We start from the raw sequence: 45,527 nt of genomic DNA on the forward strand, positions 1-45,527 counted from the left end.
CGGGGCGCCCGCCGGGGGGGGGGCGCGGGCGCCCCCCCGGGGCCGCCCAGGGCCCGGTTCTCAGGCCGCTGCCTGGTACTTCGACAGCCAGGAGCGGTAGTTGCGCAGGGCCACTCGCTGCTTGCGGCGTTCGGAGATCAGGGCGATAGCCGGGTGGGTGCCGGGCTTGGGGCTGCTGCCGCGGGCGAGGCGGCGCATCTGGTGGCGGACCTGCGCCATGCTGGCGGCCGAGGCGAGGGCCTTGTCGGACCACGTGACCGGACGCATGTGACGGTCGGCCTCGCGGCCCTGGCGCCAACGTGAGGGAAGGTCCGGGGTGACGGCGAGGGCGGTGCCCATGCCGACGACGGCCACGCCGCTGTCGAGGACCTTGTCGGCGGTCGCGCGCTTGGTGATGCCGCCGGTGAGCATCAGCGGGATGGGGCTGGTCCCGACCAGGTCCTTGGCGAGGTCGAGGAAGTAGGCCTCGCGGGCCTGGGTGCGGTCGTCGGCGGGGCGGCCGGTCATCGCGGGGCTCTCGTAGCTGCCGCCGGAGAGTTCGACCAGGTCCACGCCGAGCGGTTCGAGCATCCCGATGACCTGGCGGGCGTCGTCGGCGTCGAAGCCTCCGCGCTGGAAGTCGGCGGAGTTGAGCTTCACCGCGACCGCGAAGGAGGGAGAAACCGCGGCGCGGACGGCGCGGACGATGTCCAGGAGCATCCGGGCCCGGTTCTCCAGCGATCCGCCCCACTGGTCGGTGCGCTTGTTGACCAGGGGAGACAGGAACTGCGAGAGGAGGTAGCCGTGTGCGGCGTGGATCTCGACGCCGTCGAAGCCGGCTTCCTCGGCGCGTCGCGCGGTCATCGCATACCGTGCCACGGTGTCGTTGATCTGCTGGGGGGTCATGGAGCTGGGGCGGCCGAAGCGGCTGCTGTGCTTGCCCAGTGAGACGCCGATGTCGGTCGGGCCCCAGACGACGCCGGGCATGTCGGAGGCGACCTGACGGCCGGGGTGGTTGATCTGCATCCAGATCGCGGCACCGCCCGCCTTGGCGGCCTTCGCCCAGTCGATGAACGGCTCCAGGGGCGCATTCTCGTCGAGTACGACGCCGGCGGGGCCGGTCAGTGCCTCGGCGTGGACCATCACGTTGCCGGTGATCAGCAGTCCCGTGCCGCCGGTGGCCCAGTGCTTGTACAGCGACAGCAGCTGCCAGTCGGGCAGCTGGCCGTCACCGGCCATGTTCTCCTCCATGGCCGCCTTCGCGATCCGGTTCTTCAGGACCTGCCCGGAGCGCAGGGTCAATGGCGAGAACAGCTCGCTGGTCATCCCGGTCTCTCTTCCATCTCGATCACTTACGATGTGTGCACTACTCACATTAGGGCAAGAATGTAATCAGCGTAAACATCCGAGGGTGTGGGGTATCTCGCAGAGGGGCAATTCGCGTGACCGTGGTGTCTGCGCGCGATGGCTCGGCTGGACAGCAGTCCGGGCCCGCCGACGCCGTGATGGCGCCGGCGGGCCCGGGTTCGTGCGCTGTGGAGCCCGGTGTGGATCAGTCGTCTTGGAGCGCGGTGCGGAGGAAGTCGACGGCGAGCTTGCGTGCGACGTTGGCGGCGCGGGTGTCGCGGAGGCTGTCCAGGAGAAGGAAGTCGTGGACCATGCCGGCGACGCGGACGGAGGTGACGTCGACGCCGGCTTCGCGGAGCTTGTTGGCGTACTGCTCGCCTTCGTCCCGCAGGACATCGGCCTCGTCCGTGATGACCAGGGTCGTGGGGAGCCCCTTGAGCTGGTCGAGGGTGGCCTGCAGCGGGGAGGCGTGGTGCTCGGCGCGCTGGGCGGGGTCGGTGGTGTAGGCGTCCCAGAACCACTTCATGCCGTCGCGAGTGAGGTAGTAGCCCTCGGCGAACTGCAGGTAGGACGGGGTGTCGAAGTCGGCGTTGGCCACCGGGTAGAGGAGGCACTGGGCCTTGAGGTCGATGCCGCCGCGCTCCTTGTTCATCAGCGCGAACACCGCGGACATGCATCCACCGACCGATTCCCCGGTGACGGCGATGCGTGACGTGTCGAGGCCGTGCTCGGCGCCGTGCTCCAGTACCCACTGGCCGACGGCATAGTTCTGCTCGACCTGGGTGGGGTACTTCGCTTCCGGTGCCCGGTCGTATACCGGGAAGACGCCCGCGGCGCCGGCTCCGACGGCCAGTTCGCGGAAGAGGCGGTCGTGGGTCTTGTCGTCGCCGAAGACCCAGCCGGCGCCGTGGATGTAGAAGACGACCGGCAGCGGTCCGGTTGCTCCCTTGGAACGGATGATGCGGGTGCGGACGGTGCCCCATTCTCCGGCGTCCACGTCGACCCACTCCTCGTCGACCTCGGGCCGGGGCACGCTCGGGTCGGACTGCAGGCTGAGCAGGATGTCACGGCCCTTCTCGGGCGGAACCTCGTAGATCCGGGGGTGCGGGTCGGTCGCTTCGCACAGCTCCTTCGCAGCCGGCTCGAGGTAAGGCGTGATCGGAGGAGGAAGGTCGGTCATGTTCACTCCATGTCACGAGCACACAAGTGCCCTGTTTCCTGCGGCCCGGCCGGCCGCAATGGGTGTTCCCCCCGTCCCAGGCGTTACTGCCCGATTCCATCGTTCGTGTCCCACTCACCGTCCGCAACCCGGCCTCGGGTGTCCTGGTGTCGGCAGCCCCGGTGACGTGGTCTTGCTCCTCCCTTCCCTGCCGGACGGCCGGGGCCCCGAACGATGTGTGCCGGCATCCGTTCGGGTGTCCAGCCTGCGTGAGCGCTCAGCTCCCCGGACTGTTGGGGTCATGAAACAGAGCACCCTGTCCGAGGTGAAGGACGCGGTCACCCGACGTGCCACGATGCTGGTCATCGGTGTGATCGCCCTGCAGCTGCTCTTCGTCGCTTCCTTCGTGGGTGCGCTCCACGAACCCCGCCTCAGGGATGCGGCCTTCGGCGTCGTGGCGCCGCCGGCCCTGGCAGAGCAGACGGTGAACCGGCTGGACGGGCTGCCCGGCTCGCCTCTGGACCCCCGCGCGCTACCCGATGAGGCCACGGCACGGGCGCAGATCATCAACCGGGACATCGACGGTGCGCTCGTGGTGCACCCTGCCGGGACCACCGACACGCTCCTGGTCGCAACCGGTGGTGGCAGAACCCTGCCGGCCGCACTGGAGACGCTGACCGCCGCTTTGGAGGAGGCGCAGGGGCGAAGCATCCGCACGGTCGACGTGGCCCCGTCCTCCCGCCACGACTTCAACAGTCTGTCGTCGTTCTACGTCGTCGTCGGTTGGTGCGTCGGCGCCTACCTGTGTGCCTCGATCCTGGCCATCAGCGCCGGTGCCCGGCCGGCCAACCCGACCCGCGCGGCGACGCGCCTGGGCACCATGACATTGGTTTCGCTCGTCGGCGGACTGGGCGGCGCGCTCATCGCCGGGCCGATCCTGGGCGCACTGCCAGGCAGCGTGTGGGCGCTGTGGGGACTCGGCGCGCTGATCATCTTCGCGGTCGGCGCCACCACGCTCGCCCTCCAGGAACTCTTCGGCATCATGGGCGTCGGCCTGGCGATCCTGCTGATCGTGATCGCGGGAAATCCGAGTGCCGGAGGCGCTCTGCCTCCGCCCATGCTGCCCCCGTTCTGGCATGCGATCGGGCCGGCCCTCCCGCCAGGGGCGGGCACATGGGCGGCCCGCTCGATTTCCTACTTCGACGGCAACGACATGACGTCCTCGCTGCTGGTGCTGTCGGCCTGGGCGGTCGGCGGCGCCCTCATCGCCATGGTGGCGGCAGTGCTGCGGCAGCGCCGCGACGCGGAACCAGGCTCCGGAGCGGCAGGTGGTTCCGCGGACCGCGCGGGCTCAGGGGCGTAGCGCCCCGCCGAAGGGGCCGATCAGGAGCGGGAGAACTGCACGAACCCGAACACGTCGTCGACCAGAGCGGCGAGGGAGAGGTCCGCGCTGCCCTCGGACCAGCGCATGAGGGCGACGTCGAAGCAGCCCAGTGCGGTGTTGATCATCGTCTGAGCCTTGAGCTCGACGTCGGGACCGCCGGAATCCATCCGGGAAGCGATCTCGGGTACGAGGGCGTCGGTCCAGGCCAAGTGCTTCTCCAGGTAACGCGCGCGCAAGCCCGGGGTGTGGCAGATGACGCGGGTGGCCCGCTTCCAGTGCCCCGTGTCGTCGTCCATCTGGACGGCGGCCGCCCGGAAGGTGGCCCGCAGCGCGTCCCACACGGGGCCTTCGTCGAGGTGTCGGAGCAATTCGCCCCGGACCTCCTCGGCGGAGGGGATGCGGTCGCCGAAGACGACGTCCTCCTTGTTGCTGAAGTAGCGGAAGAAGCTGCGCTGGGAGATGCCCGCCGCCGCGACGATGTCGGCGACGGTGACCTGGTCGAAGCCGCTGGTGTCGAAGAGTTCGAGGGCCGTGTCGGCCAGCGCTTCGGTGACGGCTTGGCGGGTCTTGATGCGCAGGCCGGGTGTGGTGGTCTCCCTCATGCATCTAGGTTATCAGTGCCAAACTTGGCAGTCTGTGCCAGACATGGCGTACTGTGTCATGAGTAGGAGGCGTGAGCTCCGCCGGGTGACCAGTCGCCCGGGCCCCAGTCCGGGCAGATGATGATTTCGGGCCACTCACGCCAGATCTCGGTTGATACGCCCACTGCGTCGGCAGTGGAGCCGTTCCGGCAGGAGGAAGGGTCGTCATGACCAAGGTGTTGTTCGTTGTCTCTGCGGCGGATCGTTGGACGTTGCGGGGTGGGGAGGTGCATCCGTCGGGGTTCTGGGGTGAGGAGCTGGCGATGCCGCACAAGATCTTCACCGAGGCCGGGTGGGAGATCACGATCGCGACGCCGGGTGGGAAGGTTCCGACGCTGGACCAGCTGAGCATGGGGCGGACGGCGGGGTGGCCGTCGAAGTTGCGTGAGGTGGCGGCCTATCTGGAGTCGATCCAGGCCGAGCTGGACAGTCCGCGGGTGCTGGCGGAGATGGATCCGGACGATTTCGACGTGGTGTTCTATCCGGGTGGGCACGGTCCGATGGAGGACCTGTCCGTCGATGCCGACTCGGGGGCGTTGATCACGCGGGTGTTGCGTTCGGGCAAGCCTCTGGCGTTGTTGTGCCATGCGCCGGCTGCGGCGTTCGCGGCGCAGAACGAGGACGGGTCGTGGCCGTTCACCGGGTATCGGATGACGGGTCTTTCGAACCTGGAGGAGAAGTTCAACAGCTTCGGTCGTAAGGCGGTGTGGCTGCTGGAGGACCGCCTGCGGGAGAGCGGGGCCGAGTACTCCAAGGCCCGTCTGCCGTTGCGTCCGTATGTGGTCGTCGACCGCAACCTGTACACCGGCCAGAACCCCCCGTCCTCCGAGCGCCTCGCCGAGCGACTCGTCGCCGACGTGAACGCGGCGGCGGGACGCTAGCCGCAACCCGACACGAACACATCCCTGCCCCACGCCTGGAAGGTTCGCGATCCCATGACCGGCACCGCCGCACCCGTCGTACAGCAGGACCGGGACATCCCGGAGATCGTCGTACGACTCCGGGCCACCTTCGACTCGGGTGTCACCCGGCCGGCCGACTGGCGTCGGCGCCAGCTCCGCGCCCTACGGCGCCTTCTGCTGGATCACACCTCGGACATCGAGGAAGCGCTCTACGACGACCTACGCAAGGGGCGGACCGAGTCCCACCTCACCGAGATCGGTGGAGTCCTGGCAGAGGTCGAACACGCCCTGCGTCACCTGGATCGCTGGATGAGACCGCGGCGGGTCGCCGTGCCCATGAACCTAAAGCCGGCAACAGCCCGGATCCACCCCGAACCCCTGGGCGTATGCCTGATCATCGCGCCCTGGAACTATCCGCTGACGCTCACGCTGAACCCGCTGGTCGGCGCACTGGCCGCCGGCAACGCGGCCGTCGTCAAGCCCAGTGAACTGGCCCCCGCCACGAGTGCTCTGCTCGCCGACCTCCTGCCCCGGTACCTGGAGGCCGTCGCCGTCGTCGAGGGAGCGGTCGAGGAGACCACCCAGCTGCTCGCGCAGCGCTTCGACCACATCTTCTACACCGGCAACGGCACCGTCGGCCGCATCGTGGCGGCTGCCGCGGCCAAGAACCTGACCCCCGTCACCCTCGAACTCGGCGGCAAATCACCCGTCTTCATCGACGAGACGGCCGACATGGCCGTCGCCGCGCGCCGCCTGGCCTGGGGCAAGTTCACCAACGCCGGCCAGACCTGCGTCGCACCCGACTACGTCCTGGTCACCCAGACCGCCCGGGACTCCCTGGTCGCCGCACTGCCAAGAGCCATCCAGCACATGTTCGGCAACAACCCCCGGACCAGCGCCGACTACGGGCGCATCGTCAACGACCGCCACTTCCGGCGCCTGACCGGACTCATGGGAGAGGGTGACCTCCTCACCGGAGGCGTGTCCGACGCGGGGGAGCGCTACATCGCACCGACCGTGCTGGCCGATGTGCCCACCGGCGCAGCAGTCATGGCCGAAGAGATCTTCGGCCCGATCCTCCCGATCCTGACCGTCCGCGACGTCGACGACGCCATCGACTTCATCAACTCCAGGGACAAGCCCCTCTCCTTGTACGCGTTCACCCGCGACAGGACAGCCCGCCAGGCCCTGCTGGAGAGGACGTCCTCCGGGGGACTCGTCTTCAACGCACCGATGATCCACCTCAGCGTCCCGAACCTGCCGTTCCGCGGCGTCGGAGAATCCGGCATGGGCGCCTACCACGGCAAGACGTCCTTCGACACCTTCAGCCACCGCAAGCCGGTCCTGTCCAAGCCCACGCGGCCCGACACCCTGCGCCTCATCTACGCGCCGCACACCTCACGCTCCTTCGCCTTCATCGCCAAGGCAGTGGCCAGGACCCACCCGCTCCTGGGAAGGAAGCGATGAACAACCGCATCATCCTGCTCGGCGCCACCGGCTACACCGGCGACCTCGTCCTCAACGCCCTGATACGCAGGGGTGTCAGGCCGACGGTCGCCGGACGCAACCCCACCGCACTGGCGGCCCTGGCCGAACGCTCCGGCGGACTCGACCACCTGGTTGTCGACGCCACCACCCCCGACGGCCTGAGGCAACAACTGCAGCGCGGCGACGTACTGATCACCACCGTCGGCCCCTTCGAACGCTTCGGCTTTCCCGTCGCACAGGCCGCCGCGGACGTGGGAGCCCACTACATCGACTCCAGCGGCGAAGTCGGCTTCGTCTGCACCCTTCACAACCGGCACCACCACCGCGCCCGTGAGACCGGGTCGGTGATGCTGCCGGCCTTCGGCTACGACTACGTCCCCGGCGTCCTCGCCGCGACCCTCGCCCTCCAGAAGGCAGGACAAGCCGCGCGCAGCATCGACGTCGGCTACTTCGCCACCGGCCCCATCTGGCGGGGCATCAGCCAGGGAACGCGCACCACCATGCGCGACGGCATGACGCTGCCCTCGGCACGCCGGCACCGGCGCCTGCTCGTCGACGAACGCACCGCCTCCCGCGTCCGCCGCTTCACCGTACGAGGCCGCCGCAAGTCGGCCTTCCTCGTCTCCGGCACGGAAGTACTCTTCCTGCCCCAGGAGTTCCCGCAACTCGACGACGTCACGGTCTACAACGGCTGGTTCCCCGAACTCAGCCGCTTCCTCTCCCTCTACTCGGCCCTCGCCAACGCCACCACACGCCTTCCCGGCAGCCGCAGGCTGACCGACGCGCTGACCCGCCCCCTGCTCATCGGCCCGCCGGGCGGACCCGACGCAGCCCTGCGCGCGCGGATTCCCTCGCACGTCGTCGCCGTCGCCTCCACAGGCACTCAGGGCAGTGCCCCGCTCGCCGAGGTCCACCTCGAAGGCCCCAACCCCTACAGCCTCACCGGCGAACTCATCGCATGGGCGGCCCACCACCTCGCCACCCACTCCGACGTCACACCCGGCGTCGTCGGACCCACGACGGCCTTCGGGCTCGACACACTCCAGCAGGGCTGCGCCGAGCTCGGGCTCGTCACGGTCTGACCGGCGCAGGCAGCCTCAGACCGTGCGGGAGAGATTCCGAGCGACCTCGGTCGCCCAGTACGTCAGGATCATCTGCGCGCCGGCGCGGCGGATGCCGGTCAGTGTCTCCAGGATCGCCTTGTCACGGTCGATCCAGCCCTTCTCGGCCGCCGCCTCGACCATCGCGTACTCACCACTGATCTGGTACGCGGCGACGGGCACGTCAACGGCCTCGGCGACCTTGGCGAGCACATCCAGGTAAGGCCCCGTCGGCTTCACCATCACCATGTCCGCGCCCTCCTCCAGGTCCAGCGCCAGCTCCCGCATCGACTCGCGGAGGTTGGCCGGGTCCTGCTGATAGGTCTTGCGGTCGCCCTGGAGAGACGAACCCACGGCCTCGCGGAAGGGCCCGTAGAAGGCGGAGGAGTACTTCGCGGTGTACGCGAGGATCGACACGTCCTCCTTGCCGATCGTGTCCAGCGCGTCCCGGATCACCCGAACTTGGCCGTCCATCATCCCGGACGGAGCGACGACGTGGACGCCGGCGTCGGCCTGGACCTGGGCCATCTCGGCGTAACGTTCCAGCGTGGCGTCGTTGTCGACCCGCCCGTCCTCGGTGAGAACGCCGCAGTGGCCGTGGTCGGTGAACTCGTCGAGGCACAGGTCCGACATGATGACGAGCTCGTCGCCGACCTCGGCCTTCACGTCCCGGATGGCGACCTGCAGGATCCCGTCCGGGTCGGTCCCGGCGCTGCCGGCGGCGTCCTTCTTCGCGTCCTCGGGCACGCCGAAGAGCATGATCCCGGAGACCCCGGCCTCCAGCGCCTCCACGGCGGCCTTCCGCAGGGTGTCCCGCGTGTGCTGGACGACGCCGGGCATGGCCTGGATGGGCACCGGCTCGGTGATGCCCTCGCGCACGAACGCGGGCAGGATCAGGTCGGCGGGATGCAGCCGGGTCTCGGCCACCATCCGTCGCATGGCAGGCGTCGTCCGCAGCCGCCGCGGGCGCGCCCCGGGAAAGGGTCCGTACGAGTTCATACGGCGAGGCTACGCCCGTAGAACCGCGGGCCTTACCGACGAGTTGTGGGCATATGCCTCCACTTGCGTGCCAGGAACGTACACGACCGGCCCCTCACTCAAGGCACCGTTGGCCGGAGACGGACCCCGGCACTCCGTGACGGCCCGCACCGGAGGGCAGGTGTGCTGTTGCCCACAACAGGGACTCGGGTACGCCGGGTTGCGCGTATACAGCGGGAGCGGACCATGGGAGAAGAGGAGGGACGCGGTGCACCGTGTCCCCATGGCTCGATCCCGCAGCCGCAGTGCATGCGGCCATTGCGCCCTGCCGCCCATTCCTGCACGACATGTACGCCCAGGCCCACCCCGATCGTGACGAGGCACAGGCGGAGGGCGACTGTGAGCGAGAGGAACGGCCCGATGGACAGCTTGTCGCCAGGGTTCCACGGCAAGACGCATGCCTTCGAGGGCCGGCTGCCGCCGGGGCAGTACCCGACGGAGTCGTTTCCCGTCCTGTCCGCCGGGCCCACCCCGCACATTCCCACCGACCGGTGGTCGTTCACCGTGACCACCGAAGCGGGGGAGACCCGCACCTGGACGTGGGGCGAGATGATGGCCCTCCCGCAGGAGGAGCCCACGGTCGACATCCACTGCGTGACCCGGTGGTCGAAGTTCGACACCACCTGGCGCGGCGTCTCGCTCGACGTCCTGCTCGACGAGGTCGAGACCGCCGCCGACTTCGTCGTCGCCGAGTCCTTCGACGGCTACACCACCAACCTTCCGCTGGAGGACGTGACCGACGGCAAGGCCTGGCTGGTGCACTCCTTCGACGGCTACGCGCTCTCCCCGGACCACGGCGGACCGGCCCGTCTCGTCATTCCCCACCTGTACTTCTGGAAGTCGGCCAAGTGGGTCAAGGGCCTCATCCTCACGCCGGACAACGAGCCCGGCTTCTGGGAGTCGGCCGGCTACCACGACTACGGCGACCCGTGGCGCGAGCAGCGCTATTGGAGCGACTGATGCACGGATGGCGACGGGCCCGGCTCACGGAGCGGACGGACCAGACCGCGACCGGCCGCACGCTGCGGTTCGAGGTCCCGCAGTGGCCGGGACACCTGGCCGGCCAGCACGTCGACGTACGGCTGACCGCCGACGACGGGTACCAGGCCGTACGGAGCTACTCGCTCGCGGCGCCCGCCGACACCGACGGCATCGAGCTGGGCGTCCAGGCAGCGGCGGGCGGCGAGGTCTCTCCGTACCTCGCGAACATTCTGCCCGTCGGTGCCGAGGTCGAGGTCAAGGGACCGCTCGGCGGCTGGTTCGTGTGGACACCGCAGAACCACGGCCCGCTCCTGCTCATCGCCGGAGGATCCGGCGTCGTGCCCCTGATGGCGATGCTGCGTGCACGGCTGCTCTCGATGTCGGACGAGCCCTGCGCTCTTCTCTATTCCGTGCGCGGACGGGACGAGGTCTGGTACGCCGCGGAACTCGACGCAGCCGAAGACCCCGTCCGCGTCCGGTACCTCTACACACGCACGGCACCCGCCGGCTCCGAACGCCCCGCGGGACGCATGACGGAACCCGACCTGCGCGGCCTGCCGCCCGCAGCGGGTGCCCGCTGCTACGTCTGCGGTCCCACCGGATTCGTCGAGCACGTCAGCGCCCTGCTCCTGAGCACCGGGTACGCGCCCGACCAGATTCGTACCGAACGCTTCGGCTGACCCACCCGCGCCGCACGGTGAGGAATCCCCGCCATGAACGAGCATCCCCTGTATCTCGACGGCAACGCCCTGGCCGGTCCGCTCGGGGAGGTCTTCGCCATCGACCCGACCACGGCCTGGCGGTTGTGCCCCTCCTGCCGACTGCCGGCGACCATGGCCCAGTTGCACGTCTATGGCCCCGAGCCCGGTCTGACCGCCCGCTGCCCGGGCTGTGCGGCCATCGCCCTGCGCGTCGTCACGCAGCCCGAGTACCTCTGGCTCCAGATGGGCAGCGGAGCGGGCGTCTTCCGTTTCGCCCTTCCCCACACCGCGCCATGAATCGCGGCGGCGCCAGGGGAGTCCCGGGCAACGCCCGCTCGGTCAGGCGTCCTTCAGGTGGATGCCCTTGGTCTCCCGCATGAGGTAGCACGCGATACCCGTGAAGGCACACAGCAGCATGATGTAGAAGCTGGACAGTCGGGCCACGCCGAGCTCGACGAAGAGCTGGTTCAGGTACGGCGCGCTGCCACCGAACACGGCGACGGAAACGGAGTAGGCGAAGCCGATGGCCTGCGTACGTACCCGTGTCGGGAAGTTCTCCGACATCGTGGCGGACAGGAGTGCTCCCGGGATGGCCACGACGGTCAGAGCGACCGAGGATGCCACCAGGAGCGTCCACCCCGGCGAGCCGATCAGTCGCGTGAGCGGGATCTGCAGGGCGATCATCAGCACCGCGAACGTGATCATCATCGGGCGTCGACCGACCCGGTCGGAGAGACGGCCCCACAACGGCAGGGTGACCAGAGCGATGCACTGCGCCCCGACCGAGCACCAGTAGGCGACGCCGGCGTCCATGCCCTTCTGGGTGATGGCGTAGGTCGAGACGTACGAGGTCCAGGTGTAGTGAGACGCGGTGATCCCCGAGGTCATCAGGATGACGAGCAGGATGGAACGGGCCACCCGTCCCTTGGACGACGGCCGGACCTCGGCGCCGGACTTCTCGGCGGAGAACACCTCGCTCTCGTCCATGCTGCGGCGCAGATACAGAGCTGCGAGGGCCAGGAACGCGCCGAGAATGAAGGGGATGCGCCAGCCCCACTGGGCGACCTCGTCGTCGGAGAGGACCGAGGTCACGACTCCGCCCACCGAGAAGGCGATGGCCGAGCCGCCGAAGATCGCGACGAACACGATGCTTCCCCACAGCCCGCGGCGTTCGCTGGGAGCGATCTCCGCGATGTAGGTGTTGGCCGTCGCGGACTCACCGCCGTGGGCGAACCCTTGCGTCATGCGGGCGAGGAGAAGCAGGAGCGAGGCCCAGGCCCCCAGGGAGGCGTAGGTGGGCATCAGCCCGATGACGAGGCTGCCACCGGCCATCATCAGCATGGTGGTGACCAGCACGAACTTGCGGCCGCGCCGGTCGGCGACCCGCCCGAAGACAATGCCGCCCAGCGGGCGCATGAGGAAGCCCACCGCGAAGACCGCCAGGGTGGACAGCAGCGCCGACACCTGGTCGGACGCGTGGAACATGGCGGTGGCGATGAAGGGCGCGAAGACGGCGTAGGCGCTCCACTCGTACCACTCGAGGACGTTCCCGATCGTGCTGGCGACGAGCGACTTGCGCTTCGAGCGCAGGGTGGGACTCGACTGGGTTCTCTCCCCGGTCGCGGTTCCGATCTTTGCTGGCGCGTTGCTCACGGGAGGCTCCTTCGCTGTTTTCGGGCAGGGGGGAGTGAGGTCTGGCACGCGGTGGTGAGGTGATGGCGGGGCGCTGCCGTGCGTCAGATGCGGGGGGTTGAGGCCAGGCCGGCGTGCTGCGCGGCCATCTCCAGGAGGCGGGGGACACCCGTCTCGAGTGACGGCCCGAAGACCGTGTCGTTGGGGCGTTCGCCACGCCGCCAGCGGGTGTAGATGGCCTCGCAGAAGATCGCTGCCTTCCACAGCGCGAGCGCCTGGTACCAGGGGAGCGGGGTGAGATCGAGGCCCATGCGGGAGCGGTAGCGCTCGGCCAGCTGCTGCCTGGTGAGGTAGCCGGGTGCCCGCGTCACCGGGGTGAGTTCGAGCGGAGTGGTCAGGATGCCGGCCTCGGAGTAGGTGGCGGTGAAGTAGCCGAGGTCCGCCAGCGGGTCGCCGAGCGTCGCCATCTCCCAGTCAAGGATCGCGAGGATCCTGGCGGGTGTCTGCGGAGCGAACATGAGATTGCCCATGCGGTAGTCACCGTGGACCACCGAGGCCGCCTGGCTCGCCGGCAGATTGCGGTCGAGCCAGTCCGCGATCCACTCCACCGCGGGCAGGTTGCGCGTGGTGTTGACCTCCCACAGGCCCCGGAACCGTTCGACCTGGCGCCGGAGATACGCGTCGGGGGAGCCCAGGGACGCGAGCTCCCCTCGGGTCACGTCGATGCTGTGCAGCGCGACGAGAGCGTCCACGACCGCCTCGCTGGTGGCCCTGCGTTGTTCGACGGAGGAGAGGAGGGACGGGATCGCGTCGGTGATGACCGTTCCGTCGAGCCGGGACATGAGGTAGAACGGCACACCCAGGACCGCCTCGTCCTCGCAGACGGCGATGATCTCCGGCACCGGTACGCCATGGGCGTGGAGGAGCTTCTGGATGCGGGCCTCGCGCACCATGTCATGCGTCGACTTCGGCAGCGGCGGGCGCGGACCACGGCGCAGGACGACGCAATCACCGCCGCGCTCGATCAGGTAAGTCACGTTGGAGTGGCCGTCGCCGATGCGCTGCCACGCCAGCGGACCACGCCCGACGCCCTGCGCGTCGAGGAAGGCGGTGACCGCGTCGACGACCAGAAGCGGAGGACTTTCCAGGTGGCGCGCCTCGTCCCAGGTCGCGACGACCTCCACCCCGTCGGGAACGGTGTGCATCACGCGCCCCCGCCCCGACGGACGACGGCGTCGCCCAGGTAGCTCTCGCCGGCCTGGACCGCCGCGTTCCGGCCAGCCGAGGCCCGGCGGGCGATGGCCCACTTGTGGGTCTCGTTGGGGCCGTCGTAGATCCGGAACGGGCGGACCTCGTTGAGGTACTGCGCCAGCGGCAGACCGTCGGAGACCCCGTCACCGCCGCAGATCTGGATGGCACGGTCGACGACCCGGAAGATCGCCTCCGAGCAGTGCACCTTCGCGACCGAGGACATCGCCGAGCCCGCCTTGGGGTCGCTGTGGAGCAGCGCCGCCGTCTTGGTGATGATCGCGTCGGACGTCTCGATGTCGATCACCGACTCGGCGATCAGGTGCTGCGCCAGGCCGAGGGAGCTGATCGGCCCGCCGAACAGCTCCCGCCTCCCGGCCCGGTCCAACGCGATGTCGTGCGCCCGCCGCGCCAGTCCCAGCCACCGCATGCAGTGGGTGAGACGTGCCGGCCCGAGCCGCACCTGCGCGTACCGGAAGCCGAGCCCCACCTCACCCAGCACCGCATCGTCGGAGACGAAACAGTCCTCGAGGTACAGGTGCGGATGGCCGCCGTCGATGGACCGGTCGACGGTGTGGATCGACTCGCCGACCCTGATGCCGGGGTTCGTCATGTCGACCAGGAACATGGTGGCCCCCTCAGGGGAACCGTCCACGCCCGGGGTGCGCGCCATGACGATGCAGAACCCGGCGCCGACGGCGCCGCTGGTGAACCGCTTGTGGCCGTCGATGATCCAGCCGCCCGCGGTGCGGACGGCCTTGGTCCGCAGGGCCGCCGGGTCGGAGCCGGCTCCCGGGTGGGGCTCGGTCATGCCGAAGCAGGACCGGATCTCGCCCGCGGCCAGAGGAACGAGGTACCGCTGCTTCTGTTCCTCCGTCGCGATCAGGTTGAGCATGTGCATGTTCCCCTCGTCGGGGGCCATGCAGTTGAGCGCGCTAGGGCCTATCGGCGAGTAGCCGGCCTCCTGCAGGATCGGCGACCAGTGCTCTATGGGCACCCCCTGCCCGCCGTACTCCTTCGGCACGTGCGGCGCGAAGACACCGGCGTCCTTCGCCGCCGCCTGCAGCCGGTCGCGCGTGACCTGGTCGAGGCGCCCGCCCGGCGCGGGTTCCTCGTCGACGACGATCTCCCGTATGAACCGGCGCGTGCGCTCACGCAGCTCCGCCACCTCGGGAGGGAGATGAGTGAAGGTCATGACAGTCCTTTCAGGGTCTGGTGACGCGGTAAGGATCGAGACGGGTTTCGACGCGGTCGTCATGCGGTGCCGCCGGCGACCATGAGGCCGCCGTCGACGGCGACGACCTGACCGGTCACCCAGGAGGAGTCGTCCGAGGCCAGGAAAGCCACGGCGGAGGCGATGTCCGAAGGCGCGCCCAGACGCCGCATGGGATAGCCCATGGCCACCTCGGCCTCCTTGCCCTCGTACAGGGCCTCGGCGAACCGCGTCTTCACCACGGCCGGTGCCACCGCGTTGACGCGGATCTCAGGGCCGAGTTCGGCGGCGAGAGTCCTGGTCAGATGCGACACCGCGGCCTTGCTCACCCCGTAGAGACCGATGCCCGGCGACGGCGTCTCACCGGTCACCGAGGAGAGGTTCACGACGGCGCCGCGGCCCTCGGAGAACCGGAGCTTCTCGTGAGCCACCGCGTCCTGCACCCAGGCGAGGGTGGCCAGGACGTTGACCTCAAAAACCTTGCGGGCCGCGTCGAGGTCCAGCTCGACGAGGGGACCGAACGCCGGATTGATGCCCGCGTTGTTCACGAGGATGTCGAGTGCGCCGAACTCGCGTGCGACGGTGTCGAAGACCTCACGGCGGTGCTCGGGGTCGTCCGCCCTGCCGGCGACGGTGATAACGCTGCCCTGGGGGAGAGTGGCTGCGGCTTCTTCCAGCGATCCGGCTTTGCGCGCGGTGAGGCAGACACGCGCGCCCTCGGACACGAGCCGCTCGGCGATCGCGAAGCCTATTCCCCGGCTCGCACCGGTCACGATGGCGGTACGGCCGGAGAACCGGCCCACTCCGGTGTCGCTCTGGTTCAACGCGTTCAGTCCTTCGAGGGGAGGGGCGGCTGGGAGTTGCGGAGTTCGGCGCGCCGGATCTTGCCGCTCTGGGTCTTGGGCAGGTCGGCGATGAAGTGGACCTGGCGCGGGCACTTGTAGGCCGCCAGACGGTCCCGGCAGAAGGCGATCAGTTCCTCCTGCGTGGCGCTCAGCCCCGTCTTGAGCGAGACGTAGGCGACGACGGTCTCGCCGCGGTAGTCGTCGGGCTCGCCGATGACGGCCGCCTCGAGCACTGACGGGTGCTCGTACAGCGCGTCCTCGACCTCGCGTGGCCAGACCTTGTACCCGGACACGTTGATCTGGTCCTTGAGCCGATCCACCAGGTAGACCCAGCCCTCCGCATCGATGATGGCGACATCGCCGGTGCGCAGCCGGCCGCCGGGCATCGTCTGCTCGGTCGCCTCGGTCTTTCCCCAGTACCCGGGCACCACCTGCGGCCCGCTGAGCTCGAGCTCGCCCTGGTCCCCGTCGGGGACCGGATTGCCGTGCAGGTCCACGACACGTGTCGTGAGGTGCGGCAGCGGCATCCCGATGGACAGCGTCCCGCTCGGCAGATGGATCGGCGCCCTGCACCCCGGAGGAACGGCGATGACGGCGGACGTCGTCTCGGTCATTCCGTAGCCGTTGTAGATGTAGACGCCGAACCGCTCCTGGAACCGCTCGACGGTCGCCGGCGGGATCGGCGCACCGCCGGAGTACAGGGTCCTCACCGACGCGAAGTGCCCCGGTTCGGCCTGCGGGAGCTCGTAGATCGCGTTGAACGCCGTGATGGAACCGATCGTGTAGGTCACCCCGTGTTCGGCGAAGGCCTCCAGGACGACCTCGGGGTGGAACCGGCCCGTGAGGACGAGCGTGGTGTCGGTGAGCAGGGAGATCGCCGCGTTGGCCACCGCGCCGGTGATGTGGAACAGCGGGGCGATGGCAAGCACGACGTCCCCGTCGCTCACACCGGTCCACGACGCGCAGGTCGTCACCACGCTCAGGACGTTGCCATGGGTGTTCATGGCACCCTTCGGCGGCCCCGTCGTCCCGGAGGTGTAGGTCAGGAACGCGACGTCGTCACGGGCCAGCCGGACCGGCGTGGGCCGGGAACCGCTGAACTCCTCGATCAGCGCCACGACGTCGCCGTCCGGTGCCGGGGCGGGGCGTCGCGTCGTCGCGAAGACCCGCGGGTCATTGCGCGACTGGTAGTCCAGCGCCGACGCGCTGATCAGCCATTGGACCGTGCTGCCTGCCAGGGTGTCGCGCGTCTCCTCGACGTCCGCGTCCGCGCACACGATCCCGACGGCCCCGGCATCGTCGACGATCCGGCGGAGCTCGTGCCGCCGGTACATCGGATTGAGCCCCATCGCCGTGGCACCGAGCTTCCACAGCGCCAACAGCACCAGCGCGTACTGAGGGATGTTCTGCAGGTAGACGCCAACGCGGTCGCCCTTCCTGGTCCCGCGGGCCTCGAACGCGGCAGCGAGGGCGTCCGACGCCGCGTCCACGTCCTGTACTGAGAGGGAGCCGTCGAAGTAGCGCAGCGCCGTGGCGCCCGGATTCTTCGCCACGCGTGCTTTCCACGCGGCGACAAGAGAGTTGTGGACGACCGTCACCTCTGCTGTGACGTCGGTCGAAGGCAAGGAATCCCGCCGTGGGTCATCAGGAACCGTCACTTCTCGTCCCTCCTGCCTGCGTCCTTCGCAGGCATGATTACCGAGCGCTCGCTCGGTACGACTCGCGTCAAACCATTGCTACCGAGCGCTCGCTCGGTAAACTTATGCGAAACTGTGGTTACCGAGCGATCGCTCGGTGAAGGATTGATGCGGCGGAAGCGCCATGTCAAGAGGTTGGCCCCGGGCCGCGGACAAGGCGAGTCCGCGTGGGCTGCATACTGAGCGACGAAGATCCGGGGCGAGGGGAGCGCTGTGACCAAGACCGAAGCCGGTACGTCCTGGAGGACGTACTCGGCCAGTGGACTGCCACCCATCCTCGAGACCGCACTGGCCTGCTTCATGGAGCACGGCTACCACGGGACGACGATCCGGACGGTGGCCTCCCGGGCGGAGCTCTCCGTGCCAGGGCTCTACTACCACTACGAATCCAAGCAGGCGCTGCTCGTCGCCCTCGTCTCCTACGCCATGGACGACCTGTGGCAACGCAGCACCGCGGCCCTGGAAGAAGCCGGCGACGACACACAGCGGAGGCTGGACCTGCTCGTGGAATGCCTCGTGCTGTTCCACGCCCACCGACGAGACCTCGCGTTCATCGCCTACAGCGAGATCCGCAGCCTCACCGGGGATGCCCGCACCACCTACATCGCTGCCCGGGACCGCCAGCAGCGCCTCATGGACCTCGTCATCGAGGAAGGTGTCGCGCACGGGGACTTCGTCACCCCGTACCCGCGCGAGGCCAGCAGGGCGATCGTCACCATGTGCACGGGCGTCTCGCAGTGGTACCGCGCCGACGGTGAGCACTCTCCGCAGGAGCTCGCGGAGCGGTACCGCGAGATGACCCGCATGACGGTGGGCGCACTGGCCGCGCCTCGGCCCTGACGGACCGGCTCGTCATGCCTCCACCATGACGAGCCACCGTGGTCTCCGTGCCGTCAGGCGACGGTGAACGGGCGCGAGACGCCGGTGAACGCGGTGATCGCACCCGTGAGGCCGTGCTTCGCGTCGCCGTAGTGGGCGATCCGGTACGTGCCCGGCGGGGTTCCGGGCGCGATGTCCCAGGTGACGGTCGCGGTGGACTCCCCGGTCAGGGTGCTGGTGCGCTGCCAGCGGTACGTGGTCTGCCAGTCGCCGTCGTCGAGATGCCGCGTCCAGCTGCCGTCCTTCAACTGCTGGACCTCCAGGAAGGTACCGCGCCGGCGCAGATTGTTCTTGGGGTGCCCGGTGACGAAGACCACGGCGACGGCCTGGCCCGCCTGGTAGGCGGCCGCCGCATCGGTGAGGACCTGGCCGTAGGAGCGGAGCAGGCCGGGGTTGTCCATGATCACGCCGGACTGGATGTTCAGCGTGCCGATGGCCGGGTCGGGCGGCAGCTCGCCGAGAGGGAGGGTGATGCCGTTGCGCAGCGCGGAGGCCAGCTTGGTGAACTCCTGCTGGTAGGCGGGCGTGGTGTACTTGCCGAACAGCGTGGAGGCGCCCTCGTACTGCTGGCCCTCGTACTCTTCGGGTGTGGTGACGTACTGGCTGTAGCCGTTGGTGTAGCCCTGCATGAGCACGTTCTCCAGGGGGACGCCGAGTTCCTCTGCCACGGCCCGGCGGATGCGGAGTCCGGCGACGATCGTGAACTCTGCGGGGCCGCCGATCAGGTAGAGCTGGCCGATCTTGAGCAGCTGCAGGGGCAGGACGTCGGGTGTCGCCTGGAGCAGTCCGCTGGGGACGACCGAGGTCTTGGGTGCCTGCTCGTCGGCGAGCCATTGCGGAACCGCGGAGTTGATCTGCTCGATCAGCGGCGCGAGCGGAGACGGCGTGCCCTCGAACAGACCGGGGATGCCGGGTCCGTCCTCGATGCTGCCGGCCAGAGTGGACAGCCCGATGACACCCGAACTGGTGTGGTGGGTGCGGCCGTCGGGGGTGTAGCGGCCGTCGACCTGGACCTGGGACATGTCGACGTAGCGCAGCCGGGAGTCGATGCCCCCGCTGATGGGGGTGGTGGCACGAGCGTGGATGTGCTGCGCGGCGGTGGCCTGGCGCAGGCCGATGATCCGGGTGTTCTCGAACTCGTCCTCGGTGGGGCCGGATCCGGGGCTGAGATGGAGGTTGGGCGACATGTCGCCGGCGCTGGTCTGAGGGAAGGCGGCCACGAAGCCGGGCGTGCCGTCGAGGTAGCGCACCCCGGCTGTGTCGTGCTCCCACGTGTAGGCGGCGTAGCCCTTGTTGTCGCCGCTGATCAGCGTGTTGGTGTTGGTCATGGAAGTGCCGTGGGTGGGGAACCAGCTGATCGCGCCGACATCTGTGTGGCCCTGGCGGAAGCGAAGCACGGTCATCGTGGAGTCGATGCCGAGGGGGTAGACGTCCTTGTCCGCCTGGGGGTTGAGCTCGAAGGCGGGGCGGGAGCGGTTGACGCTCGCGTCGGTGAGCTCGCCGCGGCCGAGGGCGATGGTGCCGGGTTTGAGGTCGGCGTGGGCGGCACTGATGGCCTCGACGATGCCGGCGACCACGGCGTCGAAGTTCTGCTGCTGGAAGCCGCCGATCGACAGGTTGTAGACGAGATCGTGGGCGCACCCGCCCGGTCCCGAGTGAGTGTGGGTCGCGCTGAGGGAGACGTTCTGCTCGGTGTAGGCGGTGCCGTGCGCGGCGGCGAGCCGGGCCAGCACCGCCTGGAAGACGGCGAACGGGAGGAGACCCTGGTCGGTGTTGCACCAGGCGATGCGGTTGCCGCTCGCGGGGTCGACGATGACGAACGCCCGCGCCCTCAGCCGCTGGTGGATGCCGCTGGTCCGCTGACCGATCATGGAATAGCCCATCATGCCGCTCTCGGCTGCGGCGCCGGTGATGTCGGCGATTCCGCGGCCGACCAGGTACGGGGACGGGACGGGCTTGTCCGCTGCGGCAGCCTGACCGGTGCCGAGCGCCATGCCGCCGGCGACCGCAGCCATCAGCTGAAGTCCTCGCCTGCGAGTGAATGCTGTCGTTTCCACGTTTCCTGCCTTCGCATCGATGGAGGTATCTCTCGGGGTATGACGTGGCCGACCGCGGTTTCGCGATCGGAGGACATCCGACAGGCGCTGCCGGCCTCACTGCTCGACCCATGCGGAGCGGGACACACGGAGGTGCCCCGCCCCGCGCTCATCACCAGCCCCGCATGTCGACCGGCCATTGTTCGAGCACCTGCGTGCCGTCGACCAGGTGCAGGGTGTCGTGGAGCGCCACGGTGGGATCGACATGGGCGGGGCGCACCCGGATGAGGTCTCCCACGGCTGGTCGCGGCACGCCGTCGGTGCGGAACGTGGTGTGCTCGTCGGAGCAGAACCAGACCTCGGTGCCGTCGATGCTCGGAAGCCCGTGGTCAAGACTGAGCGCCTTCAGGCCGACGTCGACGACGGCCCAGCCGTCCGACACCGAGATGACCCGGCCGAGAACGAACAGCGCCTGCTGGAAGGGCTGGCCGAGCTGCTGGTAGGCGGTGTCCATGAGGGCGTACGAGCCGGCCTGGATCTCGTTGGCCCACGTGTTGACGGTGTAGGTGCCGGTTCCTCCCGCGCTGATCAACTCGCCTCCGACGTCGGCGCTCGCGGCGAGCAGATGTTTCATCGCTTGCTCCGTCTGTTCCCGGCGCTCCTCCTCCGACTCCACCAGCATGAGATGACCCTCGTAGCCCATGACCCCACGCACGACCAGTCCGGCCTGTCGGGCGAGGTCGGCGAGCCGGCCCGCTTCGCCTGGCGCGCAGCCGCAGCGTGGCAGTCCGACGTTGACGTCGATGACGACCTCACGGACTCCGCCGGCAGCGGCGGCCTCGATCGTCTCGGCCGAGTCCACGGCGACGGTCACTCGGTGCCCGTCCTTGACGAGACGTCCCAGGCGCCGGGCGTCGAGCACCTCGTTGGCCAGCAGGAGGTCCGCGCCGAGGCCGGCCGCGGCCATGGTCTCCACCTCGCGGATCGTCGCGCAGGTGAAGCCGTGATGCCCGTTGGCGTACTGGAGCCGGGCCAGACTCGAGCACTTGTGTGCCTTGACGTGCGGCCGGAGGCGCGCGCCGGGCAGGGCGGCACTCATCGTGTCGAGGTTGTGCCGTAGCGCCGCCTGGTCGACCAGGAGAGCGGGCGTCTGCAGTTCACTGATCAGCATGCCTGCTGCCCCTTACGAGTCTGGATGTCGGCCTGGACGGAGCCGTCGGCCGGCGGTGTGGTGCCCGGGCCTGCCACGGGTCCGAGCACTCGGCGCAGGTGGGCGTTGGTGAAGGTCCCCTGCGGATCGAGCTGCGAGCGGACCGTCTGGAATCGATCCCACGCCGGGTAGCGGGCGGCAAGTCCGTCCGCCTCCATCAGGTGCCGCTTGCCCCAGTGCGGCCGGCCCTCGAAAGCCAGGGCGATGTCCTGAACAGCCCGGAAGTAGGGCTCCCAGGGCATGCCCTGATACATGTGAACGGCGAGATAGGCAGTCTCCCGGCCATAGGCCGGACTCAGATGGGACAGTTCGTCGGGTGCCACGAACCGCACCTCGATCGGGAAGCCCACATCGAGGCGATCGCGGTCGATCACCCGCAGGATCTCCTGGAGAACCTCGGCGCACGCGGCGCGCGGCACCGCCCACTCCATCTCGGTGAACCGCACCGAACGTCTGCTGGCGAAGACACGGTGGCTCTGATCGACGTACTCGGACGGCGCCATGAGCCGGGTGATGGTCCGGTTCAGACGCGGGATCTGGGACGGGAAGCGACGCCCCGCACGGCATACCGCCTCGAGGATGCCGTTCTCGGCGAACTCCGCGATCTTCTGTGCCAACTCTCGGGGCGGCCGGACTGCCTCGTCGGTGCGGTTGTTCACCTTCACCAAGGCGGCATCGGTGTGGGGAAAGAGGAAGAACTCGAAGTGATCGTTGGTGTCGACGAGTTCGTCCAGACGCCCGAGCGTCTCCGTGAGCTTCATGGACGTGCTTTCGGCCCGCAGCGCGAAGGCCGGTACGACGCGCAAGGTATAGCTTGTGATCACGCCTAGTGCGCCAAGGCTCACGCGGGCCGCCCGCAGGACCTCAGGCTCGGCGTTCGTACAGCTCAGCTTGGTGCCGTCGGCCAGCACGAGGTCGAGGGCCTCGATCTGGGTGGCGAGGTTCCCCAGCATCCGGCCCGTTCCGTGAGTGCCGGTGGACATGGCTCCCGCGATGCTCTGCCGGTCGATGTCGCCGAGGTTGGGCAGTGCGAGTCCGTGCTGGGCGAGCTGGACGTTCAGATCGGCCAGGCGGGTGCCGGCGCCGACGGTGACCAGCCCTGCCTCGGTGTCGACGTGCTGCAGGCCGCTCAGCCGGTCCAGGTTCAGCAGCAGGCCGTCGGTGCAGACCTGGTCGCTGAACGAGTGGCCGGCCCCTACGACACGGACGGTCTGGCCCGCGGCGGCCGCACTGCTTGTGGCACTGGCGAGTTCGTCGACCGACCGCGGTTGCAGGATCCGGCTGGGCCTGCAGGTCTCGTCGCCGGCCCAGTTGGTCCAGGCGCCGCTCGGGCTCATGTTCTGGTTCATCCTTCCACCGCCCGCGCCGGGAGGCCCTCGGGGTTCGGGTGCTGCCGGTCCGATGTCGGCACTCCGGCCTCGCCTCTGGCGAACCGGGGCCGCAGTCCGGCGAGCCACCACACCGTGGCGAGCGCCAGCCCGCCGAGCACGTAGTAGTTCGCGCTGCGGAACTCGTCCGGAAGCGTCAGCGTCAGGATCACGGCGATGAGATAGACGAGGGAGGCGACGAAGACGGCACCGGCGAAGCGGCCCAGGTTGAAGGCATCCTCGACGGCTTCCAGCTGCCGCCGCTTGTAACCGTAGGCGAGCACGATCAGCAGGTAGACGAGATACGGCAGCACCGCCGTGGCGCCGACGAGCGTGCCGAAGACGTTCGAGCTGTTGTAGCCGAAGATCACGACAGCGACGTTGAGCGCGTACGCCACAACGAGCGCGGGGACCGGTGTCTTCGTCGTGGGATTCACCCGCATCAGCAGCGCGGAGCCGGGCAGCATGTTGTCGCGTGCCATCGCGAAGATCAGGCGTGCGATGACCGCGGCAGAGACCACCATCAGCGCGAACATCGCGAAGACCACCACCCCCACGAAGGTACGAGCGAGCCCCTCGCCGAGCCAGTACTGGAACACGGCGGGCAGGCCGCCGGCCGCGAGGACCTCGTAGCTGGGGATCGCCACAGTGAAGCCGATGAGCACCAGCATGCCCAGGACCACCGAGACCACGACGCTGCCGATGATCGCGCGAGGCACGGAGCGCTTGGCGTCGACCGCCTCCTCGGCCACGTCCGCCGCGGCTTCGAAACCGGCCAGTGTGTACACGCCGACCAGGGACGCCAGCGCGATCGCGTACCCGTAGGAGTGTCCGGGCAGATGGTGGTGCTCGGTGAGATATCCGATCCCGTGGTCCGAGTCCTTGGCCCCTGCGACCCAGAGGAAGAACAACAGCAATGCCAGCACGACCGTGCCCAGGATCTCCGCAAGTACGGCGACGTTGTTGATCCGAGCCGCCACCTGCACGCTGATGATGTTGACGAGGTACGCGACCGTGAGCACCAGCAGCGCGATGAACAGCGTCATGCGCGGCGAAGCGTCGTCGATGCCGAAGACGTACTCGGTCAGCGGCGCCACCGCGAGATAGACGATGCCCGGCACGCCCACGGCGGCATACAGGATTCCCAGCGCGCCGATGAACCAGCCGTAGCCGGGCCCGACCAGCCGCGACCCCCACTGATAGCCCGCGCCGGCCAGCGGGATCCGGGTCCCCAGCTCGGATATCACCAGGGCGACCAGCAGCTGGCCGACGCCCACCGCGGGCCAGATCCAGATGCTGACCGGGCCCAACTGGGTTATTCCGAAAGTAAAGTTGAGGAACACGCCGGTGGCGATGGACATGATGGAGAACGAGACGGAGAACAGCGAGAACCAGCTCAGCGTCCGCCGGAGCTCCTGCCGGTACCCGAACTCGTTGACCGTCTTCTCGTCTCCCGTCGGCTCCTCCGGCCCTGGCCCGGTCATTCGGCACTCTCCGCACCGAGTGCGTACGCGACGACCCCGTTGAGCACGTCCCCGTAGGGCGGGAACATCACATCGATGAGATCGTCCTTGCCGCGCCTGACGATGCCGCGCGGGTTGGAGAACTCCCGGAAGCCGTCCACGCCGTGGTGGCGCCCATGGCCGCTGCGGCCGATCCCTCCGAAACCGAGCGCCGGCACGGCACCCTGCACCGCACAGGTGTTGACGCACGCCCCGCCGGAAACGGTGGTGGCCAAGACCCGCTCCGCGGCATCGCCGTCCTGCGCGAAGACGTACAGCCCCAGAGGCCGATCGCCATCGTTGACGTAGGAGACGGCATCCTCGATCCGGTCGTAGGGCTTGATCGGCAGGATCGGGCCGAAGATCTCCTCGCGCATGAGGGCGAGGTCGTCGGGCGGGTCGACCACGAGTGTCAGCGGCATCTGGCGGGTGGTCGTGTTCGGGTCGACGTCGCCGATCTGCACCACCTCCACTCCCCGGGCCCTGGCCTCCTCGACCAGGCCGACGAGCCGGTTCAGGTGGCGTTCGGTGATGATGCCCGTACAGTCCGGCGAGGAGGCGAAACCCGGTACCTGCTCCCGCATGTGCGACGTCACCAGCTCGGTGAACCGGGTCATGCCCTCCCGCGGCACCAGGCAGTAGTCGACGGTGATGCACATCTGCCCGCTCTTCACGAGCTTCGTGCCGACGATCTGCGCAACTGTCTCCGTGGTGACGCTGTCCTCGTGCACGATCGCGGGGCACTTGCCTCCGAGTTCGAGCGTCGTCGGCACCAGGTTCTCGGCGGCCGCGCGGGCGACCAGGCGCCCGACCTCGGGGTTCCCCGTGTACAGCAGGTGGTCCCACGGCAGGGTCGGGAACTCCTGAGCCAGTCCCAGCCCGCCGGTGACGACGGTGACCTGCTCGGGGTCGAACGCCTCGGTCATCATCTCGCGCAGCAGAGCCGAGCATGCCGGGGTGTACTCCGACGGCTTGATGACCACCCGGTTCCCGGCCGCGAGCATGTCGGCGAGGGGACCGAGCGAGAGATCGAACGGAAAGTTCCAGGGCGAGATCAGACCGATGACGCCCTTGGGCTGATGGCTCATCGAGACGTGCGCTGTTCCCAGAAGCCCGGCTTCAGCCGGGCGGACGTCCGGCTCCATCCACGCTTCGAGGTGTTCGGCGGCGAAAACGGCACGTCCGGCGACGCCGAGGACTTCGACAAGATCGGCGAACCCTTCGGGGTGCACCGCGAAGTCCGCCGACAGCGCGTCCCGGATCCGGTGCCGGTACCCGGTGATCACTCCTGCCAGCGCCCCCAGGTTCAGGCGACGCTGGTCGATGCCCGGTGCGGGCTCGCGCAGAACAGCCGTCCTCTGCGCGGCGAACGCGGCACGCAACTCGGCAATGGCATCGGCATCGCCCTGATCGTCACCGGAGCCGACGGTTTTCGTAAGGTTCATCGCTCTCCCCTTGGCCCATCGCGGATGGCTCATGGTCGCGGCGAGCTGGGGGTGAGGAGAAACATCAATATCGGCGGCTTCCACAACCCTGAGGCTGTGGATCTGAACCCGTGGCCGCTGGGCAATCTGCTGGTGGCTCAGCGGCTCCTGACATGCCGCTGTCCCCTCCCCGGCCTGGTCTGCGGTAGGGGAGGGGTGGGGGAGTCGGGTCGGATCAGCCGGGCTGCAGGGTGGCAGCCGCGGCGCGGATGAAGGTCATGGCCACCTCCAGGTCACCGGGCTCGGACTGGTGCGTCAGCTCACCGATCACGCTCGCCACCGTGGCCGCCAGGATGCGCGGGGCGAAATCGTCGGGGCGCCAGCCCTGCTCTTCGGCGAGGAGTCGGGCACCGTCCTGGATGACGTCGGTCAGCCGGCCACGGCAGAGCCCTTTGAGCTGAGGGTTGGACTGGATCATCCGGTCGTGGAGCTCGTCGAACTTGTCCGGGGACTCCGCCTGTTCGCGCAGCCACTGCTCCACGGTGTCGAGGATGCCCTGCCCGGCAGGCCTGGCGTGCAGCGCCGCGGCCAGCTGGTCGACGAACGCGTTGAAGTGCGCCATCGCCAGTTCCAGCTTGGTGGGGAAGTACAGGGTGACCGTGCGCGGAGAGACCTCTGCCGCTTCGGCGATGTCGGCGATGCTCGTGGCGTCGAAGCCCCGCTCGGCGAACAGCTCGTAAGCGGCGGTGAGGATCGCTTCCCTGCGTCGAGCCTTGCTGCGTTCCCTGAGGCTGTCTCCCGTCATGCCGGAAGCTTACCATCGGTAGCTAATTTACAGTCGACTGTAAAAATGCGTTACTGTGTAGTGCGTGGTGGAGGTGACCGCTCTGACTCCTCCACCACGCTTATCTACCTTTCGCCCCCGTTGATCAGAGTTTCGACCGGTTAGGAATGCTTCGATGGCCTCACGCCTATACGCCTGGGCGCGCTGGATGATTCGCCGCCGCCGATGGGTGATAGCCACCTGGATCGTCCTTCTCACGGTCATCGGAGGCCTGGCGGCGACCCTTCACGGAGAGAGGACCACGGAGTTCTCGGTCCCCGGTGTCGAAGCGCAGCAGGCGCAGGACCTTCTGAAGGAGAAATTCCCCCCGGCTGCGGGTGGCGTCGTACGGATCGTCGTCGCCGCCCCCGAGGGAAAGACCGTCACGGACCCGGCACAGCAGCAGGCGCTCGGCGCCGTCCTCCGCAAGGCCGCGTCGGTGCCCGGCGTCATCACGGTCACCCAGCCGACCTCGACCGGTACGATCTCGGCCGACCGGACCATCGCCTACTCCGATGTCCGATTCGCCGAGGAAGCGTCCAAGGTCGAGCAGTCCGCCAAGGACGAACTGGCCACCGCGGTGGAGCCCCTCCGGGATGCGGGGATGCAAGTCGAGCTCGGCGGCTCGGCCATGCTGCCGGAGTCCAAGGCAGGAGGCCCGGCCGAACTGGTCGGCGTCGTTCTCGCCTTCGTGATCCTCGCCGTCGCGCTCGGCTCCCTCGTCGCGGCCGGACTGCCGCTGGTGACCGCGCTCCTGGGTGTGGCCGTCGGCGTGCTCGGCACCCTGTTCGTCTCCGGCTTCGTGCAGATGACGGGCACCGCGACCGTGCTGGCACTGATGATCGGCCTGGCGGTCGGGATCGACTACGCGCTGTTCGTCATCTCCCGGCACCGCGAGCAACTCTCCGACCCCGAGATGGACTGGGAGGAGTCGATCGCACGCGCCACCGCCACAGCCGGCAGCGCGGTCGTCTTCGCTGGAGCCACGGTCGTCATCGCACTGGCGGCACTCGCCATCACCGGTATCCCGTTCCTCACGATCATGGGCCTGGCCGGTGCCGGCACCGTCTTGGTCGCCGTTCTGGTCGCCGTCAGCCTGCTTCCGGCGGTACTGGGAGTGTTCGGCGAGCGGATGCGCCCGCGCCGCCCCAAGCGGAACAGCAAGCGCAAGGACCGCGCCGCCGGTGCCTGGGGTCTGGCCTGGGCGCGCATGGTCACCCGCAAGCCGGCCCTCGTCCTGCTTGCCGGCATCGTCGGACTGCTGGCGCTTGCCCTGCCCGCCCGCGACCTGCGTCTCGGGCTGCCCAGCTACGCCTCACAGCCTGAGTCCAGCACGCAGCACAAGAGCTACGACCTGCTCACCGAGGGCTTCGGGCCCGGCTTCAACGCCACCCTCATCACCGTGCTGGACACCGAACACATCCCGCAGAACCAGCGGGAAGCCACCGTGACCCAGCTGCGTGGCACGCTGGCCGCGGACAAGAACGTGGCCGCCGTCTCGCGCCCGATAGCCAGCCCCTCCGGCGGCGTCGTGGTCATGGGAGTGTTCCCGAAGTCGAGCCCCGACGCCCAGGCCACGACCGACCTGGTCCACCGCATGCGTGACCAGGCGCCCAAGATCGCCGACACGGGCGGTGCCCTCTACGTCACCGGCCAGACGGCCATGGCCATCGACGTCGCCGGCAAGCTCGGCGAAGCGCTGCCTCTGTTCATCGGTGTCATCGTCATCCTGGCGCTGATCCTGCTGGCCATTGCCTTCCGGTCGATCTTGGTACCCCTCAAGGCGGCACTCGGCTTCCTGCTCTCGGTCGGCGCAAGCCTGGGCGCCTCCGTCTGGGTCTTCCAGCAGGGCCACCTGAACGGTCTGCTCGACGTGGCATCCACTGGACCGGTCACCAGCTTCCTCCCGATCCTGCTCACCGGCGTGCTGTTCGGCCTCGCCATGGACTACGAGGTGTTCCTCGTCAGCCGGATGCGCGAACACTACGAACACAGCAAGAATCCGGCTGAGGCGATCGCCCAGGGCGTCTCCAGCAGCGCACGGGTCATCGTGGCCGCCGCACTGATCATGGTCGCGGTCTTCGGCGGCTTCATCTTCAACGAGGACCCGATCGTCAAGGCCATCGGCTTCGCGCTCGCCATCGGCGTGTTCATCGACGCCTTCGTCGTCCGCATGACGCTTGTGCCCGCGGCCATGGCCTTGCTCGGACGACGTGCATGGAGCATGCCCCGCTGGCTCGACCGACTGCTCCCGGACGTCGACATCGAAGGCGCGCGTCTGCCCGCCGTGGCTGCGGCCGAACCTGGCGCGCACCCGCAAACCGAGAAGAAGACCCCGCGCCGTAAGGCATCCACCCGGGTCTGACCTCCCTGATCTCCGAGGCCGCCGACGCCGTGGGGGCCCGACGGCCTCGGATAACACCCTGCACCTCCCTTGGGACAAGGAGGTGCAGGGTGCTTCTTTTGCGTTCCACGTGCCGCTTGATCGGCCAAACGTGTCGCCCGCATCGCTGTGTGAGCGCCCGGGATGCCTGGCGATTCCCGAATGTTGACACTGCATACTCCGGCCGTGTAATGTATGCGATGTAAACATTCGGCTCTCGGGTATATCGGGACAGAAGTGGGCATTATCGCCCCCTCTCGGTATCGTGCTCGCGGCGCGCTCGGCATCGGCCGACTAGCGGAAATGCCGCGGACGCCTTGTACTCAACACCCCGCAAGAGCCCTTCATCTCAGTTGTGAGAACGGAGTTGTCGTGAAGGCTGTATCGATCACGGAGAACGGTGGCCCTGAGGTTCTGCAGTGGGTCGAGGTCGAGGACCCGACACCCGCTGCCGGTGAGGTGGTCATCGACGTGGTGGCCAGCGCTCTGAATCGGGCGGACGTCATGCAGCGCTGGGGGCTCTACCCGCTGCAGCCGGGCTGGTCGCCGTACCCCGGGCTGGAGGTCTCCGGCCGCATCAGCGCCATCGGCGAAGGAGTCACCGGCTGGCAGGTGGGCGATGAGGTCTGCGCTCTGCTGACCGGAGGCGGCTACGCGCAGAAAGTAGCGGTTCCCGCCGGACAGCTGCTGACGATTCCCAAGGGGGTCGGACTGACCGAGGCGGCGGGTCTGCCCGAGGTCACCGCCACGGTCTGGTCCAACATCGTCATGACCGCGGGCCTGAAGGCCGGCGAGACGATCCTCGTGCACGGCGGCGCCGGCGGTGTCGGCACGATGGCGATCCAGGTCGCCAAGGCCCTGGGTGCCCGGGTCGTCACGACGGTCGGCGGAGCGGAGAAGGCTGCTCAGGCCCGGGAGCTGGGCGCCGATGTGGCGATCGACTACCGCACCGAGGACTTCACGGAGCACGGTCCCTACGACGTGATCCTCGATGTCGTCGGCGGCGATTACCTGGAGCGCAACGTGCGCTCCCTGGCGGCCGACGGTCGCCTGGTCGTCATCGGCCTGCAGAAGGGTCTCGAGGGCCAGCTCAACCTCGCCGAGATCGTGTTCAAGAGGGCCTCCGTGCACGGCACCACCCTGCGGACCCGCTCCAAGGCACACAAGGCCGAGATCGTGGCCGAGGTCCAGAAGAACGTCTGGCCCATGATCGAGAACGGCACCGTGAAACTGGTCATCGATCAGACCTTGTCCATGGCCGACGCCGCCGAAGGACACCGCCTCATGGAAGCCGGCGGCCACCTGGGCAAGATCCTCCTCGTCAACGACGAGAGCGCGTGACGGCAGGCTGCTGAACGCCACGCTCATCGCGCACGGCACTTCACCGCCGCGATGGAGTCAGCGCCCGAAGATGCAGGCTCATGGGGAGGCAGGTCCTTGGCCGGCCTCCCCGGCGGCCCACCGATCGGCGGGCACGGAACGGAGCACATCCGGCAGCCGGGGCACCCCCACAGGCCAAGGGGAGGCAACCGACTGCCGCACGGGAGGAAGGGTCGTCATGACCAAGGTGTTGTTCGTTGTCTCTGCGGCGGATCGTTGGACGTTGCGGGGTGGGGAGGTGCATCCGTCGGGGTTCTGGGGTGAGGAGCTGGCGATGCCGCACAAGATCTTCACCGAGGCCGGGTGGGAGATCACGATCGCGACGCCGGGTGGGAAGGTTCCGACGCTGGACCAGCTGAGCATGGGGCGGACGGCGGGGTGGCCGTCGAAGTTGCGTGAGGTGGCGGCCTATCTGGAGTCGATCCAGGCCGAGTTGGACAGTCCGCGGGTGCTGGCGGAGATGGATCCGGATGATTTCGACGTGGTGTTCTATCCGGGTGGGCACGGTCCGATGGAGGACCTGTCCGTCGATGCGGATTCGGGGGCGTTGATCACGCGGGTGTTGCGTTCGGGGAAGCCTCTGGCGTTGTTGTGTCATGCGCCGGCTGCGGCGTTCGCGGCGCAGAACGAGGACGGGTCGTGGCCGTTCACCGGGTATCGGATGACGGGTCTTTCGAATCTGGAGGAGAAGTTCAACAGTTTCGGTCGTAAGGCGGTGTGGCTGTTGGAGGACCGGCTGCGGGAGAGCGGCGCGGAGTATTCCAAGGCCAGGTTGCCGTTGCGTCCGTATGTGGTCGTCGACCGCAACCTGTACACCGGGCAGAACCCCCCGTCCTCCGAGCGCCTCGCCGAACGACTCGTCGCAGAGCTGCGAGAGCCGGTGCTGGAGGTCACGGTGTCGCGAGTGATCAAAGCCTCGCGCGAAGAACTGCACGCCTTCGTCAGTGACCTCACGCGGATGGGGGAGATCAGCCCGGAGAACAAGAACACCCGCTGGACACAGCCAGGCAAACGGTTCACCGGCCGCAACGCGATCGGCCCGTTCTACCGATGGTCGATGGGCGGTACGGTGACCGAGAACGTGCCAGGCGCCTCGTTCGCGTTCCTGACCGACTCACCGTCCGAGACTCACTGGCGGTACACGTTCGAGCCGGTCGAGGACGGTACCCGCGTCACGGAGACGATGCGCAAGCATGCCCCGCAGATCCGCCCGGTCGTCTTCCTTCAGGACCTCTCCGGCGCCCGCGACCGTCGCGCCCACCTCGAGAGCGGCATGCGGAGAACCCTGGAGCGGCTCGCTGCCAAGTTCGAGAACGCCGCGTAGCCCGCACGCTCCGAGTATTTCCCGAACACCTGCGCCAAGGGTCCATCACGATCAGGAGCCCTTGGACGCCCCCGATCTCCGAGGTCGCCGACGCCGTGGGGGCTTGACGGCCTCGGATCACACACCCTGCACCTCCCTTGGGACAAGGAGGTGCAGGGTGTTCTTCGTGCTCCGCGCACCCGCAGGTAGGCGATGGGCGTCGGGACGCCACGGACCCGTGCCGTGACAACATCCACGGAACCCATCACCTGTGCCTGCCCCGGGAGTCGCGGACCGCCAGGAGCGCCGCGCCGATGTCCGCCGCCGTACGCGGATCGGTGAGGGAGCGGCCTGTCAGTTCTTCCACGCGGCGCAGCCGGTAGCGGACCGTATTGGGGTGGACGAACAGGCTCTGAGCCGCAGCGCCGGCAGAGCCTGCGGCAGTGAACCAGTGCTCCAGCGTCGTCAGGAGGCGGCTTCGCTCCGGAGCCGGCAGATCGATCACCGGCTGGAGGACTGCCTCCACCAGGTGCGCCGCCTCGGCCGGGGCCGCGGCGACGACCATGGCCAGCGGATTGTCGTCGAATCGTGCGACACCAGTACGGCCACTTCGCAGCCCCGCCAGAGCCAGACGGGCGAAGCGCAGTGCCTGCGGAGTGTCCTGCAGGGCTTGGAAGCGCGGGCTGAATCCGACGCGGGCATGAGCGCGGCGCAGGACGCGCAAACACGCGGTCTCCGCCGTTGCGGTCGGCAGGGCGATCAAGGCGAGTTGCTGGTCGGGCAGCAAGCGCCAGACGGAAGGCAGCTCTTCCTGACGCAGAGCGGTCCCCGCTCCGGAGAGAGGCTCTTCGCCCGGAGCGCCGGCCTCCGCCACGGCGACCGCGTAGGGACCGTGCTCGGGCAGCCCCAGTTCGCGAGCCGCTTCCCACAAGGTGCGATCCGTGATGATTCCGGAGAACAGGGCCTCGACCAGTGTGGAACGCCTCGCCTGCCCCTCGAGGTCAGCTCCACGGCCTTCTCTCGGTAGGCCTCCGCGGTGGCCTCCGCGTACAGGCCGAACGACGCCCAGAACCGAGTCGACTCCGAGAGCAGAACGTCAGCGGAGACCTCGGCGCGTGCCTCCTCGAGGATCTCCGCCCACAAGAGCTCGGCACCGATGCGATACGCATGCAGCGTGTCCGCCAGCGGAACCCCCTGCTGTGCGCGTGCCCGGCCGGTCTCGCGCGCCGAACTCGCATCCGGGGCGCCTCCGTGGCGGAGGCTGGTCAGGACGGCGTGCAGGGTGAGGAAGTCGTCGAGCCGTCGGCGATCCGTGGTGCCGAGCCGGGAGTCGTGGCGCTCGGCCGCCTCGTTGTAGGCGCGCAGGGCGGAGTCGATGGCTGGGGCCGGCAGAGGCCCGTGCGTCAGGATGAGTGTCGCAATCAGCTTCGCCAGGTCGTACCCCATCGGCGCCAGCGTGAGGTCGTCGGTGTCGACCGTGTAGATGTCGCCAGCCTCGGTGATGAGGAAGTTCCGGGGGTTGCTGTCCTTGTAGAAGGCAGTCGGCCCCTCGGCGGTCTTCTCCAACAACGTCAGCATCGCGTGGAGGGCGCCCCGGTCCGCCAGGTACCCCTGCTCCAGTCGTCTTCGCAGGGCGGCCTGCCGAGGACCGGTGTAGTCGCCGAACGCGATGCCGTCCCGGAAGCGGTGCGGCGTGTTCAGGGAGGACGGTCGGAGGTCGGTAGTCCAGGCGGCGCCGTGGGCGTTGCCCAGCAGCGTGGCCAGGGCCAGCAGATCCTTGGGCCGGGCGGGGCGGCCGTCGACCCACTCGTACGTCAGGCTGATCGGCCCGATCACGGTCAGCACCGGCAGCTGCAGCGGCCGGGCGTGCTGGGCGAGCCAGGCGTGATGGCGGGCTGCCGACGCCACCCGTTCAGGAGCCTCGTAGCGCTTGGTGAAATACCGGGGCCTCATTACCGTCCTCCCCGTGACCGGGCGAGCACGAAGGTGACGACGGACGTGGTGGTGAGGGGCCGGTTCGGCAGGAGCTCGTGCAGGGTCGCCGCGAGCGCGTCCGCGTTGCCGTACAGGCCGGGGGCGAGGTCGTACTTCGGGTTGGTGGCGAGGTACTCGGCGACGTGGTCGTGGCCGTCGAAGGTGAAGCTGTGATCCTCGTGCTCCACGGCGAGTACGTCGAGTGACACGGCGGCCAGGTCGGCGAGGTTGCCGCTGTGCGCCGAGACGTAGAGGCTCTCGTGTTGCTCGGCTCGCGGGTCGAGGCCGGCGGCAGCCACCAGCTGCTCCATCTCCCGGTAGCTGTCGAGGCACTTCGTGACGAACACGGCCAGACCGCCGGGAGCGAGTGCCCGGCCGATCTCCGCGACCACAGTCTGCGGGCGCGGCGAGTGGTAGAGGCAGAACGCGGCGACGACGACATCGCACGACCCGGCGGCCACGGGGAGACGGTGGAAGTCGCCCTGGTGGAAGATCACCGAGAGGCCGTGCAGTTGCCGGGCCCGCAGGCGAGCTTGCTCAAGCAGGGCCGGCGCGGCGTCGAGGCCGATAACGCGCCGGGGGCGGAGTTCCCTGGCGAGGGTCAGGCTGCTGGTTCCGCGGCCGCAGCCGAGGTCCAGGACAAGGCCGAGACGATTCGGTCGCTCGTGGTGGTCGCGCACCAGCCCGACGATCGTTTTCGGTACCGGACGCCCGGAGGTCTTCGCCCGCATCAGGGCGCTGGACCGGCCGGCCAGCCGAGAGGCGTGCCCGTACAGATCCGCCTGCCGAGCTGGGTCCAGGAAGGGGTTGGTGCCGCTCATGTCGCACGCTCCCCTCGGGGGAGCGGAGCGCTCAGCGGTGCTCGGCGGCGACCTTCCGCAGCCAGCGGCGCGTCTGACGTCGGCTGGACAGCAGCAGCACGTCGGCACGGCCAGAGGCGAACTCGCCGATCTTGGCTATGACCCGCGGACGCATCTTGCGGCGGTACGTCGCCACGTACTTGATCACGCCCCAGTGGATGCGGTTGTGCACCCCGTTGCCCTTGTGCCCGGCCCCGTGCCGGATCTGCCGGGAGAACATCCCGTACAGCGCGGCTACGGTCGAGACGTCCATCAGGACTACCGTGTCGCAGGCTTCGAGCCGGATCTGCAGCGTCGAGTTGTAGTTCCCGTCGATCACCCACCTCGGTTGCGCGACCAGCTCCCGCTGCAGGTTGGCGAACTTCTCCATGGGCAGTGCGTTCCACTCGTCGTTGTAGAACGCGGCGTCCAGGTGTGTCACCGGGGCGTCGAGAATCCTGCCCAGCTCGCGTGCCAGGTACGACTTGCCGCTGCCTCCGCAGCCGACGATGGCGACCTTCTTCATGGTGCTCCAGCGTAGAGGTGTTCGGGTGCCCGGTCGGACCGGCCGCCTGGGCACGTTCGGATGATCCAGATGCGGTGTCCTGGCTGCTCAGCTGCATCAGGCCGCTCCGCGTTCCAGCGCGACGACGGGGCTGACGGCCGTGTCCAGGGCCGCTTCCAGCGCGTCGACCTGCCGACTCAGGCGGAACAGGTCCAGGCGGTCCAGGCAGGCCGCGATCAGGTCCGCGTGCTGCTGGGTGGCGGCGATCCGCTGGAGGTGGTTCAGCCGCTCGATCACCTCGTCACCAGATCGGACGATCAGTTCCTCGGGTACGAAGCGGTCGGCGTGCAGGATGTCGGCCGGGGCGAGCGGGAGGCAGCCGGCGAGCACCGCTTCGAAGATCCGCTGCGTCATCTGCCCGACGGCGGCGTACCGCTCCGGCAGCATGAGCACGGTCGCCAGCGATCTGCCGTACACGCCGTGGACCGCCTCGAAGGGGACCCTGCCGAGGAAGTGGACGTGCGGCCAGCGGCCTGTCTTGGTCCACTTGCCTCCGACGAGGTGGTCGAAGCGTGCGGCGGCTGGTGCGAAGTAGCGGTCGAAGTGGTCGTCGCGGTCGTACTGGTTGCCGAGGTACCCGAGGACGAGGTCCCGGGGCTGCTTGGCGAGCGCGACCGGATCCGCCCCGGCGAGCAGGCGGTCGTCGACGGGGAAGAGCAGGCGGTGAGCCCCAGGCGTCGGTGCGAGGGCGGCCTCGCAGACAGTGGCCTGGGGAACGCGCCGCCACACGCTTTCGGACCGGAGCTTGCGGTCCTTGTCCCAGATCACGGTCGGTGTCTTCCTGCGCACGGTGTAGCGGCTGATCAGTTCGGCCTGGCGGTGGAGCTCGCAGGTGTGGCCTTCGGCGCCGCACGGGGTGGTGTTGCGTCCGTCGATCGGCCAGCGCCACTCCAGGAACAGGGCGTCGATGTCCGGGCTGCCGCTGTGGAAGGTGTAGGCGTTGCCCAGGTCGTCGCCGGCTTCGATCAGGTCGCGGTTGGCCTGGAGGAAGACGATCTCGTGGCCGCGGTCGAGGAGGGCGTCGATCAGGGGGCGGCGGTGGCTGCGGCCCCCGTCCGGTGTGTCGGTGATGCCGTTGCCGAGGAAGCCCCAGAAGCTGTATCCGATTTTCACTTGGTGATCCACCGTCCCTCCAGCAGGAGGGCGTCCAGGCCCGAGTCGGCCAGGCAGCCGAGTGCCATCGCGGGTGTTCCGCAGATCGGCTTGCCCTTCACGTTGAGCGAGGTGTTGATCAGCACCGGCACGCCTGTGCGCCGGGCGAAGGCGCTGAGGACCTCGTGCATGAACGGGTTCTGCGAGCGCGTGACGGTCTGGAGACGGGAGGCGCCGTTGGCGTGCACGATGGCCGGCACCATCTCCCGCGCCTCGTCGGTCACTCCGGACGCCATCGACATGTAGGGCGCCTCCTGGCCGAGAGTGAAGAACTCCGCGGCGCGCTCGGCCAGCACCATGGGGGCGAAGGGACGGAACGGCTCCCGGTACTTCACCGTGGCGTTCAGCCGCTCGACGACACCCCGCTCCCGCGGGGAGGCGAGGATCGAGCGGTTGCCGAGGGCGCGGGGGCCGGCCTCGACCCGGCCCTGGAAGAGCCCGACGATCATGCCGTGGGCGAGCTGCTCGGCGAGGAACTCGGCCGTCTCGACGCCCAGCGTCTTCTGCCGGAGGTCGGGCCACAACGTGAGGTCGAGGGCCGTTCCTTCGAAGGACGGGCCAAGGTAGCAGGCCCGGGTGACGCCGGACAGGGGCTGTCGGGCGTGGCCATCGTGGTGTACGGCGATGGCGGCGCCGATCGCCGTGCCGGCGTCGCCGGGGGCAGGCGGCACGAAGACCTCGTCGAAGACGCCGGCCTCGATGATGCGGCCGATGCTCACGCAGTTCGTGGCGACGCCGCCTCCGACACACAGGCGTCGGGAGCCGGTGATGGCTCGCGCTCGACGAGCGAGGTGCAGCATCACCTGTTCGGTGCGCTCCTGGAGAGCCGCGGCCAGGTCCCGGTGCACGTCGCTCAGCGGCTCGCTCGGGTGGCGTTCGGGGCACGTCTCTTCGATGAAGCGCCGACTCGTCCTCGGGTAGCCCGAAGTCAGCACCCGCGGCGGGAAGTAGAGCGGGTCGACGACGAAGCCGGTGGGGGTGAGGCGGACGGCTCTGGCGAAGAATTTCCGGAATCGCGCCCGGGGTCGCCGAGCGCCGCGAGCGCCATCACGGTGCCCTCCTCGTCACCGCGACGCCATCCCAGATGTTCGGTCACCGCGCCGTACACGTACCCGAGGGAGGTGGGATCGTTGATCGCCTCCAGGGTGCGGGTGCGTGGTCGGAGTGCGTCGTGCCCCCGGGCGATGGTCGTGGTCTGCCGTTCACCGAGGCTGTCGACGACGAGCACGGCGGACTCGTTCCACCCGGAGGCGGCGAAGGCGGCCAGCTGGTGGGCGCGGTGGTGCAGGACGGGGGTTACGCGTGCGGCGGGGAACCGCCGGCCGAGGTCGCGGAGACGGAGCTGGGTGCGCATCGCCACCTTGGCGAAGCCACGGGCTTGCGGCACCGCCCGGTCGCGTGTGGTCGGTGACAGCGCCAGACGCAGCGCGGCCGGGGATTCGATCAGGTAGCGCGCGGGCCGGAAGTTGTAGGCCACGGCGTCGACGTCGGTGGCGGAAAGCCCGGCCTCGCCGAGCAGCCACTCGACGGCGTGGCGCGGGTAGTCCTTGGTGTGCTTCTTCTGCGACAGCCGCTCCTCCTCGACGAAGCCGACGAGCTGCCCGTCGACGAGCAGCGCGGCGGCGGAGTCGTGAGTGTACGAGCACAGGCCGAGAATGACCGAGGGCGCCTGGTCCACGGCCGCCGTCACCGCGCACCGGCCGAGGTATGCGCGGACGAGGTCGTGGAGCGACGGTTCAGCTCGTCGTACCAGGCGGTCATGGCCTGGCCGAGCGGCCCGTCGATCTTGCCGGCCAGATCCGTCGCCTGATCCTGCCGGTCGCCCTTCCAGAGCTGGTAGCTGCGCAGGGTCTCGGACATGGTGTCCCAGCCGGCGTGCCCGGTTACGTCCCCCGTCCTGACCTGATGGAGGAGGTCGTCGAAGCCCTCCCATGACGTGGTGAGGTCCGGCATGTCGGAGCTGGCGACGATCGAGGTCAACGCATCGGCCTGGTCGAGGTGGTTCTCATAGATGTGCAGGGACCCGACGTGGTGGTGGAAGTCGCCTAGCTCGGCGCCGATCCAGCCGGCCACCAGTTCGTGCAGGACCGTGTAGAAGAACAGGTCGTACGGCATGCCGATCCATACGTCCTGGCCGCGCATCGTCGTCGACATGTGCAGGCGGCCGTCGCGCAGGTAGAAGCGGAAGCCGAGCGTGCAGGGCACGTCCTTGTGGCCGGCGGCGTCCCGCGCCGGGTCGTAGAGCTGGATCAGGGCCCGGCGGGAGTCCGGGTCCTGCTTGAGGATCTCCACGACGCGGGACAGCTGGTCTACTGTGCCCGCCCACTTCCGCATCCGCGGGCCGTAGGCACCGCGCAGGACGCCGTCGTCCGCGTACTGCCGGAGTTTCGTGTTGTAGTCGAAGATCCAGGGCTCGTCGGAGCTGGAGAGGATCCAGACGGTCTCGGCCACCGCGAACGCGAGATTGAGGATCCTGGCTGGCGGCGCGTACAGCAGGCGGGCCCGTGGACGGGTGAGCCGCATGTGGACGTCGAGGACCTCACGTGTGGCCATGCCACGCGGGCTGACCCTCGCGCCGGACTTGGCCAGGGTGACGGCACCGACGAAGAGCTCGGCGATGCTGTCGGCGGTCAGGGATGTCATCGGGCGGGGACTCCTTCGTTTCGGAGGTGTTCGGGCTGATGGCCGGAGGCGCGGCTGACGATGAGTTGTGCGACCAGGGCGGCGCTGTCGCCGCTCCAGCGGCACACCGCGTCAGCCGAGGCGGGTTCGGCGGCCGTGAGCGGCCTGAGGAGTGCGGAGAGCGCGTCGGCGACGTCCTCGGCGGTGGTGCAGCGTCGCGCGAGGCCGTGAGCAGCAAGCCCGAGTGTGTGTTCGTCGGCGGTGCCGATCTCCAGGACCGGCACGCCCAAGAGGGCGGCCTCGATGCCGCACGTCGAATAGGTGCTCGCCACGACGTCGGCGCCGGCGAGACAACCCCGCGCCCCTACCTGCGGATCGGCGACGGCCACGAGCGGCCTTCCGTCCCGCTGCCTGAGCGAGGCGAGGAAGTCCGGGCTCTGCGCCGGGTGCGGGGCGATGACCAGTCCCCATTCGCCCTCAGCCTTCCACATCCCGTCCAGGAGGAGGTCGGCGTGGGCCTTGAGCCGGTCGGGACCGAAGGGCTGGCAGGCCCAGACCATGATCCGGTCCGGGCTCCGCCCGGATCCGGGGACCAGCAGGTTCTCCAGGTACCGCCTCCGGGCTTCCCGTCCCAGGCCGGCGAGGACGTCGAAGCGGGGCTGCCCCAGCACGTGGACCTCGGCGTCCGGGTGCCGCGCCCACGCCTTGGCGAGCGGGGCATCGCGATCGCCCATGACGACGCCCGGCTGTGCAGCGCGGGCCACGCGACGGACTCCGCAGCCCAGGCCCCGTGCTGCACATGGACCGTGTTCACGCCCTTGAGGTCGGCCAGGTGGACGGCGAGCGCGCCGACGGGGCTGGTGTCGTTGCTGACGAGCAGCGTGTGCGGGCGAGACGCCTCCAGGACACCGCTCAGCCACGTCTCCAGACGGACCACGGAGCGCCACGACGGCTGGGTACATCCACCGCTCGTCTCCAGCAGGACGGCCAGCAGACGGACCAGACGCGAGAGCCGGACGACGTGCTCCCCCACCTGGACGACGTGCTCGTCGTCCCACAGCTGCAGGCGCTCCACGGCTCCGGACAGGGCGAAGAGGCCAGCGGGAGGCGTAACGAGCCTGATGCCCTCGACGGCTGGAGTGTCGCAGCGTTGCTCCGGGTCCGTGGCGAGATCGACGAGGAGACTCGTCCGGCCACCACCCGCCAGGTCTTCGAGTACCGGCAGCAGAGTGGCCGCATGGCGGGACGACCACGAGAGCGCGACGACGCCGGTGCGCGGCAGCGCCGACGGGGGAGGGCTCGGCACTCGGGTGTCGGCGCGCGCAGGCTGCAGGTTGCTCAGCTGCGCGGTACGGAACGGGTTGTATAACGCGGTTGCCCCGAGCAGATACGCGATGCCGGACCACGTGACGGTGTAGGCGCGGTACTCCCGGGAACTGCTCTCGCGAAGCCCGACGAGTCCCTCGTGCGGAGCGATCTTCAGCGGGCCGGGCGCCTCGCTGAACGGCTCCCAGGCGCCGAGGGCCATCAGCTTGCGTACGACGTGCGCCACCAGGCGCCGGCCCGGTACGTGCTGCACGTACAACCACCCGGCCCCGCCCGGCGTCGTCCTGAGATAGGCCCCGTACCACTGGAGTGCGTCCATGACGCGCTCGACGAGCGCTTCGTGCTTGTCCAGAGGCATGGCCTCCAGCTCACTGATCGTGATCCGGGCGGACGTCAGAGTCGCGAACGTGCCTTCTCCGACCAGTGCCCACGCGGACTGTCCGCCGACGTCGGTCCGCGCCAGACCGTGGACATGGCGAGGGGGTGTGGTCACAACAGTCTCCCTTCGAGGAGGGGACCCGAGGAAAGGAGCCTCAGCAGGTCCTTGGGGGACTCGGCGACCACGGGGAAGGGGGAATCCGGGCAGCCGTACCCCCAACCGGCGTGGACATACGGAACTCCGGCGCGGCGGGCGGCTTCCTGGTCGACTGCCATGTCGCCCACGTACACGGCCTCGGCGGGATCGACACCCAGGTCGGTCAGCGCGAGGAGGACCGGGTCCGGGGCGGGCTTTCCACGCCCACCACCATTCGGCGTGCGCACCGTGGAGAACGGGCAGCCGAGGTTGGTCAGGAGCGGGGCCGCCCGCTCCAGCGGCTTGGACGTGACGACCCCGAGGAGCCAGCCGGCGGCGATGAAGGCGCGCAGGACCTCCACGGTGCCGTCGAACTCGCGGGCGAGGTGGGACGCGGCGATCGACGCCTCGTCGTACGTACGGTGAAACGGCTCGGACTCGGCGAATCCGAGCCGCTCCATGATGTCGGCGAACGGCCGGCCGAGGTGGCGCTCGTACTCCTCGAACGGAACGTCGAGACCGTGCCCCTTCTGGACTTGCTGCCATGCGCGCTCCATCACCGGGCGGGTGTCGAGGAGCACGCCGTCGAGGTCGAGAAGCAGCGCCTTCGGAGGTAAGGGCGACGGCGGGACCAGGGTGGTCATGAGGTATCTCCGGTGAAGGGGATCAGGGGGTGAGGGACGTCTCGGGGCGCCTCACGAAGGCGATCACCCGCTTGCCGCTGCCGTCCCGCTTGGGACAGGCGGTCCAGGCGTCGGCCACGGCGGACACCAGGAGCAGGCCACGACCACTGGTCGCGTAGGGGGAGGCGATCCGCGGGGCGGGGGGTTCAGGGGAGTTGTCCTCCACCTCGATCCCCACGACGCTGGCCTGGAGGGCGAGGGTCAGAGTGATCTCGTCCCGGTGCCGGCCATGTTTGGCTGCCTCAACGCCGTCCTGGTGCGCGAGACGAGAGCCGTGACGCTCGGCGTTCGTCGCGAGCTCGCTGACGATGAGCACCACGGGATCCAGCAGGTCCTCCGCGCGCCAGGCGGTCAGCACGTCGCGGGCGAAGCAGCGTGCTGTGCCCGGGGCCGTGTCGTCGGCGGAGAGCGTCAGGCTCTTCTGGTACTGCGGGGCGTCAAGGACGCTGCCCAGTCCGTCGATGCGACGGCTGTCCAGCAGGAGGAGTTCCTTGTCGAGGTTCATGACGTTGCGCTCCCCGAGGTCGATTCGTCTGCTACCGCCGGTCGGGCCCCTCGCACGAGCAGAATTTTCGTGCCGGCTTCGTGCAGCCGCTGCCTGCGATCAGCCGCTATGGCCCTGGGGCCCAAGTGGGACGGGGCGGGGAAGACGACGCCGTACGGGCGAGTGGCCGCGACGGCGTCGAGCATGCCCACGAAGGCGCCCGACGACGCCGCGCACTGCTCCATGTACACACCGCCCAGCGTCAGTTCGTGACGGCGGCAGTAGTCGGTGATGGTCTTGGCGAGAGCCTGCTGCCGGCTCGCGGACACCCCGACGAGCCGCAGAAATCCGAAGACGATCGGGCCCGTGACGTTCCGCTGTTCCGTAAGGGGCTCCATGGTCGTGACCACCCATCGGATCGGGAAAGGGGGACACTCCGAGCCTGGTCGCCACCTTGCGATCGCGGAATCCACGTCCGTCCCACTTCTGTCCCACAACCGCCCCCGGCGCGGTCGCCACGTGCTTCGATGGCATCGGAAAGGAGTGGCACGTGGCGACCGTTCACGAATGGACCGGCCTGGAGGCGCTTGCCCTGCGCAAGGCGCTACGGCTGAGCGTGCGCCGCTACTCCGAGCACCTGGGCATTGCGGTCAATACCATCAGCAATTGGGAGAAATACCGCGACAAGAGGCGGCCCAACACCGAGAGCCAGGCCATCCTCGACACAGCGCTCGCCCGGTCCGATGCCGCAACCCATCTGAGATTCGAGACGGAGCTCGCGAAGCTCTCCGAAGGAAGAGGGGAACGGCTCGCCGGCGAAACAGCGCGAGTCACCATCCCTCGACCTCGGGCCTGGGAGTACGAGTCCTGGACGGACGACCTCGAACGTGCAGTCGTCGCGCTGTCCCACCAGAACTTCGCGTTCGCCGACGACCTGCTTCGACGATGGTCGTCCAGCTTCCGGCCCTCGGAGCTGGACGAGCGAGGCACCTACCTCCTCGCCCGCTCCGTCGCCCTGCAAGGCGATCTCAAACGGGACCAAGGGGCAGTCGTGGGCCCCCTTTCCGCCCAACGGTCCTACGCCAATGCCCGCTCTCTCTATACCGAGTTGGCGATTCCACGACGTGTGGCGCAGCTCGACCTGTCGCTCGCGGTCGTCACCGAGATGTCCGGTGCGCTAGAGGCCGCGGCCCGACAGTACGAGGACCTTGCGATCGACGAACGGTTATCCCTGCGGGACCGTGCCCGCGCACGACTCTGGGTGGGCACTGCGCTCAGCAAGGACGGCAACCACGACTACGCGGTTCGGGTGATGGAGGAAGCCATCCGCGAATTCGAGGGTCTTGCCGAGCAGGACGACTGGTCCGTCGCTCAGCAGAAGCTCGCCCTGGCCCACCGTGGATCCGGCAATCTCGACGCGGCCCTGCGCCTCATCGACGTGGCTCGCAGTACAGGCATCACCGATGCGCCCATGCAGCGGGTACGGCTGGACACCGCGTACGGGCACATCCTCCTGTCCGACCGCGCGACCCTGGATGATGGGTTACGCGTCCTCGACGACGCTGCCAAGCGGGCGGCCCAGTACGGCCTGACCCACCAGCTCCGCAGCATCACGGACATCCGGAGGACGGCCGATGGGCCAGCCAGGCCTTCACCACGTTGACCAGGGAGACGAGCGAGTGACCGACAAGCAGCCGGCCATCAACGACGAGCAGATCCGCAATGCCAAGCTGGTCTGGGACTACCACCAAATGGGTCACGAGCTGCGCCCCGTCGACGTCGCCATCGGCCTCGGCAGCCACGACCTCGGTGTCGCAGCCTTCTCCGCGGAGCTGTACCGGGCCGGTCTTTTTCCCACTCTGGTGTTCACCGGCGGCAACAGCCCCACCACCGCGAAGGTCTTCCCTCGTGGCGAAGCCGTCCACTTCCGTGAGCACGCTCTTACCCTCGGCGTGCCGGACAGCGCGATCCTGGTGGAACCGAACGCCGGCAACACGGGGCAGAACATCGAGCTGTCCCGAGAGCTCCTCGCCTCCGCCGGCCTCACCCCGAAGTCGGTGCTCATCGTCTCCAAGCCGTACATGGAGCGGCGCTCCTTCGCCACCGCCCGCAAGCTGTGGCCCGAGGTCGAAGTGCTGTGCGCCTCCGAACCGATGGAGTTCGACGATTACCTGAAGAGCATCGGCAACGAGAAGCTCGTCATCGACATGCTCGTCGGCGACCTCCAGCGCATCATCGAGTATCCGAAGCAGGGCTTCGCGATCGAGCAGGACGTCCCGGAGAGCGTGCATGCCGCGTACGAAGACCTCATCCGCGCCGGCTTCACCGGCAGGCTCATCGGCGCGTGAAGCAGCCCCGGGGGGACTGGTAGCGATCCACCAGCCCAACCTCTTCCCCCGGCTCAGCACCCTCGCGAAGCTCTTCGCGGCGGACTGCTGGATCGTCCTCGACGACGTCCAGTTCGCCCGCCGCGACTTCCAGCACCGCGCCCGGCTGGCAGCCATGTCCGGCTCGGCGCGGCATCAGTGGCTCTCGCTCCCCACGCATCTGCCCCATGGGCGGTCGACCCTGATCAGAGACGCGGTTCTTACAGACCACGAACGGTCCCGCCAACGCGTCGCTACCATGTTGCCCCAGTACTACGCGGCAAGCCCCGACTGGGCGCTGCTGCGCCCTGAACTGGACTCCGTGCTTGCTCATTTTCATGAGCGGGCCGGCATCGCGGATGTGGCAGAGGAATCGACGAAGGCCTTGCTGCGTCTTTTGGGCTGGACAGGTCACATCGTGCGCAGCAGCTCGCTTCCTGCGCGCCCCGGGCGCTCTCAGCGGCTCGCAGACCTAGCCGCCGCTGTCGGCGCGAGCGGCTACCTCTGCGGCACCGGCGGGATGCGCTATCTGGAAGTCAAGCCGTTTGCTGAGCAAGGTGTGATCGTTGTGCCGTTTCGCTCGCCGCTGGCGGGTGTTTGGGAAGGCGCGCGAGAGGTCAGCGCCATGTCTCCGCTCATGGGCCACGGGATTTCTGTGGTCGTCGACCAGGTACGCGATGTGACAGACGTGCATCGGGGCTGTGCCAGTTCCACCTAGGTACAGGCCCTTGGCGGTGCTAAATCCCGCTGCTACTCGGAAGGCGCGCTCCTCCGATCAAGCCCTGTGCGACTGCGCTGCAAACTACTTGAGCACCCGGCCGAGCCCAGAAGAAAGAAGACGGTTCGGCCTCGAGTTTGCTCACAGCAGACAGGGAACATCCGGCCAGGACTGGAATAGATCGAAAATGCATGCCAACCTACAACACCCCTGATCAAGGCAGGCCTGGGCGTTCGCGCCCCGGAAAGGCCGGATTCCATTCGAGGAGGACCTCTGTTCAGCCCCGCTCCAATCCCTCAGTTCCGCAGCCGCTCCGCCCCTCCCTCTTCGCCGGTGAAGGCATCCCCTTCCGCTCGCCGACGGTGACTCTTCACCAAAGGCTTGGTCCAGGTCGGATTCATCCGTCGTAGGCCCTGTGTTTTACAGCTTGCAGCTCACCTGAGCCCCGACCAGTTGCCTGTCGGCCTGCGTGGGGTGGCATTCGCTGGCGGATACATAGCAGACGATCCCCGGTTTCCGAAACCGGGGATCGTCTGGATCATTGCTGCCGGGGGGGGGGGGGGGGGGGGCCCGCGGGGGGCGGGGGCGTACTAGATAAGGAACTCCGCCGCGGGGGGTGTGT

40 protein-coding genes and 2 pseudogenes are annotated in these 45,527 nt (G+C 68.7%); 16 read left to right on the forward strand and 26 right to left on the reverse strand.

The features are described 5' to 3' along the window. Positions 1-60 precede the first annotated feature (60 nt). Positions 61-1,305 (reverse strand): NADH:flavin oxidoreductase/NADH oxidase family protein, encoded by a 1,245-nt coding sequence (locus ACFV2S_RS06460; protein WP_385554773.1) that lies wholly within the window; start codon positions 1,303-1,305, stop codon positions 61-63. Positions 1,306-1,531: 226 nt separating this feature from the next. Further along, complete coding sequence (locus tag ACFV2S_RS06465) at positions 1,532-2,506, reverse strand: alpha/beta hydrolase (RefSeq protein WP_385554775.1); 975 nt, start codon at positions 2,504-2,506, stop codon at positions 1,532-1,534. A gap of 280 nt (positions 2,507-2,786) precedes the next feature. Here ACFV2S_RS06465 and ACFV2S_RS06470 point away from each other — a divergent pair, with 280 nt between their 5' ends. After that, complete coding sequence (locus tag ACFV2S_RS06470) at positions 2,787-3,848, forward strand: DUF3533 domain-containing protein (protein ID WP_385554777.1); 1,062 nt, start codon at positions 2,787-2,789, stop codon at positions 3,846-3,848. 20 nt (positions 3,849-3,868) lie between these two features. On the opposite strand, the gene ACFV2S_RS06475 is transcribed toward ACFV2S_RS06470, so the two are convergent. Further along, positions 3,869-4,471, reverse strand: coding sequence for a TetR family transcriptional regulator (locus ACFV2S_RS06475; RefSeq protein WP_376482495.1), 603 nt, complete (start codon positions 4,469-4,471; stop codon positions 3,869-3,871). 206 nt (positions 4,472-4,677) lie between these two features. Between ACFV2S_RS06475 and ACFV2S_RS06480 the strand changes: the two genes are divergently transcribed. Genes ACFV2S_RS06480 through ACFV2S_RS06490 form a run of 3 tightly spaced genes read left to right on the forward strand, consistent with a single transcriptional unit; the run spans position 4,678 to position 7,982 of the window. After that, complete coding sequence (locus ACFV2S_RS06480; protein WP_384881659.1) at positions 4,678-5,391, forward strand: type 1 glutamine amidotransferase domain-containing protein; 714 nt, start codon at positions 4,678-4,680, stop codon at positions 5,389-5,391. 54 nt (positions 5,392-5,445) lie between these two features. Then, the gene (locus tag ACFV2S_RS06485) at positions 5,446-6,879 is read left to right on the forward strand and encodes an aldehyde dehydrogenase family protein (RefSeq protein WP_385554780.1); all 1,434 of its coding nucleotides are present in this window, start codon (positions 5,446-5,448) and stop codon (positions 6,877-6,879) included. Next, positions 6,876-7,982 carry a saccharopine dehydrogenase family protein gene (locus ACFV2S_RS06490; RefSeq protein WP_385554782.1) on the forward strand — a complete coding sequence of 369 codons (1,107 nt, stop codon included), beginning with the start codon at positions 6,876-6,878 and terminating at the stop codon, positions 7,980-7,982. Before ACFV2S_RS06485 ends, ACFV2S_RS06490 begins: the two co-directional genes overlap by 4 nt. 15 nt (positions 7,983-7,997) lie before the next feature. On the opposite strand, the gene hemB is transcribed toward ACFV2S_RS06490, so the two are convergent. Then, positions 7,998-8,999 carry a porphobilinogen synthase gene (hemB, locus tag ACFV2S_RS06495; RefSeq protein ID WP_385554784.1) on the reverse strand — a complete coding sequence of 334 codons (1,002 nt, stop codon included), beginning with the start codon at positions 8,997-8,999 and terminating at the stop codon, positions 7,998-8,000. Between the two features lie 399 nt (positions 9,000-9,398). Between hemB and ACFV2S_RS06500 the strand changes: the two genes are divergently transcribed. The 3 genes from ACFV2S_RS06500 to ACFV2S_RS06510 are packed head-to-tail and all read left to right on the forward strand — an operon-like array spanning position 9,399 to position 11,017. Then, on the forward strand, positions 9,399-9,998 hold the full coding sequence (locus ACFV2S_RS06500; protein WP_385554786.1) for a molybdopterin-dependent oxidoreductase: 600 nt from the start codon (positions 9,399-9,401) through the stop codon (positions 9,996-9,998). Continuing rightward, positions 9,998-10,699, forward strand: coding sequence for a ferredoxin reductase (locus tag ACFV2S_RS06505; protein WP_385554788.1), 702 nt, complete (start codon positions 9,998-10,000; stop codon positions 10,697-10,699). Before ACFV2S_RS06500 ends, ACFV2S_RS06505 begins: the two co-directional genes overlap by 1 nt. Positions 10,700-10,732: 33 nt before the next feature. Continuing rightward, a complete protein-coding gene (locus tag ACFV2S_RS06510) occupies positions 10,733-11,017 on the forward strand; it encodes a DUF6510 family protein (RefSeq protein WP_384881641.1) in 285 nt (94 codons plus the stop codon). Between the two features lie 42 nt (positions 11,018-11,059). Here ACFV2S_RS06510 and ACFV2S_RS06515 read toward each other — a convergent pair whose 3' ends face one another. The 5 genes from ACFV2S_RS06515 to ACFV2S_RS06535 form a co-directional block, all read right to left on the reverse strand. Next, positions 11,060-12,373, reverse strand: a complete 1,314-nt coding sequence (locus tag ACFV2S_RS06515; RefSeq protein ID WP_385554790.1) for an MFS transporter — start codon at positions 12,371-12,373, stop codon at positions 11,060-11,062. Positions 12,374-12,456: 83 nt separating this feature from the next. Next, a complete protein-coding gene (locus tag ACFV2S_RS06520; RefSeq protein ID WP_385554792.1) occupies positions 12,457-13,557 on the reverse strand; it encodes a phosphotransferase family protein in 1,101 nt (366 codons plus the stop codon). Then, on the reverse strand, positions 13,557-14,795 hold the full coding sequence (locus ACFV2S_RS06525) for an acyl-CoA dehydrogenase family protein (protein WP_385554794.1): 1,239 nt from the start codon (positions 14,793-14,795) through the stop codon (positions 13,557-13,559). The genes ACFV2S_RS06520 and ACFV2S_RS06525 overlap by 1 nt, the downstream gene beginning before the upstream one ends. Before the next feature lie 59 nt (positions 14,796-14,854). After that, positions 14,855-15,637 carry an SDR family oxidoreductase gene (locus tag ACFV2S_RS06530; protein ID WP_385554796.1) on the reverse strand — a complete coding sequence of 261 codons (783 nt, stop codon included), beginning with the start codon at positions 15,635-15,637 and terminating at the stop codon, positions 14,855-14,857. Between the two features lie 5 nt (positions 15,638-15,642). Beyond that, on the reverse strand, positions 15,643-17,211 hold the full coding sequence (locus ACFV2S_RS06535; RefSeq protein WP_385554798.1) for a class I adenylate-forming enzyme family protein: 1,569 nt from the start codon (positions 17,209-17,211) through the stop codon (positions 15,643-15,645). Positions 17,212-17,568: 357 nt separating this feature from the next. Between ACFV2S_RS06535 and ACFV2S_RS06540 the strand changes: the two genes are divergently transcribed. After that, on the forward strand, positions 17,569-18,195 hold the full coding sequence (locus ACFV2S_RS06540) for a TetR/AcrR family transcriptional regulator (RefSeq protein WP_384881625.1): 627 nt from the start codon (positions 17,569-17,571) through the stop codon (positions 18,193-18,195). Between the two features lie 53 nt (positions 18,196-18,248). Here the strand turns inward: ACFV2S_RS06540 and ACFV2S_RS06545 are convergent, their stop codons facing one another. The 6 genes from ACFV2S_RS06545 to ACFV2S_RS06570 all read right to left on the reverse strand — a co-directional run bounded on the left by ACFV2S_RS06545 (position 18,249) and on the right by ACFV2S_RS06570 (position 26,578). After that, the gene (locus ACFV2S_RS06545) at positions 18,249-20,249 is read right to left on the reverse strand and encodes a neutral/alkaline ceramidase (protein WP_384881622.1); all 2,001 of its coding nucleotides are present in this window, start codon (positions 20,247-20,249) and stop codon (positions 18,249-18,251) included. Between the two features lie 193 nt (positions 20,250-20,442). Then, positions 20,443-21,441 (reverse strand): alanine racemase, encoded by a 999-nt coding sequence (locus tag ACFV2S_RS06550; RefSeq protein ID WP_384881619.1) that lies wholly within the window; start codon positions 21,439-21,441, stop codon positions 20,443-20,445. Continuing rightward, the gene (locus tag ACFV2S_RS06555) at positions 21,435-22,829 is read right to left on the reverse strand and encodes a D-arabinono-1,4-lactone oxidase (RefSeq protein ID WP_385554800.1); all 1,395 of its coding nucleotides are present in this window, start codon (positions 22,827-22,829) and stop codon (positions 21,435-21,437) included. Before ACFV2S_RS06555 ends, ACFV2S_RS06550 begins: the two co-directional genes overlap by 7 nt. Then, positions 22,826-24,331, reverse strand: a complete 1,506-nt coding sequence (locus ACFV2S_RS06560) for an amino acid permease (RefSeq protein WP_385554801.1) — start codon at positions 24,329-24,331, stop codon at positions 22,826-22,828. The genes ACFV2S_RS06555 and ACFV2S_RS06560 overlap by 4 nt, the downstream gene beginning before the upstream one ends. Next, positions 24,328-25,878: an aldehyde dehydrogenase family protein gene (locus ACFV2S_RS06565; protein ID WP_385554802.1), complete on the reverse strand. Its 1,551-nt coding sequence runs from the start codon at positions 25,876-25,878 to the stop codon at positions 24,328-24,330. The genes ACFV2S_RS06560 and ACFV2S_RS06565 overlap by 4 nt, the downstream gene beginning before the upstream one ends. A 130-nt stretch (positions 25,879-26,008) precedes the next feature. Beyond that, a complete protein-coding gene (locus ACFV2S_RS06570) occupies positions 26,009-26,578 on the reverse strand; it encodes a TetR/AcrR family transcriptional regulator (protein WP_376482464.1) in 570 nt (189 codons plus the stop codon). A 154-nt stretch (positions 26,579-26,732) separates the two neighbouring features. On the opposite strand from ACFV2S_RS06570, the gene ACFV2S_RS06575 reads away from it, so the two are divergent. From ACFV2S_RS06575 to ACFV2S_RS06590, 4 genes and pseudogenes are all read left to right on the forward strand, one after another. Then, entirely contained in the window at positions 26,733-28,961 is a 2,229-nt protein-coding gene (locus ACFV2S_RS06575; protein ID WP_385554804.1) for an MMPL family transporter, read from the forward strand. 390 nt (positions 28,962-29,351) lie between these two features. Continuing rightward, positions 29,352-30,320 (forward strand): NAD(P)H-quinone oxidoreductase, encoded by a 969-nt coding sequence (locus ACFV2S_RS06580; RefSeq protein WP_385554806.1) that lies wholly within the window; start codon positions 29,352-29,354, stop codon positions 30,318-30,320. A gap of 217 nt (positions 30,321-30,537) precedes the next feature. Continuing rightward, positions 30,538-31,230: pseudogene (locus ACFV2S_RS06585) on the forward strand (type 1 glutamine amidotransferase domain-containing protein); the annotation flags it as partial. Positions 31,231-31,257: 27 nt separating this feature from the next. Further along, positions 31,258-31,683: pseudogene (locus ACFV2S_RS06590) on the forward strand (SRPBCC family protein); the annotation flags it as partial. A 244-nt stretch (positions 31,684-31,927) separates the two neighbouring features. Here the strand turns inward: ACFV2S_RS06590 and ACFV2S_RS06595 are convergent. The 8 genes from ACFV2S_RS06595 to ACFV2S_RS06630 form a co-directional block, all read right to left on the reverse strand. Then, a complete protein-coding gene (locus tag ACFV2S_RS06595; RefSeq protein WP_385554808.1) occupies positions 31,928-32,593 on the reverse strand; it encodes a PucR family transcriptional regulator in 666 nt (221 codons plus the stop codon). A gap of 1,021 nt (positions 32,594-33,614) precedes the next feature. Next, on the reverse strand, positions 33,615-34,457 hold the full coding sequence (locus ACFV2S_RS06600; protein ID WP_385554809.1) for a class I SAM-dependent methyltransferase: 843 nt from the start codon (positions 34,455-34,457) through the stop codon (positions 33,615-33,617). Between the two features lie 31 nt (positions 34,458-34,488). Then, positions 34,489-35,001: a topology modulation protein gene (locus ACFV2S_RS06605; protein ID WP_385554811.1), complete on the reverse strand. Its 513-nt coding sequence runs from the start codon at positions 34,999-35,001 to the stop codon at positions 34,489-34,491. 96 nt (positions 35,002-35,097) lie between these two features. Then, entirely contained in the window at positions 35,098-36,153 is a 1,056-nt protein-coding gene (locus tag ACFV2S_RS06610) for a hypothetical protein (RefSeq protein WP_385554813.1), read from the reverse strand. Continuing rightward, positions 36,150-37,127: a carbamoyltransferase C-terminal domain-containing protein gene (locus tag ACFV2S_RS06615; RefSeq protein ID WP_385554815.1), complete on the reverse strand. Its 978-nt coding sequence runs from the start codon at positions 37,125-37,127 to the stop codon at positions 36,150-36,152. Before ACFV2S_RS06615 ends, ACFV2S_RS06610 begins: the two co-directional genes overlap by 4 nt. Further along, complete coding sequence (locus ACFV2S_RS06620; protein WP_385554817.1) at positions 37,121-37,870, reverse strand: carbamoyltransferase N-terminal domain-containing protein; 750 nt, start codon at positions 37,868-37,870, stop codon at positions 37,121-37,123. Before ACFV2S_RS06620 ends, ACFV2S_RS06615 begins: the two co-directional genes overlap by 7 nt. A gap of 8 nt (positions 37,871-37,878) precedes the next feature. Further along, positions 37,879-38,835 carry a thymidylate synthase gene (locus ACFV2S_RS06625; protein WP_385554819.1) on the reverse strand — a complete coding sequence of 319 codons (957 nt, stop codon included), beginning with the start codon at positions 38,833-38,835 and terminating at the stop codon, positions 37,879-37,881. Continuing rightward, a complete protein-coding gene (locus ACFV2S_RS06630; protein ID WP_385554821.1) occupies positions 38,832-39,578 on the reverse strand; it encodes a hypothetical protein in 747 nt (248 codons plus the stop codon). Before ACFV2S_RS06630 ends, ACFV2S_RS06625 begins: the two co-directional genes overlap by 4 nt. A gap of 26 nt (positions 39,579-39,604) precedes the next feature. Here ACFV2S_RS06630 and ACFV2S_RS06635 point away from each other — a divergent pair, with 26 nt between their 5' ends. Next, positions 39,605-40,183: a hypothetical protein gene (locus ACFV2S_RS06635; RefSeq protein WP_385554823.1), complete on the forward strand. Its 579-nt coding sequence runs from the start codon at positions 39,605-39,607 to the stop codon at positions 40,181-40,183. Between the two features lie 446 nt (positions 40,184-40,629). Here ACFV2S_RS06635 and ACFV2S_RS06640 read toward each other — a convergent pair whose 3' ends face one another. Genes ACFV2S_RS06640 through ACFV2S_RS06650 form a run of 3 tightly spaced genes read right to left on the reverse strand, consistent with a single transcriptional unit; the run spans position 40,630 to position 42,231 of the window. After that, on the reverse strand, positions 40,630-41,298 hold the full coding sequence (locus ACFV2S_RS06640) for an HAD family hydrolase (RefSeq protein WP_385554824.1): 669 nt from the start codon (positions 41,296-41,298) through the stop codon (positions 40,630-40,632). 22 nt (positions 41,299-41,320) lie between these two features. After that, positions 41,321-41,842, reverse strand: coding sequence for an ATP-binding protein (locus ACFV2S_RS06645; protein WP_385554826.1), 522 nt, complete (start codon positions 41,840-41,842; stop codon positions 41,321-41,323). Next, entirely contained in the window at positions 41,839-42,231 is a 393-nt protein-coding gene (locus ACFV2S_RS06650) for a hypothetical protein (RefSeq protein ID WP_385554827.1), read from the reverse strand. The genes ACFV2S_RS06645 and ACFV2S_RS06650 overlap by 4 nt, the downstream gene beginning before the upstream one ends. A 140-nt stretch (positions 42,232-42,371) precedes the next feature. Here ACFV2S_RS06650 and ACFV2S_RS06655 point away from each other — a divergent pair, with 140 nt between their 5' ends. The 3 genes from ACFV2S_RS06655 to ACFV2S_RS06665 are packed head-to-tail and all read left to right on the forward strand — an operon-like array spanning position 42,372 to position 44,905. Beyond that, entirely contained in the window at positions 42,372-43,484 is a 1,113-nt protein-coding gene (locus ACFV2S_RS06655; protein WP_385554829.1) for a helix-turn-helix domain-containing protein, read from the forward strand. 16 nt (positions 43,485-43,500) lie between these two features. Beyond that, the gene (locus tag ACFV2S_RS06660) at positions 43,501-44,169 is read left to right on the forward strand and encodes a YdcF family protein (RefSeq protein ID WP_385554831.1); all 669 of its coding nucleotides are present in this window, start codon (positions 43,501-43,503) and stop codon (positions 44,167-44,169) included. Continuing rightward, positions 44,111-44,905, forward strand: a complete 795-nt coding sequence (locus ACFV2S_RS06665) for a WbqC family protein (RefSeq protein WP_385554833.1) — start codon at positions 44,111-44,113, stop codon at positions 44,903-44,905. Before ACFV2S_RS06660 ends, ACFV2S_RS06665 begins: the two co-directional genes overlap by 59 nt. Positions 44,906-45,527: the final 622 nt, after the last annotated feature.

This window comes from Streptomyces sp. NPDC059695 (assembly GCF_042733785.1).
Taxonomy (GTDB): Bacteria; Actinomycetota; Actinomycetes; order Streptomycetales; family Streptomycetaceae; genus Streptomyces.

Bases quoted from the DNA above. Each gene is read 5' to 3' on its own strand.
- ACFV2S_RS06460 (WP_385554773.1), bottom strand. From the start codon at position 1,305: ATGACCAGCGAGCTGTTCTCGCCATTGACCCTGCGCTCCGGGCAGGTC.
- ACFV2S_RS06465 (WP_385554775.1), bottom strand. From the start codon at position 2,506: ATGACCGACCTTCCTCCTCCGATCACGCCTTACCTCGAGCCGGCTGCG.
- ACFV2S_RS06470 (WP_385554777.1), top strand. From the start codon at position 2,787: ATGAAACAGAGCACCCTGTCCGAGGTGAAGGACGCGGTCACCCGACGT.
- ACFV2S_RS06475 (WP_376482495.1), bottom strand. From the start codon at position 4,471: ATGAGGGAGACCACCACACCCGGCCTGCGCATCAAGACCCGCCAAGCC.
- ACFV2S_RS06480 (WP_384881659.1), top strand. From the start codon at position 4,678: ATGACCAAGGTGTTGTTCGTTGTCTCTGCGGCGGATCGTTGGACGTTG.
- ACFV2S_RS06485 (WP_385554780.1), top strand. From the start codon at position 5,446: ATGACCGGCACCGCCGCACCCGTCGTACAGCAGGACCGGGACATCCCG.
- ACFV2S_RS06490 (WP_385554782.1), top strand. From the start codon at position 6,876: ATGAACAACCGCATCATCCTGCTCGGCGCCACCGGCTACACCGGCGAC.
- hemB (WP_385554784.1), bottom strand. From the start codon at position 8,999: ATGAACTCGTACGGACCCTTTCCCGGGGCGCGCCCGCGGCGGCTGCGG.
- ACFV2S_RS06500 (WP_385554786.1), top strand. From the start codon at position 9,399: ATGGACAGCTTGTCGCCAGGGTTCCACGGCAAGACGCATGCCTTCGAG.
- ACFV2S_RS06505 (WP_385554788.1), top strand. From the start codon at position 9,998: ATGCACGGATGGCGACGGGCCCGGCTCACGGAGCGGACGGACCAGACC.
- ACFV2S_RS06510 (WP_384881641.1), top strand. From the start codon at position 10,733: ATGAACGAGCATCCCCTGTATCTCGACGGCAACGCCCTGGCCGGTCCG.
- ACFV2S_RS06520 (WP_385554792.1), bottom strand. From the start codon at position 13,557: ATGCACACCGTTCCCGACGGGGTGGAGGTCGTCGCGACCTGGGACGAG.
- ACFV2S_RS06525 (WP_385554794.1), bottom strand. From the start codon at position 14,795: ATGACCTTCACTCATCTCCCTCCCGAGGTGGCGGAGCTGCGTGAGCGC.
- ACFV2S_RS06545 (WP_384881622.1), bottom strand. From the start codon at position 20,249: ATGGCTGCGGTCGCCGGCGGCATGGCGCTCGGCACCGGTCAGGCTGCC.
- ACFV2S_RS06550 (WP_384881619.1), bottom strand. From the start codon at position 21,441: ATGCTGATCAGTGAACTGCAGACGCCCGCTCTCCTGGTCGACCAGGCG.
- ACFV2S_RS06555 (WP_385554800.1), bottom strand. From the start codon at position 22,829: ATGAACCAGAACATGAGCCCGAGCGGCGCCTGGACCAACTGGGCCGGC.
- ACFV2S_RS06560 (WP_385554801.1), bottom strand. From the start codon at position 24,331: ATGACCGGGCCAGGGCCGGAGGAGCCGACGGGAGACGAGAAGACGGTC.
- ACFV2S_RS06570 (WP_376482464.1), bottom strand. From the start codon at position 26,578: ATGACGGGAGACAGCCTCAGGGAACGCAGCAAGGCTCGACGCAGGGAA.
- ACFV2S_RS06575 (WP_385554804.1), top strand. From the start codon at position 26,733: ATGGCCTCACGCCTATACGCCTGGGCGCGCTGGATGATTCGCCGCCGC.
- ACFV2S_RS06600 (WP_385554809.1), bottom strand. From the start codon at position 34,457: ATGAGCGGCACCAACCCCTTCCTGGACCCAGCTCGGCAGGCGGATCTG.
- ACFV2S_RS06605 (WP_385554811.1), bottom strand. From the start codon at position 35,001: ATGAAGAAGGTCGCCATCGTCGGCTGCGGAGGCAGCGGCAAGTCGTAC.
- ACFV2S_RS06625 (WP_385554819.1), bottom strand. From the start codon at position 38,835: ATGACATCCCTGACCGCCGACAGCATCGCCGAGCTCTTCGTCGGTGCC.
- ACFV2S_RS06640 (WP_385554824.1), bottom strand. From the start codon at position 41,298: ATGACCACCCTGGTCCCGCCGTCGCCCTTACCTCCGAAGGCGCTGCTT.
- ACFV2S_RS06645 (WP_385554826.1), bottom strand. From the start codon at position 41,842: ATGAACCTCGACAAGGAACTCCTCCTGCTGGACAGCCGTCGCATCGAC.
- ACFV2S_RS06665 (WP_385554833.1), top strand. From the start codon at position 44,111: ATGCCGCGTACGAAGACCTCATCCGCGCCGGCTTCACCGGCAGGCTCA.